At 65.8% G+C, this 55597-nt stretch carries 56 protein-coding genes (1 of these 56 running past the window's edge); 11 read left to right on the top strand and 45 right to left on the bottom strand.

Translation table 11 applies throughout. The features are described from left to right. The 3 genes from ACXYMR_RS05680 to ACXYMR_RS05670 form a co-directional block, all read left to right on the top strand. Window positions 1–153: the 3' portion of a S41 family peptidase gene (locus ACXYMR_RS05680; protein WP_458941792.1), read on the top strand. Its footprint begins 1161 nt before the window's first position; only the last 153 of its 1314 coding nucleotides appear in the window; the start codon falls outside the window, past its left edge; its stop codon occupies window positions 151–153. A 123-nt stretch (window positions 154–276) separates the two neighbouring features. Next, entirely contained in the window at window positions 277–1608 is a 1332-nt protein-coding gene (locus tag ACXYMR_RS05675) for a divergent polysaccharide deacetylase family protein (RefSeq protein ID WP_458941791.1), read from the top strand. Continuing rightward, a complete protein-coding gene (locus ACXYMR_RS05670; RefSeq protein ID WP_458941790.1) occupies window positions 1608–2111 on the top strand; it encodes an RNA pyrophosphohydrolase in 504 nt (167 codons plus the stop codon). The genes ACXYMR_RS05675 and ACXYMR_RS05670 overlap by 1 nt, the downstream gene beginning before the upstream one ends. Window positions 2112–2171: 60 nt before the next feature. On the opposite strand, the gene ACXYMR_RS05665 is transcribed toward ACXYMR_RS05670, so the two are convergent. The 9 genes from ACXYMR_RS05665 to ACXYMR_RS05625 form a co-directional block, all read right to left on the bottom strand. Further along, the gene (locus ACXYMR_RS05665; RefSeq protein ID WP_458941789.1) at window positions 2172–2573 is read right to left on the bottom strand and encodes a F0F1 ATP synthase subunit epsilon; all 402 of its coding nucleotides are present in this window, start codon (window positions 2571–2573) and stop codon (window positions 2172–2174) included. A 30-nt stretch (window positions 2574–2603) separates the two neighbouring features. After that, a complete protein-coding gene (gene atpD / locus ACXYMR_RS05660) occupies window positions 2604–4037 on the bottom strand; it encodes a F0F1 ATP synthase subunit beta (protein ID WP_458941788.1) in 1434 nt (477 codons plus the stop codon). Between the two features lie 18 nt (window positions 4038–4055). Next, window positions 4056–4943, bottom strand: a complete 888-nt coding sequence (locus tag ACXYMR_RS05655; RefSeq protein ID WP_458941787.1) for a F0F1 ATP synthase subunit gamma — start codon at window positions 4941–4943, stop codon at window positions 4056–4058. Window positions 4944–4976: 33 nt separating this feature from the next. Continuing rightward, entirely contained in the window at window positions 4977–6509 is a 1533-nt protein-coding gene (gene atpA / locus ACXYMR_RS05650) for a F0F1 ATP synthase subunit alpha (RefSeq protein WP_458941786.1), read from the bottom strand. A 4-nt stretch (window positions 6510–6513) separates the two neighbouring features. Next, window positions 6514–7074: a F0F1 ATP synthase subunit delta gene (locus tag ACXYMR_RS05645; protein WP_458941785.1), complete on the bottom strand. Its 561-nt coding sequence runs from the start codon at window positions 7072–7074 to the stop codon at window positions 6514–6516. Window positions 7075–7286: 212 nt separating this feature from the next. Continuing rightward, a complete protein-coding gene (locus ACXYMR_RS05640; protein WP_458941784.1) occupies window positions 7287–8030 on the bottom strand; it encodes a TerC family protein in 744 nt (247 codons plus the stop codon). A 141-nt stretch (window positions 8031–8171) separates the two neighbouring features. Then, window positions 8172–8747: a hypothetical protein gene (locus ACXYMR_RS05635; RefSeq protein ID WP_458941783.1), complete on the bottom strand. Its 576-nt coding sequence runs from the start codon at window positions 8745–8747 to the stop codon at window positions 8172–8174. Between the two features lie 994 nt (window positions 8748–9741). Further along, complete coding sequence (locus ACXYMR_RS05630) at window positions 9742–11922, bottom strand: primosomal protein N' (RefSeq protein WP_458941782.1); 2181 nt, start codon at window positions 11920–11922, stop codon at window positions 9742–9744. Window positions 11923–11971: 49 nt separating this feature from the next. Next, window positions 11972–12559 (bottom strand): hypothetical protein, encoded by a 588-nt coding sequence (locus ACXYMR_RS05625; protein ID WP_458941781.1) that lies wholly within the window; start codon window positions 12557–12559, stop codon window positions 11972–11974. 97 nt (window positions 12560–12656) lie between these two features. Between ACXYMR_RS05625 and ACXYMR_RS05620 the strand changes: the two genes are divergently transcribed. The 4 genes from ACXYMR_RS05620 (at window position 12657) to ACXYMR_RS05605 (ending at window position 15263) form a co-directional block, all read left to right on the top strand. Beyond that, window positions 12657–13343 (top strand): DUF484 family protein, encoded by a 687-nt coding sequence (locus ACXYMR_RS05620; RefSeq protein ID WP_458941780.1) that lies wholly within the window; start codon window positions 12657–12659, stop codon window positions 13341–13343. Beyond that, complete coding sequence (locus ACXYMR_RS05615) at window positions 13325–14257, top strand: tyrosine recombinase XerC (protein ID WP_458941779.1); 933 nt, start codon at window positions 13325–13327, stop codon at window positions 14255–14257. The genes ACXYMR_RS05620 and ACXYMR_RS05615 overlap by 19 nt, the downstream gene beginning before the upstream one ends. Window positions 14258–14327: 70 nt before the next feature. After that, complete coding sequence (locus tag ACXYMR_RS05610; RefSeq protein ID WP_458941777.1) at window positions 14328–14945, top strand: hypothetical protein; 618 nt, start codon at window positions 14328–14330, stop codon at window positions 14943–14945. After that, window positions 14946–15263 carry a winged helix-turn-helix domain-containing protein gene (locus ACXYMR_RS05605; protein WP_458941776.1) on the top strand — a complete coding sequence of 106 codons (318 nt, stop codon included), beginning with the start codon at window positions 14946–14948 and terminating at the stop codon, window positions 15261–15263. Between the two features lie 6 nt (window positions 15264–15269). On the opposite strand, the gene ACXYMR_RS05600 is transcribed toward ACXYMR_RS05605, so the two are convergent. The 17 genes from ACXYMR_RS05600 to ACXYMR_RS05520 all read right to left on the bottom strand — a co-directional run bounded on the left by ACXYMR_RS05600 (window position 15270) and on the right by ACXYMR_RS05520 (window position 33624). Beyond that, entirely contained in the window at window positions 15270–15818 is a 549-nt protein-coding gene (locus ACXYMR_RS05600; protein ID WP_458941774.1) for a GNAT family N-acetyltransferase, read from the bottom strand. 175 nt (window positions 15819–15993) lie between these two features. Beyond that, a complete protein-coding gene (lpdA, locus tag ACXYMR_RS05595) occupies window positions 15994–17394 on the bottom strand; it encodes a dihydrolipoyl dehydrogenase (protein ID WP_458941773.1) in 1401 nt (466 codons plus the stop codon). A gap of 88 nt (window positions 17395–17482) precedes the next feature. Beyond that, window positions 17483–17938, bottom strand: a complete 456-nt coding sequence (locus ACXYMR_RS05590; RefSeq protein ID WP_458941771.1) for a hypothetical protein — start codon at window positions 17936–17938, stop codon at window positions 17483–17485. 41 nt (window positions 17939–17979) lie between these two features. Further along, complete coding sequence (gene odhB, locus ACXYMR_RS05585; protein WP_458941770.1) at window positions 17980–19551, bottom strand: 2-oxoglutarate dehydrogenase complex dihydrolipoyllysine-residue succinyltransferase; 1572 nt, start codon at window positions 19549–19551, stop codon at window positions 17980–17982. A 33-nt stretch (window positions 19552–19584) separates the two neighbouring features. Continuing rightward, window positions 19585–22584 (bottom strand): 2-oxoglutarate dehydrogenase E1 component, encoded by a 3000-nt coding sequence (locus ACXYMR_RS05580; RefSeq protein ID WP_458941769.1) that lies wholly within the window; start codon window positions 22582–22584, stop codon window positions 19585–19587. A 140-nt stretch (window positions 22585–22724) separates the two neighbouring features. Beyond that, window positions 22725–23165 carry a hypothetical protein gene (locus ACXYMR_RS05575; RefSeq protein ID WP_458941768.1) on the bottom strand — a complete coding sequence of 147 codons (441 nt, stop codon included), beginning with the start codon at window positions 23163–23165 and terminating at the stop codon, window positions 22725–22727. A 154-nt stretch (window positions 23166–23319) separates the two neighbouring features. Next, entirely contained in the window at window positions 23320–24228 is a 909-nt protein-coding gene (gene sucD / locus ACXYMR_RS05570) for a succinate--CoA ligase subunit alpha (protein ID WP_458941767.1), read from the bottom strand. Then, window positions 24228–25427 (bottom strand): ADP-forming succinate--CoA ligase subunit beta, encoded by a 1200-nt coding sequence (sucC, locus tag ACXYMR_RS05565; protein ID WP_458941766.1) that lies wholly within the window; start codon window positions 25425–25427, stop codon window positions 24228–24230. The genes sucD and sucC overlap by 1 nt, the downstream gene beginning before the upstream one ends. A gap of 105 nt (window positions 25428–25532) precedes the next feature. Further along, window positions 25533–26912, bottom strand: coding sequence for a hypothetical protein (locus ACXYMR_RS05560; RefSeq protein WP_458941765.1), 1380 nt, complete (start codon window positions 26910–26912; stop codon window positions 25533–25535). Between the two features lie 68 nt (window positions 26913–26980). Continuing rightward, a complete protein-coding gene (locus tag ACXYMR_RS05555; protein ID WP_458941764.1) occupies window positions 26981–28687 on the bottom strand; it encodes a hypothetical protein in 1707 nt (568 codons plus the stop codon). 164 nt (window positions 28688–28851) lie between these two features. After that, entirely contained in the window at window positions 28852–29274 is a 423-nt protein-coding gene (locus ACXYMR_RS05550; protein ID WP_458941763.1) for a DoxX family protein, read from the bottom strand. An 84-nt stretch (window positions 29275–29358) separates the two neighbouring features. Continuing rightward, window positions 29359–29889 (bottom strand): DoxX family protein, encoded by a 531-nt coding sequence (locus tag ACXYMR_RS05545; RefSeq protein ID WP_458941762.1) that lies wholly within the window; start codon window positions 29887–29889, stop codon window positions 29359–29361. After that, window positions 29883–30656: an HvfC/BufC family peptide modification chaperone gene (locus ACXYMR_RS05540; protein WP_458941761.1), complete on the bottom strand. Its 774-nt coding sequence runs from the start codon at window positions 30654–30656 to the stop codon at window positions 29883–29885. Before ACXYMR_RS05540 ends, ACXYMR_RS05545 begins: the two co-directional genes overlap by 7 nt. Beyond that, a complete protein-coding gene (bufB, locus tag ACXYMR_RS05535; protein WP_458941928.1) occupies window positions 30649–31485 on the bottom strand; it encodes an MNIO family bufferin maturase in 837 nt (278 codons plus the stop codon). Before bufB ends, ACXYMR_RS05540 begins: the two co-directional genes overlap by 8 nt. Window positions 31486–31564: 79 nt before the next feature. Then, window positions 31565–31867 carry a BufA1 family periplasmic bufferin-type metallophore gene (locus tag ACXYMR_RS05530; protein ID WP_458941760.1) on the bottom strand — a complete coding sequence of 101 codons (303 nt, stop codon included), beginning with the start codon at window positions 31865–31867 and terminating at the stop codon, window positions 31565–31567. Window positions 31868–32123: 256 nt separating this feature from the next. Further along, entirely contained in the window at window positions 32124–32963 is an 840-nt protein-coding gene (locus ACXYMR_RS05525; protein ID WP_458941759.1) for a universal stress protein, read from the bottom strand. 121 nt (window positions 32964–33084) lie between these two features. Next, a complete protein-coding gene (locus ACXYMR_RS05520) occupies window positions 33085–33624 on the bottom strand; it encodes a GNAT family N-acetyltransferase (RefSeq protein WP_458941758.1) in 540 nt (179 codons plus the stop codon). Between the two features lie 210 nt (window positions 33625–33834). On the opposite strand from ACXYMR_RS05520, the gene ACXYMR_RS05515 reads away from it, so the two are divergent. After that, window positions 33835–34341: a hypothetical protein gene (locus ACXYMR_RS05515; protein WP_458941757.1), complete on the top strand. Its 507-nt coding sequence runs from the start codon at window positions 33835–33837 to the stop codon at window positions 34339–34341. 71 nt (window positions 34342–34412) lie between these two features. Here ACXYMR_RS05515 and mdh read toward each other — a convergent pair whose 3' ends face one another. From mdh to ACXYMR_RS05460, 11 genes are all read right to left on the bottom strand, one after another. Next, window positions 34413–35375, bottom strand: a complete 963-nt coding sequence (gene mdh, locus ACXYMR_RS05510) for a malate dehydrogenase (RefSeq protein WP_458941756.1) — start codon at window positions 35373–35375, stop codon at window positions 34413–34415. 100 nt (window positions 35376–35475) lie between these two features. After that, a complete protein-coding gene (locus ACXYMR_RS05505) occupies window positions 35476–35697 on the bottom strand; it encodes a helix-turn-helix transcriptional regulator (protein WP_458941755.1) in 222 nt (73 codons plus the stop codon). After that, window positions 35694–36167, bottom strand: coding sequence for a hypothetical protein (locus ACXYMR_RS05500; RefSeq protein WP_458941754.1), 474 nt, complete (start codon window positions 36165–36167; stop codon window positions 35694–35696). Before ACXYMR_RS05500 ends, ACXYMR_RS05505 begins: the two co-directional genes overlap by 4 nt. A 93-nt stretch (window positions 36168–36260) precedes the next feature. Continuing rightward, window positions 36261–36656: an MAPEG family protein gene (locus tag ACXYMR_RS05495; RefSeq protein WP_458941753.1), complete on the bottom strand. Its 396-nt coding sequence runs from the start codon at window positions 36654–36656 to the stop codon at window positions 36261–36263. Between the two features lie 806 nt (window positions 36657–37462). Next, entirely contained in the window at window positions 37463–38800 is a 1338-nt protein-coding gene (locus ACXYMR_RS05490; RefSeq protein ID WP_458941752.1) for an alpha/beta hydrolase, read from the bottom strand. A gap of 82 nt (window positions 38801–38882) precedes the next feature. Beyond that, a complete protein-coding gene (locus ACXYMR_RS05485) occupies window positions 38883–39560 on the bottom strand; it encodes an O-methyltransferase (RefSeq protein WP_458941751.1) in 678 nt (225 codons plus the stop codon). A gap of 141 nt (window positions 39561–39701) precedes the next feature. Next, window positions 39702–40274: a hypothetical protein gene (locus ACXYMR_RS05480; RefSeq protein ID WP_458941750.1), complete on the bottom strand. Its 573-nt coding sequence runs from the start codon at window positions 40272–40274 to the stop codon at window positions 39702–39704. 165 nt (window positions 40275–40439) lie between these two features. Continuing rightward, window positions 40440–40757 (bottom strand): hypothetical protein, encoded by a 318-nt coding sequence (locus ACXYMR_RS05475; RefSeq protein WP_458941749.1) that lies wholly within the window; start codon window positions 40755–40757, stop codon window positions 40440–40442. A gap of 71 nt (window positions 40758–40828) precedes the next feature. Beyond that, complete coding sequence (gene zapE / locus ACXYMR_RS05470) at window positions 40829–41959, bottom strand: cell division protein ZapE (RefSeq protein ID WP_458941748.1); 1131 nt, start codon at window positions 41957–41959, stop codon at window positions 40829–40831. Between the two features lie 131 nt (window positions 41960–42090). After that, on the bottom strand, window positions 42091–42525 hold the full coding sequence (locus ACXYMR_RS05465) for an acyl-CoA thioesterase (protein WP_458941747.1): 435 nt from the start codon (window positions 42523–42525) through the stop codon (window positions 42091–42093). Then, window positions 42522–43664, bottom strand: coding sequence for an iron-containing alcohol dehydrogenase (locus ACXYMR_RS05460; protein WP_458941746.1), 1143 nt, complete (start codon window positions 43662–43664; stop codon window positions 42522–42524). Before ACXYMR_RS05460 ends, ACXYMR_RS05465 begins: the two co-directional genes overlap by 4 nt. Window positions 43665–43917: 253 nt before the next feature. On the opposite strand from ACXYMR_RS05460, the gene ACXYMR_RS05455 reads away from it, so the two are divergent. Further along, window positions 43918–44301, top strand: a complete 384-nt coding sequence (locus ACXYMR_RS05455; protein WP_458941745.1) for a hypothetical protein — start codon at window positions 43918–43920, stop codon at window positions 44299–44301. A 76-nt stretch (window positions 44302–44377) separates the two neighbouring features. On the opposite strand, the gene ACXYMR_RS05450 is transcribed toward ACXYMR_RS05455, so the two are convergent. Next, a complete protein-coding gene (locus tag ACXYMR_RS05450) occupies window positions 44378–45877 on the bottom strand; it encodes a CoA-acylating methylmalonate-semialdehyde dehydrogenase (RefSeq protein ID WP_458941744.1) in 1500 nt (499 codons plus the stop codon). Window positions 45878–45989: 112 nt separating this feature from the next. Continuing rightward, a complete protein-coding gene (locus ACXYMR_RS05445; RefSeq protein ID WP_458941743.1) occupies window positions 45990–46655 on the bottom strand; it encodes a hypothetical protein in 666 nt (221 codons plus the stop codon). Window positions 46656–46801: 146 nt separating this feature from the next. Here ACXYMR_RS05445 and ACXYMR_RS05440 point away from each other — a divergent pair, with 146 nt between their 5' ends. Beyond that, window positions 46802–47650, top strand: coding sequence for a 1-acyl-sn-glycerol-3-phosphate acyltransferase (locus ACXYMR_RS05440; protein ID WP_458941742.1), 849 nt, complete (start codon window positions 46802–46804; stop codon window positions 47648–47650). Window positions 47651–47655: 5 nt separating this feature from the next. Here ACXYMR_RS05440 and ACXYMR_RS05435 read toward each other — a convergent pair whose 3' ends face one another. The 6 genes from ACXYMR_RS05435 to sdhC all read right to left on the bottom strand — a co-directional run bounded on the left by ACXYMR_RS05435 (window position 47656) and on the right by sdhC (window position 54226). Continuing rightward, window positions 47656–48963: an amidohydrolase family protein gene (locus tag ACXYMR_RS05435; protein WP_458941741.1), complete on the bottom strand. Its 1308-nt coding sequence runs from the start codon at window positions 48961–48963 to the stop codon at window positions 47656–47658. A gap of 59 nt (window positions 48964–49022) precedes the next feature. Beyond that, window positions 49023–50384: a cell envelope integrity protein CreD gene (creD, locus tag ACXYMR_RS05430; RefSeq protein WP_458941740.1), complete on the bottom strand. Its 1362-nt coding sequence runs from the start codon at window positions 50382–50384 to the stop codon at window positions 49023–49025. A 476-nt stretch (window positions 50385–50860) separates the two neighbouring features. Next, the gene (locus ACXYMR_RS05425) at window positions 50861–51640 is read right to left on the bottom strand and encodes a succinate dehydrogenase iron-sulfur subunit (protein WP_458941739.1); all 780 of its coding nucleotides are present in this window, start codon (window positions 51638–51640) and stop codon (window positions 50861–50863) included. Between the two features lie 12 nt (window positions 51641–51652). After that, window positions 51653–53440: a succinate dehydrogenase flavoprotein subunit gene (sdhA, locus tag ACXYMR_RS05420; RefSeq protein ID WP_458941738.1), complete on the bottom strand. Its 1788-nt coding sequence runs from the start codon at window positions 53438–53440 to the stop codon at window positions 51653–51655. A gap of 13 nt (window positions 53441–53453) precedes the next feature. Beyond that, a complete protein-coding gene (sdhD, locus tag ACXYMR_RS05415; RefSeq protein WP_458941737.1) occupies window positions 53454–53831 on the bottom strand; it encodes a succinate dehydrogenase, hydrophobic membrane anchor protein in 378 nt (125 codons plus the stop codon). A gap of 2 nt (window positions 53832–53833) precedes the next feature. Further along, complete coding sequence (sdhC, locus tag ACXYMR_RS05410) at window positions 53834–54226, bottom strand: succinate dehydrogenase, cytochrome b556 subunit (RefSeq protein WP_458941736.1); 393 nt, start codon at window positions 54224–54226, stop codon at window positions 53834–53836. A 226-nt stretch (window positions 54227–54452) separates the two neighbouring features. Here sdhC and ACXYMR_RS05405 point away from each other — a divergent pair, with 226 nt between their 5' ends. After that, window positions 54453–55322, top strand: a complete 870-nt coding sequence (locus tag ACXYMR_RS05405; protein ID WP_458941735.1) for an SDR family oxidoreductase — start codon at window positions 54453–54455, stop codon at window positions 55320–55322. Window positions 55323–55597 lie beyond the last annotated feature (275 nt).

The raw sequence follows: 55597 nt of genomic DNA, 5'->3' as shown, positions 1-55597 counted from the left end.
GTCAACGAGAATGGCGAGGAACGCCATGAAACCGAGATCGCGGCCATCGAGCAACCGCCGGCCGACTGGGCGGAAGACGAGGACTACCAGCTGCACCGCGGCCTGCAGATCCTGCGTGAGGTCATGGAACGCCAGCAGGCTTCCCTGCAATAGGCCGCCTGTCCTTGCAGGCGGGGCCTGCAAGGCCGTAGCGTTAACCGTTTCTTTCTTCCCGGCAAGGCAGATTGGCGGCGAGTGACGGGCCCGTGCCGGGCCTGCCCTAGCTGACCTGTAGCCATGCTCGCGACCATGCAGACCACCGCTCTTCGCCACGCCAAGCGCCATGCCCAGCCCCTGATCGGGCACGCCCAGCGCCACGCCCGGCCCTTGCTGTCGGTGCGCGCGCCCCTGCTCGCCGGACTCGGCACCGCGATCGCCATTTCCCTCGCCCTCGGGGCGATTGCCCTGTTCGGGGAGGCCGACCTCACACCGCCGCACGCCCGCGGCGCCTTCGACCCGGCGCCGGTTCTCGTTGCCGAGAGCGTACACGATGCGGCAGCCGCAGCGCACGACATCGAGTTCGTTCAACCCGGTGACGACGCCGAAGTCACCCTCGCCGGCGTGAATGACGGCTTCAGCGCCCCGGCTCCGGCGGAGGGGTCCGACCCGGCCGATGCCGAACATCGCGTCGCCGCCAGCCCTCACGCCCTGCCCCGCGCCCCGCTGGCCGGGCTCACGGAACCCGGACCGGGCGGCCTGCTACCGGTGATCGGCCCCAATGGCGAGCGTGCCTCGCGCGCCTATGCCCGACCCTTCCACGGTGACCCGAGCGCACCCACAGTGGCGGTCGTGGTCGGCGGCATGGGGCTCAACCCGGCCGTGACCCAGCGCGCCATTGACGAACTGCCGCCGGAAGTGGCGCTGTCCTTCGCACCCTATGCCGACAATCTGCAGGACTGGATCAACCGGGCCCGCGCGGCCGGCCACGAAGTGCTGATCGAAGCGCCCATGGAGCCGTTCGACTACCCCAACAACGACCCGGGCCCCCACACATTGTTGGCCGACGGCTCTTCGGCAGAGAATGGCCGCCGCCTGGCCTGGGTGCTGAGCCGGACGACAGGGTATTTCGGGGTGACCAACTATCTCGGTGCCCGCTTCTCTGCGTCCAGCGACGCCCTGCGCGACACCTTCGCGACGCTCGAAAGCCGCGGTCTCGCCTTCCTGCATGACGGGGCCGGCCGCCGCTCGACCATTGAGGCCGCCGCAGACGCCACAGACATCGAGTTCGCCATTGCGGACCGCATCCTCGACGAGGACCTGAGCCCGGAAGCCATCGATGAGCGCCTGCTCGCGCTGGAGGCCCTGGCCATCCAGAACGGAGCTGCCCTGGGCACCGGCTTTGCCTATCCAACAACGGTGCAACAGATCGGCGCCTGGGCGGAGGGTCTGGACCTGCGCGGCTACCAGCTGGCGCCGCCATCGGCTGTCATGGCGCGGCGCCGGCTTGAAGCCCGCCTCGCCGCCGAGTCCGGCGATCACGGCAGCCACCAGGAAGCCAGTCTCGACCATCGCTGGGCGGACAATGCCGGCGACGCCAATGCCGCCGCAGCGGCCGGTGCCGGACACTGATGAGCGCCGATCCCTATCCGCATCACCGCGCCAATGTCGGCATCGCCCTGTTCAATTCCCGGGGCCAGGTCTGGCTCGGACGGCGGAATGAGACGCCGGAGCCCTGGAACTGGCAATTGCCACAGGGCGGCATTGATGCGGGCGAAGAGGCCGAACTGGCCGCCCTGCGCGAGCTGGAGGAGGAAACCGGGATCGCCGCAGACAAGGTGCGTCTGCTCGGCTCGATCCCGGACTGGATCGCCTACGATTATCCCCCGGACGTGCGCGAGGACCCGCGCTTCCACAAGAAGCGTCATCTCGGCCAGAAACAGCGCTGGTTCGCCTTGCGCTATACCGGCGATGACAGCGATATCGACCTGGAACGCCACGGCGAGGTCGAGTTCGACGCCTGGCGCTGGGCCGAACTGGACGAGATCTGCGAGCTGATCATCCCGTGGAAGCGCGGCGTCTACCAGCAGGTTGTCGCGGCATTTGCGCGCTTTGCCGTGCCCCGAACGGAATAGCCCAAGAAAAAGGGCCGCCCCGAAGGACGGCCCTGATCTCATACAGCCAAAGCCGCTGTGCTAGTGGCGCACCGTGGCCAGCATGGCTTCGTACTTGGTGATACGAGCTTCCGCCTGTTCACGCTCGACCTCGTCCTTGGCGACCGAAAGGTCGTCGCGGGCCTCGGAGAGCGACTGGGCCGCTGCTTCGGCGTCGATCTCCGCCACCGGGATGGCTTCCTCGGCCAGGATGGTCAGGCCTTCCGGCGTCACCTCGGCAAAACCGCCATGGATGAAGGTGCGCTCTTCCGTGCCGTCATTGATCACCGTGATGGCGCCGGGACGGATCACCGACATGAAGGCGGCGTGTTGCGGCAGGACGCCGAAATCACCCTCTTCACCGGGAACCACGACCTGGTCGACATCACCGGCAAAGACGCGCTTCTCCGGCGAGACGAGATCGAAATGGAGTTTGTCAGCCATCAGGCTCTCCTCGGGCTAGACCCAGACCGCTTACGCAGCGTCCGCAGCCAGCTTCTCGGCTTTCTTCACGGCGTCTTCGATGGTGCCGACCATGTAGAAGGCGGCTTCCGGAAGGTGATCGTACTCACCGTCACAGATGGCCTTGAAGCCTTTCACGGTATCGGCGACCGGCACCTGGATGCCCGGGAAGCCGGTGAAGATCTCGGCCACGTCGAAGGGCTGCGACAGGAAGCGCTCGACCTTACGGGCGCGGGCCACGGTCAGCTTGTCCTCTTCCGACAGCTCGTCCATGCCCAGGATCGCGATGATGTCCTGCAGGGCCTTGTAGCGCTGGAGGATTTCCTGGACGCGGCGGGCCGTCTCGTAGTGCTCGTCGCCGACGATGCGCGGCTCGAGGATGCGCGAGGTGGAGTCGAGCGGGTCAACGGCCGGGTAGATGCCCTTTTCCGAGATCGCACGGTTGAGAACCGTGGTCGCGTCGAGGTGGGCGAAGGTGGTGGCCGGGGCCGGGTCGGTCAGGTCATCGGCCGGCACGTAAACGGCCTGCACCGAGGTGATCGAACCCTTGTTGGTCGAGGTGATGCGCTCCTGCAGGGCACCCATGTCGGTGGCCAGCGTCGGCTGGTAACCCACGGCGGACGGGATGCGGCCCAGCAGGGCGGACACTTCGGCACCGGCCTGGGTGAAGCGGAAGATGTTGTCGACGAAGAACAGGACGTCCTTGCCCTCTTCGTCGCGGAAGTATTCCGCCTGGGCGAGACCAGACAGGGCGACGCGGGCACGGGCGCCCGGCGGCTCGTTCATCTGGCCGAAGACGAGGGCGCAGCGCGAGCCCTCGGTGGAGCCTTCCTGCGGGTTCTTGTTCACGCCGGACTCGATCATTTCCCAGTACAGGTCGTTACCTTCACGGGTCCGCTCACCCACACCGGCGAAAACCGAGTAGCCGCCGAACAGCTTGGCGATGTTGTTGATCAGTTCCTGGATCAGAACCGTCTTGCCGACGCCGGCGCCGCCGAACAGGCCGATCTTGCCGCCCTTGGCGTAGGGGCAGAGCAGGTCGACGACCTTGATGCCGGTCGGCAGCATTTCCGCTTCCGTGGCCTGCTCGTCGAAGGACGGGGCCGGACGGTGGATCGGGGCCGTCGTCTTGTGGTCGATGGCGCCCGCCTCGTCGATCGGCTGACCGGTGACGTTCATGATGCGGCCGAGCGTACCCGGGCCAACCGGAACCATGATCGGAGCGCCGGTATCGGTCACTTCGGTGCCGCGCTGCAGGCCCTCGGTGGCATCCATGGCGATGGTGCGGACGGTGTTCTCGCCGAGGTGCTGGGAGACCTCAAGCGTCAGCGTCTTGCCATCATTGGTGGTTTCCAGGGCGTTGAGAATGTCCGGCAGACCGCCTTCGAATTCAACGTCCACGACAGCGCCCGTGATCTGGGCAATGCGGCCTTTAAGAGTGCTCATAACGGGTCTTCCTCTCGCCTAGAGAGCCTCGGCGCCGGAGATGATTTCGGTCAACTCCGTGGTGATCTGCGCCTGACGGGTGCGGTTGTAAATAAGGTTCAGTTTGTCGATCAGCTCGCCGGCATTGCGCGTGGCATTGTCCATCGCGGCCATTTTCGAGCCCATCTCGCCGGCCACGTTTTCCAGCAGCGCAGAGAGGATGACGGTATCGACATAACGCGGCAGCAGCGCTTCGAGGACGGATTCCTCATCGGGCTCGACCTCGTAGATGGCGCCCCCGAGATCGGGACGCTCGACACTGTCATCGATGGCGTTGACGGCCGGGATCAGCGTCTGGGCGCGCGGCAGCTGGGAGATCACCGACACGAACTTGGACGAAATGATCTCGCAGACATCGAACTCGCCGGCCTCGAAGCGGACGCGGATGATGTCGCCGATATTGCCGGCCGTGGCACCGGAAATGGTCTTCTCACCGGACAGGTCGAGACGGTCAACGATCAGGCTGGCGAACTGGCGCTTGAGCTGGTCATAGCCCTTCTTGCCGACGGTGATCAGCTTGACGTTCTTGCCGGCCGCCTGGAGCTCGGTGATGCGCTCGCGGGCCTTCTTCACGATATTCGTGTTGAAGCCGCCGCACAGGCCGCGGTCCGCCGTCATCACGACCAGCAGGTAAGTCTCGTCCTGGCCGGTGCCGACCAGCAGCGGAGACGCGCCCGGCGTGCCCGACATGGCGGTCGACAGATTGGCCATGACGGCCGCCATGCGCTCGGCATAGGGGCGCGCTGCTTGAGCGGCCTCCTGTGCCCGGCGCAGTTTCGCGGCGGCCACCATTTGCATCGCCTTCGTGATCTTCTGCGTTGAACGCACAGAAGTGATGCGATTTTTCAGGTCCTTAAGGCTCGCCATTCGGCTCTCCTCAGCGCTCGGCTACGATCAGGCTCACGCGAAATGTTCGGTGAACTTGTCGAGCGCCGTTTTCAGCTTGCCTTCGCTGTCGTCGGACAGCTTCTTCTCGGTGCGGATGCTGGCGAGAAGCTCGGCGTGGTCATTGTGCAGGTGACGCAGCAGCTCGTCTTCATAGCGACGGATGTCGGCCACCGGCAGCTTGTCGAGATAGCCACGCGTACCGGCGTAGATCACGGCGACCTGCTCTTCCATGGCCAGCGGCGAGAATTGCGGCTGCTTGAGGAGCTCGGTCAGGCGCTGGCCGCGGTTCAGCAGCTTCTGCGTGGCAGCGTCGAGGTCGGAGCCGAACTGGGCAAAGGCCGCCATTTCGCGGTACTGGGCCAGTTCGCCCTTCATCTTGCCGGCCACCTGCTTCATTGCCTTGGTCTGGGCGGCGGAGCCGACGCGAGACACCGACAGGCCGACGTTCACGGCCGGGCGGATGCCCTGGTAGAACAGGTCGGTCTCGAGGAAGATCTGGCCGTCGGTGATCGAGATCACATTGGTCGGGATGTAGGCCGACACGTCATTGGCCTGGGTCTCGATGAGCGGCAGGGCGGTCAGCGAACCGGAACCATTGTCCTCGTTCAGCTTGGCCGCACGCTCGAGCAGGCGGGAGTGCAGGTAGAAGACGTCGCCCGGATAGGCTTCGCGGCCCGGCGGGCGGCGCAGCAGCAGGGACATCTGGCGATAGGCGACGGCCTGCTTGGACAGATCATCATAGACGATCAGCGCGTGCATGCCGTTGTCGCGGAAATACTCGCCCATGGCGCAGGCGGTGAACGGCGCCAGGAACTGCATCGGAGCCGGGTCGGAGGCGGTCGCGGCGACGACGATGGTGTATTCCATCGCGCCGTTTTCCTCGAGCGTCTTCACGATCTGGGCGACGGTGGAGCGCTTCTGGCCGACGGCAACGTAGATGCAGTAGAGCTTGGCGCCCTCGTCGTCGCTCTCATTGACCGACTTCTGGTTCAGGATGGTGTCGATGGCGATCGCCGTCTTGCCGGTCTGGCGGTCGCCGATGATCAGCTCGCGCTGGCCACGGCCGACCGGGATCATGGCGTCGATGGCCTTGATGCCCGTAGCCATCGGCTCGTGCACGGATTTACGCGGGATGATGCCCGGCGCCTTGACGTCGACGCGGCGACGCTCGGCCACGTCCTTCAGGGGACCCTTGCCGTCGATCGGCTCGCCGAGACCGTCGACGACGCGGCCGAGAAGGCCCTTGCCGACCGAGGTATCGACGATCGAGCCGAGACGCTTGACGGTGTCGCCTTCCTTGATGCCCCGGTCATCGCCGAAGATCACGCAGCCGACATTGTCGCGCTCGAGGTTCAGGGCCATGCCCTTGATGCCGCCCGGGAACTCGACGAGCTCACCGGCCTTGACCTCATCGAGGCCATACACGCGGGCAATACCGTCACCGACGGACAGCACGCTACCGACGTCCGAAACTTGCGCTTCGGTACCGTAATTCTTGATCTGATCCTTGAGGATCGCAGAAATCTCTGCGGCACGGATGTCCATGGACCTAGGCCTCTTTCATCGCATTCTTCATCCCGTCCAGCTTTGTGCGGAGGGAGGAGTCGAACATGCGGGAGCCGACCTTCACGATCAGCCCGCCCATCAATTCAGGCCGCACATCCGTGCGGACCTCGATTTCGCGCCCGAAGGCACTTTTCAGCGAAGCCGCGAGGGCCTCGGTCTGTTTCTTGGTCAGCGCCGCGGCGGTAGCCACGTCTGCTGTCACCACACCCCGGTCGGCGGCGGCCAGCGCGGCAAACACGTGCGCCATCGCGCCCAGCTCGCCGGCGCGGCCATTGCGCGCCGCGACACCGAAGGCATTGCGGGTCAGCTCGTTGAAGCCCGCCTTGTCGGCCAGCGCCGTCAACACGCCGAGCTTGTCCTCGGCAGAGTGCAGCGGCGAGGCCAGGGCCTCGGCGAGCTCGGGGGACTCATCAAGGGCTGCGCCGAAAGCCGACAGGTCGGCTTCCACGGCGCTGGCAGCACCCGTGCTTTTCGCCAGCTCGAACAGGGCGGTCGCATAGCGGCCTGCCGCTGTGGCTGTGTTGGCGTCTTGGCCGGTCTTCACCGTGACGTCGCTCTCTAGCTGGATAAGCGCCGGTAGTCTCACCGTTGCCGGTGCAAGCGCTTGTGATTCAACGATTTATGAAACCGGGCATGCGGTTTGAGGCCACACGCCCGTGAGGTTCGGCGCTGCGATAGCACAGGGGGGCGGGTGCAGCAAGCCGCTCGCGCCCGCCGATTCAGCGACGCGCGCAGTGACGCGGCCCCGCCGCCTGCCTAGGGCTGCAGCTTTCGCGCCTTCGCCGCCTGCCGCCGCGCCTTGCCGGCGATGATGTTCATCGTCTCGACGAACAGCGAGAAGGCGATGGCGAAGTAGAGATAGCCACGCGGTATGTGGAAGCCGAGACCGTCGGCCACCAGGGCGATGCCGATCAGCAGCAGGAAGGACAGGGCCAGCATCTTGGTGGTCGGGTGACGCTCGATGAAGGCGGCGACCGGGCCGGACGACCAGATCATGATGCCCATGGCAATGACCACGGCGGTGACCATGACCGGCAGCAGGTCGGTCATGCCGACGGCGGTGATCACGCTGTCGAGCGAGAACACGATGTCGATCATCACGATCTGCAGCACGATCGAGGAAAAGGCGGCGGCCGCTCGCGACACGGACGGATCGTGGTCCTCCGGCTCGACCGTGTGGTGGATCTCCAGCGTTGCCTTGCCGAGCAGGAACAGACCTCCGGCGATGAGGATGATGTCGCGCCAGGAGAAATCGCGTTCGAACAGCGTGAACAGGGCGGTTTCCAGATGCGCCAGCCAGACCAGCGAGAACAGCATCACGACCCGGAACAGGAGCGCCAGGCCCAACCCCAGGGCGCGCGCCCGGGCGCGCTGGTGCTCCGGCAACCGACCAGCCATCAGGGCCACGAAGATGATGTTGTCGATGCCGAGGACGATTTCCAGGAAGGTCAGCGTGGCCAGCGACAGCAGGACTTCGGGCGTCATCAGGGCTTCGAGCATGGCAGGCGGCTCCGGGCTTGAGGCCGCGGGGCGGCCGATAGGGCAGGTCAGCGCCTTTTTTCAGGCGCTTTGCGGGCCCGCGCAAGGCGGGGCGACTGGCACACTAACGCGCCGCCGCCCCGCCCGGTTTCACGCCTGTCTCTAGTCGGCGCGTTCGAGGCGCATGCCGAACACCTCCATGCAGGCGCCCTCGGGCGGACAATAGGCACCGCTCTCCTGCCACACCCCGTCGCCGATGCGGGCCGTATAGTCGCGTCGCCCGGCCGGCCCCATCTCGATCGACCACGCAAAACCGTCCCCGGTGATCCGCATCGGCATGTCCTGGCGATAGCCTTCGGCCGTCACCGCGCGCATCTCATAGCCCCCCGCGGCACGCGTGATCAGGCCGGTTGCATCGTGCCGCTTGTCACCGGAGCGTCCGGCCCCGCGCGGCCCGAAGCCTTCCCCGATGAACACCACCGCCTCGCCGCCGGCGGCCACCAGAACTGTCTCGAAGACGTCGAACTCCATCCGCGTGCCGTCCGGCAGGAGGGCCCAGCCGACGCCCTGCCATTCACCTTCCAACATTGCCAGTGCCTCGCCCGGTGACGCCTGGACACTGCCCGCCGGCGCCGCCTGCGCTCCCACCGGTCCGCCCAGCGCCCCGGCCAGCAATACCGCGGCCACCAGGCCCGCACCCCGACCGGTCCGCTCCATCGAGCTCGTATGATCCGCCATGTCTCACTCTCCCGTTCAAATCACGGCCATTCGCCGCTTCTACACTTTACTTTATAAAGCAAAGTATGAAAGCGGGACCCCACCCGACCCTGTCCCTCCCCTGCGCAAGCGGGGGAGGTGCCGACCTCGGCCTTGCGCCGGGGGATGGCGGAGGGGGTGAGTCAGCGCCGCACCTCCCCCTCAGGCGGGCTGGCGCCGCCAGCTCCCCCGCGCGCGGGAGCGTACGCACCGTGGTCCTTCCCCTTGATGGGGAAGGTGGGCCGCGCATGCGGCTCGGAAGGGGTGAATCCCGGTGCTGGACCTGTCGAATACCCGGCTCCCACCCCCTCCGTCTCGCCGCTGACGCGGCGATCCACCTCCCCCATCAAGGGGGAGGACCTGCGTGCGGCAGGTTCACCCCCCCCCTTCTCCCCGGGGAGAAGGTGCCCCGAAGGGGCGGATGAGGGGGATTCCGTGGCCCTCTCCGGAAAGTCCACGCCACAAGAAAAACCTCTCCGGACAGGCCCCGCCATTCCCCCTCTCCCTCGATCCCTCTCCCCAGGGAGAGGGAGGCTCACGCGGTCATAGAATTTTTTCTCCGCACTCTCAGCGACCGTCCGTGGCGGTTTTCTCAATGAAATCAGCGGGCGTCCCTTTTTTCGCCCCGTTTCATCCCCACCCCCTCTCAGCCGTGAAACCCTTCCCGGGTCCTCGCACCAGCTCGAGGCCCGGCCTAGACAACCGGGGGGCGGGGAGAGCGGAGCTTGTCCGGGTCGGTCGGTCCTGTCGGCCGGCGACCCCGGCGGGGCTGCGGGCGGCGAGGAGCGGCACTATTGGAGGACCGTTCCAGACCAGCCCGCCTTGCCAACTCGGGTCCTTAGAGGCTCGGTCAAATCTCCGCATGCGGGACGGTGTCGACGTCCAGTTCTTAATTCGCAGGACGCCTGCACCGTCCCGCATCCTCATCCCGCCAGGCGGCAGCGCCGTGGCGCTGTTCGGCGTGGTCGGGAGCACCTCAAATGAAGCTGTACGGCTCGACGTCGATCGACACCCTTACCGAGGGCGGCGTCTTCACCCGGGCCTTCCAGGCGCGAAGGTAGGCGGAGATGTCGATCGACTTGTCGGCGCGAACGAGGATGCGACGGCGGTGCCAGCCGCGCACGATGGCCCGCGGCGGTTCGGCCGGCCCCCAGATGTCGACGCCGTCTGTGGCTGGCGCGGCGGCCGCGAAATCCTCGGAAACCTGGAGCACGGCATCGGGGTTCTGCGACATGAAACCGATGGCGGCGAGCCGGCCGAAGGGCGGCAGGCCGAGCATTTCGCGGGCCATGAACTCGGTTTCCAGGAAGGCGTCGCGGTCTCCGGCCATCAGCGCCTGGATGGCGTCGTGGTCGGGCTGGTGGGTCTGAAGCAGGGCACGTCCGGGGCGGTCGGCGCGCCCGGCCCGCCCGGCGACCTGGACCAGGGTCTGGAATGTGCGTTCGCCGGCCCGAGGATCGCCTCCGGCCAACCCCAGGTCGGCATCAATGACACCGACCAGGGTCAGACCGGGGAAATTGTGGCCCTTGGCCGCGATCTGGGTGCCGACAAGGATGTCGATCTCGCCGCGCTCCATGGCGGCCACGATCTCGGCGCCCGAAGCGGTGTCGGACGAATAGATCTCGACCCTTGCATCAGGAAAGCGGTGCCGGGCCTCCTCGGCGACGCGTTCGACGCCGGGCCCGATACTGGTCAGGCTGTCCTCGGCCTGGCAGGCCGGACAGCGCTTCGGCTTGGGCATGGAAAAGCCGGTGACGTGGCAGACCAGGCGGCCGGTATAGCGGTGCTCGACGAGATAGGACTGGGTGTCCGGCGACACCATGCGATGACCGCAGGCGCGGCACAGCACCAGCGGCGCATAGCCACGGCGATTGAGATAGAGCAGGCACTGCTCGCCACGCTCCAGCGTGTCGGCCATCGCCTCGACCAGCGGCGGGGAGATCCAGAACCCCTTGTCCGGCGGCGCCTCGCGCAGGTCGATGGTGTCGATCTCGGGCAGGATGGCGGTGCCGGGGCGGGCGTCGAGGCGGACATGCTCATAGCGCCCGGCCTGGGCATTGAGGAGGCTTTCCATAGACGGTGTGGCCGAGGCCAGAATGGCCATGGCGCCCTCCAGCTTGGCCCGCACCACGGCCAGGTCGCGGGCCTGGTAGGCCAGCCCTTCGCCCTGCTTGTAGGTCGGGTCATGCTCCTCGTCGACGATGATCAAGCGCAGGTGCGGATAGGGCAGAAAGAGCGCCGACCGGGCGCCGACGACGATGCGGGCGCGGCCCTCGGCCACTTCGCGCCAGGCCCGGCGGCGCGCCTTGGGCCCGGCCGCGGAATGCCACAGTGCCGGCTCGGCCCCGAAACGGGTACGAAAGCGCGACAGCACGGCTTCGGTGAGGGCGATCTCGGGCAACAGGATGACGATCTGGGCCCTGGGGTCCTGACGCAAGACCTCCGCAATGGCCTCGAAATAGACCTCCGTCTTGCCCGAGCCGGTGACCCCGTCGAGCAGGGCGGCCTGGAACCCGCCGGCGCGCACCAGGCGGCGAAGCACGCCGGCGGCCTCGACCTGCTGCAGCGTCAGATCCAGACCCTCGCGCTCCGGGTCAGGCTCGGCATAGGGCGGATCGACCGGGCGGCGGATCTCCTGCAGCGCTCCGAGCTTGGCCAGGCCCTTGACCACCGAGGCGGTGACCCCGGCCTCGCGAGCCAGCTCTGCAGCGCCGGCTTCGCCCAGCGCCTGCATGGCATCAAGCACGCGCTGGCGCGCCTCGGTCAGGCGGTCCGGAAGCACCGGGCCGCGCCGGTAGACAGTCTCCATCGGCGAGGGCTTGAGCGCATCACGGGCGCGCAGCACCGAGCGCAGGACGATGCCCGGTGGCTGGACGTGGTAATTGGCGATCCAGTCGACGAAACGCCGCGTGCCGGCCGGGATCGGCGCCCCCTCGGCGCGGCCGTCAATGGCCTTGAGCTTGCGCTCCGGATCGGTGCGCTTGAGCCCCCAGACGATGCCGCGCACCGTGCGCTTGCCCAGCGGGGCGTAGACGTGATCACCCTCGGCCAGCTCCACGCCGTCGGGAATGAAATAGTCGAAGGCTTCCGGCAAGGGCAGCGGAAACAGGATGGCGGCGCAATTGGGCGCGGGACTGTCGGGAGCGGCGTCGGTCACGCCCCAGCTTTGCCCCAGCGCGCCCTGGTGGTCCAGTGTGCGATGCCGGTCAGTCGGTGACGCGGCGCCAGGTATAGGTGCGATTGGGAGCGCGGCGGCCGTCTGCGGACACGGTGTAGCTGCGCGTCTCGTGCGTGTCGGCGCCGAGGATGAGGAAATCGTGGGCTTCCGTGCGCACCGGCAGTCCGGGCGCGGCGAAGCGCTGGCTGGCCCGCATCGAGCCCGCAGGCGCGTCGTCCGCGATCGGCACCAGAACACCCTCGCCCATGGCCCCGCCCCAGCCCCACTGGTCGAGCACCGCAGCATTCGCCGCGGCATCCCAGTAGGCGCGGAAATGCCAGAAATCCGGGCTCGACCCGCTCGTCTCCACGCCGTACAGCCGGCCGGCGAAGCTCCAGCCGTCAAAAGCCGGTTCGAACTCGACGCGATAGGCGTGGAAGGGCTCGGCCGCGGACCGGTAAGACGAATTGTCGGCCTCCCAGACGCCGCCCTGGCGGGTCATGTATTCGACATGAGCCGGGAACCAGTCCGGCATGGGGGCACCGACGTTCTGCCGCAGGCCAGCGACGTCCCGCGGCTTGTCAGGCTGGGCCACCACCAACGCGGCCAGCAAGGCGGCACAAACAATGGTATTCATGACCCACATCTCCCGAACGACACGCTGCCGCCGCGGATTGCCTCTGGCAGCCGGATCAAGGGAAGATTGACGGATTTTGAAGCGGGAGACAATTGGCATGGCGGATCGCGAGACCCCGGCGACGGGAGCGGAGATGGACCTCGAGGACGTGCGCGAATTCCTGGTCGACAATCCGGATTTCGTGCGCGAGGACGCCGAACTGTTTGCCCTGATGTCGCGGCCCGACGATACGGGTGAGGTGATCGATCTGGGCGGCCGGGCCCGCGACAAGCTGCTGGGCGAGCTGCGCCAGCTCAAGGCGCTCAATGCATCGATCATCGAGACCGCCCGGGCCAATCTGGCGACGCAGTCGCAAATCCACATGGCGGTGCTCGGCCTGCTCGAGGCCGACAGCCTGGAAGCGCTCGACAGCAAGATGGCGTCGCGCCTGACAGGCGCGCTCGGAGTTGATGTGTGCCGGGTGCTGATCGAAGGACATGCGCCGCTTGAGAACGGCGAGTCGATTCTGGGAGCCGCCGAGGGGTTCGTCGCGGACGTGCTGGGTGAGAAGGTCGAAAAGCTTGGCCCGGTCGACCCTCAGACCGCCCTTGCCCTGTATGGTCAGGCCGGCGCCCGGGTCAGTTCGCAGGCCCTGGTACGGCTCGATTTCCAGGGCCATGACGGGCTGATGGCGCTGGCCGCCCGCGACGCCCACCTGTTCGAGGCCGGACAGGGGACCGAACTGCTCAACTTCCTGGCCCGCGCCCTGGAGCGCATGATCGTGCAATGGATGCATCACCGCTGAGCAACAGCCTCGATACCGCCCGCGCGGCCTTTCTCGATCACCTGGCCGGGGAGAGACGGCTGAGCCCCCGTACGGTCTCGGCCTATGAGCGCGACCTTGACGGATTTTCCGAATTCCTGACCGATCACCTCGGCGGACCGGTCAGCCTGGCCCGGCTGGGCGGGCTCACCGTGCGCGATTTTCGCGCCTGGATGGCATCGCGCCGGCGGGCCGGGCTGGCGCCGCGCTCGCTGGCCCGCGAGCTGTCCGCCCTGCGCAGCTTCTTCGCCTATGCCCGTCGCCGCTGGGGCGTCGAGAACGCCGCGCTTGGCCTGGTGGAAAGCCCCAAGCTCGGCCGCGCACAGCCCAAGCCGGTCAGCGAGGAGGCGGCGGCAAACCTGATCGAGGAAGCCGGCCGTCGCGGCCGCACCGACTGGGTCGAGGCGCGTGACGCGGCGGTGCTGCTCCTGCTGTATGGTTGCGGCCTGCGGATTTCCGAGGCGCTGGGCCTGACCGGACGCGACCGGGCGCCCGGCGACACCCTGCGCATTCGCGGCAAGGGCGACAAGACGCGCATCGTGCCGGTCCTGCCTGCAGTGCGAGACGCCGTGATCCGCTATTCCGAGCTGTGCCCGTTCGACATCGAACCGGACGCCGCCCTGTTCCGGGGCGTTCGCGGCGGCGCACTGGGGGCACGGGCGGTCCAGGCCATGATGGAAGACCTGCGCCTGCGGCTGGGACTGCCGCCGACCGCGACACCGCACAGCCTGCGCCACGCCTTCGCCACCCACCTGCTCGCGCATGGCGGCGACCTCCGGGCAATTCAGGAACTGCTCGGCCATGCCAGCCTGTCGACAACCCAGATCTACGCCGACGTGGAATCCAGTCGCCTGCTGTCATTGTACGACGCCGTGCATCCACGCGCCCGCAGTTGAGACATTCCGACACCGCTTGCCAGCCGACCGCCCAGCATTTACTTTGAAATTCAAAGCATGGGAGGCGAGTATGAGCGAACAGTCTGATCTGGCCTATCTGAAACGCGTCGCCGAGGCCGGCTCCACGGCCCCGCTCCTGGGCGGCCGCTTCTTCATCTGGTGGGGCGGACTGGCCTCGCTGGCGCTGCTGGCGCACTGGGCCGTGCTGGTCGGAGCCGTGCCGCTCGCCAGACCCCAGATCGGCTTCATCTGGCTGGCCTACGGCCTGGTGGGCTCCGCCGGCATGCTGGTCCTGGCGCGCAGCCTCGCCGGCAAGCCGGGCTCGGGATCGGCGGCAAATCGCGGCGAAAGCGCGGTCTGGCAGGCCGTGACCATAACCATCTTCGCCTACGCGATCGGCCTGGTCATCGCGTTCCTGACTGAACGCATCAGCGATCCGGTCCTGTTCGACACCATCCCCCTGATCGCGTTCGGCCTCTACGGCGTTGCCTTCAAGGTGGTGACACGGCTGGGTGGGCCGGCCTGGCTGGGTCGCCTGGGCTGGCTTGCCTGGGTCGGCATGGCGCTGGGCCTCAGCCTGCTGGGAACGTCCTGGCTCTACCTGTACAGCGCTGCGCTGGTCGGCACCCTGGCCATCATTCCGGGCCTCGCCCTGCTGCGGTCGGAACCGGCGGCGGAGCCGGTCTGAATGACAACCGATTTCGACGCCAGCACCCTGGATGATGCCATCCACGGTCGCTTGAGGCTGGCCATCATGGCTTACCTGTCGGCCGTGTCGGAAGCCAGCTTCGCCGAGATCAAGGCACAGACAGGTGCCACGGACGGCAATCTGTCGGTGCACCTGCGCAAGCTGGCCGAGGCCGGCCATGTCGATATCAACAAGCGCAAGGTTGGGCGCAAGACGCTCACCAGTGCCGGCCTGACCGAGAGCGGACGGGCCGCATGGAGCGCCTATCTCGAGCAGCTGCAACGCCTGATCGACAGCCAGAAACCGAAGACCGACTGAACCGGCTCAGGCGGCCTTTTGCGAGCGCTGGTGTGACCAGGCGATCACATCGAAGCCTTCGTCGGTGTCGGTGAAACGCCGCGTCTGTCGAAAACCCGCCTTTTCCAGCACGCGGTGCGAGGCATCGCGATCGTCCCGGGTATGCGCAATCACCCGGCGTACCCGCCCGTCGCCATAGGCCCAGTCAAGCAGCGCATTAACGCCTTCCGTCGCCAGGCCCTGTTCGCGGTAGGAGGTGAGCATGGAATAGCCGATCTCGACCTCGCCATCGGCATTCGGTGCGCCTTTGAATCCGCCGGAACCCAGCAAGCGGTTCATCACCGTCGATATGTAGACCCAGCCATACCAGCCAGCATCCTCCGGGTGCTTGTGGAGCTGGTCGTGTGTCCACCTCATCTCAGGTTCGGAAATCAGGTCAGGTGGCCAGGCCGGTTCCGGCTCGACCCCAAGGGCGGCGAAAAAGCCGGCCCGGTCCTGCAGCTGGAGGCGTGCGGTTTCCTCCGTCAGGGCGACCAGTCGCAAACGCGACGAAATGATTTCGATCGGCTTCGACATGCCGCTCAACGCTTTCTGTCCTATCCCCCGCCACCCCCGTCCGGGAGAGACGCCCATTTATGACAGAGCAAATCTGTCCTGTCCGATGAAATAATTGCGAGCGAGCCCGGTGGCCAGCACCGAAGCGATGCTAGCCGACTGATGTTCACGGAGCCGAATCAGACCCTTCGCTGGATCACGCTTGCATCGTCCATCCTTCAACGCCCATGGCAGCCTGGCGGATCGCCTCGGTCATGGTCGGGTGCGGATGGCTGGTTCGGGCCACATCTTCCGAGGCAGCGCGGAACTCCATCGCCAGGCAAAGCTCGCTGATCATTTCGCCGACATTGGCGCCGATCATGTGAGCCCCGAGGATTTCATCGGTTTCGGCATCGGCCAGAATCTTCACGAAGCCGTCCGGGGTGTGGTTGGTGCGAGCGCGCGAATTGGCCTGGAAGGGGAACTTGCCCTTCTTGTACTTGCGGCCTTCCGCCTTGAGCTCGTCCTCGGTCTTGCCGACGCTGGCAATTTCCGGGCTCGTGTAAACGACCCCCGGAATGGCGTCGTAATTGACGTGGCCGGGCTGGCCGGCGATCAGCTCGGCGCAGGCCGTGCCTTCGTCTTCCGCCTTGTGCGCCAGCATCGGGCCCGAGGTGCAGTCCCCGATTACCCAGACATTCTCGGCACTGGTGCGGAAGCGGTCATTGGTGATGACACCGCGCTGATCGGGTTCGATCCCGACATTCTCCAGGCCGAGCCCTTCGGTGTAGGGGCGGCGACCGATGCAGACGAGGACCGTGTCAGCATCAAGCGTTTCGCCCTCGCCGCCGCCAGACGGCTCGATCGAGACCTTCAGCGTATCACCCGAAGCGTCGACACCTGTGACCTTGGTCGACAGGCGGAACTCCATGCCCTGCTTGGCGAAGATGCGCTGAGCGGTGCGTGCCAGCTCGCTGTCCATCCCGGGCAGGATGCGGTCAAGATACTCGACAACGGTGACCTGGGCGCCAAGACGGCGCCAGACCGAGCCGAGTTCCAGGCCGATAACGCCAGCGCCGATGAGTACCAGATGGCCCGGCACCTTCTCGAGACTGAGCGCGCCCGTCGAGGACACAACGCGTTTCTCGTCAATCGTCACATTCGGCAGCGGTGTGACCTCCGACCCGGTGGCGATCACGATGTGCTTGGTCTTGAGCACGCTCTGACCGTCTTCGCCATCGACCTCGACCTCACCCTTGGCCCGGATTCTCCCCTTGCCGCGGACGTAATCGACACCGTTCTTCTTGAACAGGAACTCGATGCCCTTGGTGAGACCGTCAACGGCCTCGTCCTTCTGCTTCAGCATCTGCGGCAGGTCGAGCGTGACACCGCCGGTCTTGATGCCCAGGGCCCCGAACTCGGTGCTCGCGGCCTCGTAGAGCTCGGATGCATGCAACAGGGCCTTGGAGGGGATGCAGCCGACATTGAGGCAGGTACCGCCGAGCGTGCCGCGCATTTCGACACACGCCACTTTGAGCCCAAGCTGACCCGCCCGGATGGCGCAGTTATAGCCGCCGGGGCCGCCGCCAATGATCACGACATCGTAGGTATCCGACATATTGTCCTCGTTTGAGCGCCTGGATGTTGGTCGAGAGCCTTACAGGCTCGGGAGCTTTGGGAAAAGCACCGCAGTGAAGTTGCCGGCCCTAGCGAGCCGGCCGCGAAGGATTGAACATGACGCTCAGGGTCAGGCCCAGGAGCACGACCAGCATGACCCAGCGCGCCACGGTAATGATCAAGGTGACCGGAACCCCGCCGGCGTCGATATGGGCGTGCGCCGCATTTCCCGCTGCATCTGTGGCCGACATGACCCAGCTTGCGGCGTGGTTCAGGATCAGCAGCACCACGAGCCCGAATGACACGGACGGTCGGACCCAGACCGAGACCGCGACCGCGCAAAAGCCGGCGATGACCAGGACACGCCGCACCAGGTATGGCCATTCGCGGGCCGCTATGTCGGCCGAAACAGCCGGATTGGTCCACAGCGCGCCCTCAATGCCCGCCTGGCTCAACAGACCGGCCAGGAGATAGCGCAAGGAATACAGGGCCAGTGCGGCTGCGAGGCCGGTCACGGTCAGGCGGATGACAGTATTTTGCGACATCGACGCCCTCCCTGACCGGACCCGGCTATTCGCTTGAGCGCCTAGAGATCAAACAGCAGACGCTGCGGGTCTTCCAGCGCATCCTTGACCCGGACCAGGAAGGTCACCGCTTCCTTGCCGTCCACGATGCGGTGATCGTAGGACAGCGCCAGATACATCATCGGTGCGACCTTGACCTCGCCATTCACGGCGACCGGCCGCTCCTGGATCTTGTGCATGCCCAGAATACCCGATTGCGGTGCATTGAGGATCGGCATCGACATCAGTGAGCCGTACACACCGCCATTGGACAGTGTGAAGGTGGCGCCCTGCATCTCGTCAATCGTCAGTTTGCCGTCGCGGGCGCGCTTTCCGAGACGGATGATTTCCTTCTCGATCTCGGCCAGGGACATCTGGTCGGCATCGCGCACCACCGGGACAACAAGTCCGCGCTCGGTGCCGACGGCGACGCCCATGTCGTAATAGTTCTTGTAGATGATGTCGGTGCCGTCGATCTCGGCATTGACCGCCGGGATCTCCTTGAGGGCATGGACACAGGCCTTGATGAAGAAGCTCATGAAGCCGAGCTTGACGCCATGCTTGGCGACAAAGGCTTCCTGGTGGGTCTTGCGTGCCGCCATGATGGCCGACATGTCGGCCTCGTTGAAGGTGGTCAGAATGGCCGCCGTGTCCTGGGCCTCCTTCAGACGCTTGGCGATGGTCTGGCGCAGGCGGGTCATGCGGACGCGCTCCTCGCGCGGACCGGTATCGCGCTTGGCGGCTGGGGGCTCCGGCGCCTTGGAGGCAGCCGGCTTGTCGCGTTCCGGCGCCATGTGAGCGTGCTCGTCGAGCTTCTTGCTCTCGGCGGCCTGACGGGCATCGGCCTTGGTCACACGACCATCCTTGCCGCTGCCCTCGATGGCGCCGGCATCGAGATTATGCTCTTCGACGATGCGCGCCGCCGATGGCATCACCTTGGCGTCGCCGGCCTTGGAGCTGGCGGCACCGGACGGCTTGGCCGGGGCAACAGCTGCGCCTTTGGAAATGCGGGCCACGGCATCGCCGGGAGCCACAGCATCGCCTTCTTCAACCAGCAACTCGGCCACCGTCCCGGCGCTTGGCGACGGGACTTCCACCGCCACCTTGTCGGTTTCGATCTCGACCAGGGCCTGGTCGACCTCGACCGTGTCGCCAACCTTGACCAGCCACGACCCGATCGTGCCTTCGGTCACGGACTCACCCATCTGTGGCACGGTCGCGTCGACGGCCTCACCGGGCTCGGCGTCGGATGCGCTGTCGGGTGTTTCACTGCCCGCTTCCGTCGCGTCGCCTTCATCGGCGGCTTGCGCCGGGGCCGCTTCGGCAGTGGCCTCAGCGGCAGCCGGGGCTTCCCCGCCCGAGCCGGCTGAGATCTCGCCGAGCTTGGCACCGATCTCCACGGTGTCGCCTTCCTGAGCGACAATCTCGCCCATCACACCGTCGGCTTCGGCGCGCACTTCGACGGCCACCTTGTCGGTTTCCAGTTCAACCAGCACGTCATCGCGGGACACCGCGTCGCCGGTCTTGACCTGCCAGCTGCCCACGGTCGCCTCGGTCACGGATTCGCCGAGCTGGGGGACGGTAATGTCGGTCATGGCTCTGTCTTTCCTTGCAGAGGTGAGTGCGCCCTAGGACAGCGCTTCGTTCACCAGGGCTTCCTGTTGTTGCTTGTGCTTGGAGGCGATGCCGGTGGCGGTCGACGCCGTCGGCGGGCGACCGACATAGGCCGGGCGCTGGGCCTTGCCTTCGATCTTGCCCAGCACGTACTCGATATTGGGCTCTACAAAAGTCCAGTAGCCCATATTGCGCGGCTCTTCCTGGCACCAGACGATGTCGGCATTGGGGAAGCGCGCGAGTTCGGAGAGCAACGCCTTGTAGGGGAAGGGATAGAGCTGCTCGACACGCATCAGGTAGACGTCGTCGGTACCGCGGCTCTCGCGCTCTTCCAGCAGATCGTAATAGACCTTGCCCGTACACATCACGACCTTGCGAATCTTGTCGTCCGGCTGCAGGTCGAGGCTGGTCTGGCGGATCTCGCCCTCGGCCCGCTGGGTGGTGTCAGCATCATCCCACAGCACACGGTGGAAGGAAGAGCCCGGCCCCATGGCCGCGAGGGTGGACACACAGCGCTTGTGGCGCAGCAGGCTCTTCGGCGTCAGCACGATGAGGGGCTTGCGGAAACCGCGGTGGATCTGGCGGCGCAGGACGTGGAAGTAGTTGGCCGGGGTCGAGCAATTGACAACCTGCATGTTGTCTTCGGCGCACAGCTGCAGGAAGCGCTCCGGGCGCGCCGAAGAATGCTCGGGACCCTGGCCCTCATAGCCGTGCGGCAGCAGCATGACGAGACCGGACATGCGCAGCCACTTGCGTTCGCCGGAGGAGATGAACTGGTCGATGATCACCTGGGCGCCGTTGACGAAATCGCCGAACTGAGCCTCCCACATGACCAGCGTGTTCGGGGCGGACAGTGAATAGCCATATTCGAAGCCGAGCACGGCTTCTTCCGACAGCATGGAGTCGATGACTTCATACTTCATCTGCTCGCCGCCGAGATTATTGAGCGGCGTGTAGCGCTCCCCGGTTTCCTGGTCGATCATGTGGGAGTGACGCTGGGAGAAGGTGCCGCGTCCGGAATCCTGGCCCGACAGGCGCACCGGGAAACCCTCGGTCAACAAGGTACCGAAAGCCAGGTGCTCGGCCGTGGCCCAGTCGATATTCTCGCCGCTCTCGATGACCTTGCGGCGCCCGCCTATGACACGCTTGAGGGTGCGGTGGATATTGAGGTCCTTCGGAATGCGGGTCATCGCCTTGCCGACGGATTCCAGGCATTCCATGGTCGCCGAGGTTTCGCCGCGACGGTCATCACCTTCCGGCAGGCCAAGGCCGGACCAGCGACCGTCGAGCCAGTCGGCGCTTTTGGGCTTGAAGTCCTTGCCGGCCTCGAACTCGCTTTCCATGAAGGCGTCGAATTCGTTCTCCATCGCCTCGGCCTCGGCCGAGGACAGCACGCCTTCGGCGATCAGGCGGTCCTGGTATTTCTTGCGCACCGGCGGCATGTCCTTGATGACGCGGTACATGATCGGCTGGGTGAAGGTCGGATCGTCGCCTTCATTGTGGCCGTAGCGCCGGTAGCAGAACATGTCGATGACCACGTCCTTGCCGAAAATCTGGCGGTACTCGGTGGCGATGCGGGTCGCGTGCACGACGGCTTCCGGATCGTCGCCATTGACGTGGAAGATCGGCGCCTGGACCATCAGCGCCACATCCGACGGATAAGGGCTCGACCGGCTGTCCTTGGGGTCCGTGGTGAAGCCGATCTGATTGTTGACGATGAAGTGGACGGCACCGCCGGTGCGGTGACCGCGCAGGCCTGAAAGGCCGAGACATTCGGTAACGATACCCTGGCCGGCGAAAGCCGCATCGCCGTGCAGCAGCAGTGGCAGGACCTTCGAGCGCGAGGTGCCGGCTTCCTTGCGGCAATTCACTTCCTGCTTGGCGCGCGCCTTGCCCAGCACCACCGGATCAACCGCTTCCAGGTGGGACGGGTTGGCGGTCAGAGAGAGATGGACGGTATTGCCGTCGAACTCGCGGTCGGAGGAAGCACCGAGATGGTATTTGACGTCCCCGGACCCGAACTCTTCCTCGCCCTGGGTCGAGCCGCCCTGGAACTCGTGGAAAATCTGCTGATAGGGCTTGCCCATGACGGCAGCGAGCACGTTGAGGCGGCCACGGTGCGGCATGCCGAGGATGATATCCTCGACGCCCATGGCGCCACCGCGCTTGATCACCTGCTCGAGCGCCGGGACCATGGCCTCGGCCCCGTCAGCCCCGAAGCGCTTGGTGCCCGGATAGCGCTTGTGCAGGAATTGCTCGAAGCGCTCGGTCTCGATCAACTTTGCAAGGATTGCCTTGCGACCCTCCGGCGTGAAGGAAATGTCCTTGTCCGGACCTTCGAAGCGTGATTGCAGCCAGGCCTTCTCCTCTGGATTGGAGATGTGCATGAACTCGACGCCGATCGGGCCGCAATACGTGCGCTTCAGGATATCGAGCATCTGACGCGGGGTCGCCGTGTCGAGGCCGAGATAGCCGTCGATGAAGACTTCCTCGTCCATGGCCGCGCCGGTAAAGCCGTAGCTCGCCGGGTCGAGCTCGGCCTGGTAACCGAACTCGGTCAGGCCCAGCGGATCGAGGTCCGCGGCAAGGTGACCGCGCATGCGGTAGGCGCGGATCATCATGATGGCGCGGATCGAAGCCTGGTTGGCCCGGCGCTGCGCCGCGATGTCGACCTTGCCCGTCGGCGCAGTGTCCGCCTTCGGCGCCAGCGGCGTCGTCGGCAGGTCGTCCGCGTCGACACCGAGGCTGGCCATGTCGCCAAGCGCGCCAATAAGGTCGCCATCAGCGGCCGGCGGCCAGTCACTGCGCTTCCAGCTCGGCCCGCGCGCGGCGAAGCCGACCGGGCCCGCCTCGTCGCCCATCGCGTCGAAGAAGCGGCGCCAGCCCTCGGGCAGCGAGCCCGGGTTCTCGGCGTACTGCGCGGCCATCTGCTCGAGATAGACGGCATTGGCACCTTGCAGGAAAGAGGTTTCCAGGAAGGTCTGGTTCTGGTCGGAGCGTTTGGTGTCAGACATGGGGGGAGACGGCCTGAGTCAGGAGTGTGTCCGGATGCTCTTAATCCGGGACGGTTAAGCAAACATCTAGGCCGAAAAGGGGAATAACAGAAGGGAGGCGCGCCGGTCTGTTGCCAACATGGTGACAGAATGCCGCGCCCTCAGCGCAGTTTCCCGGTCATCACGAGGGTCAGCAGCGCATACAGACCGAGGCCCTGCGAGATGAACATGAGATAGGTCAGCACGGAGCCGAAAAACTCGTCCCAAGCGTCGCTGTTGAGATAATAGATCCAGTCCGACTTATCGACGATAACCGACGCGATGTAGAGCCAGAGGGCCGCCCGGCGCTGCCACACCAGCAAGGCGAGCGAGCCAAAGAACATCAGGTTGTTGGCGTAGAACAGCGTTTCCGACGTCCAGGTGAGGTCAGGCAGCAGGGAGTAGACGTCGGCGTCGGCGGGCAACATCTGCAGCTGGGCCATGCCGAAATAGACGCCCCAGAACGCGCCCAGCACGCATTCATAGGCAATGGCAATGGCGGCCAGCCAGAAGAAGACATTGTTGAAGAGATCGGACCGAGACGGTCCGTGCTTGACCGCCATGAAGGCCCCCGTGCAGGAGCGCCATTGGACTCCAACCACAGGTGGAGGTCAAATGAAACCGCACGATTGCGCTCCGAACTGGGCTCCACAAACGAACAAGCCGCGCTCCGGGATGCGGAACGCGGCTTCTCCTTGTCTTTAACCTGGCCGGGATTCAGCCCTTGAGCAGCTCGGCGAGCGTTGTGCCCAGGCGGGCCGGAGACGGCGACACCTTGATGCCGGCTGCTTCCATGGCCGCGATCTTGTCCTCGGCGCCGCCTTTGCCGCCGGACACGATGGCGCCGGCATGGCCCATGGTGCGACCGGGAGGTGCGGTGCGACCGGCGATGAAGCCGACGGTCGGCTTCTTGCGGCCCTTCTTGGCCTCGTCGGCCAGAAATTGCGCTGCATCTTCCTCGGCCGAACCACCGATCTCGCCGATCATGATGATCGACTGGGTCTCGTCGTCCGCCAGGAAACGCTCGAGCACGTCAATGAACTCGGTGCCCTTGACCGGGTCACCGCCGATGCCGACCGCCGTGGTCTGGCCGAGGCCGACCTGCGAGGTCTGGAACACGGCTTCATAGGTCAGCGTGCCGGAGCGTGAAACCACGCCAACCGAGCCCTTCTTGAAGATCGAGCCCGGCATGATGCCGATCTTGCACTCTTCCGGCGTCAGGATGCCCGGGCAGTTCGGCCCGAGAAGCATGGAGTTGGACTTGTCCAGCTTGGCCTTGACCTTGACCATGTCCATCACCGGAATGCCTTCGGTGATGCAGACGATAAAGGGAATCTCGGCATCGATGGCTTCGATGATGGCGGCACCGGCACCGGCCGGTGGCACGTAGATCACAGAGGCATCGGCACCGGTGGCTTCCTTCGCCTCGCCGACCGAGGCGTAGATCGGCAATTCAGCCGCACTGTCGAGGCCGGACGACCAGGTCGTGCCACCCTTTTTGGGGTGAACACCGGCGACCATGCGGGTGCCGTAATACTCGAGCGCCTGCTCGGTGTGGAAAGTACCGGTCTTGCCAGTCAGGCCCTGGACGAGGACCTTGGTGTTCTTATCGACGAGGATCGACATTATTCGGCCTCCTTCACGGCGGCGACAATTTTCTGGGCAGCGTCGTCGAGGTCATCAGCGGCGATGACATTGAGACCGCTTTCATTGATGATGCGCTTGCCACGCTCGACATTGGTCCCTTCCAGGCGAACCACGAGCGGCACCTTCAGGCCGACATCCTTGACCGCGGTGACAACGCCCTCGGCAATGATGTCGCAGCGCATGATGCCGCCGAAGATATTCACCAGAATGCCTTTGACGTTGTCGTCGGCGGTGATGATCTTGAAGGCTGCGGTGACCTTTTCCGTGGTCGCGCCGCCGCCCACATCGAGGAAGTTGGCCGGCTCGGCACCGTACAGCTTGATGATGTCCATGGTCGCCATGGCCAGGCCTGCGCCATTGACCATGCAGCCGATATTGCCGTCGAGGGCGACATAGGCGAGGTCGTACTTGGAGGCCTCGATTTCCTTCTCGTCCTCTTCCGTCTCGTCACGCAGCGCCATGATGTCGTCATGACGGAACAGGGCATTGCCGTCGAACGAGACCTTGGCGTCGAGGACGCGCAAGTGGCCGTTTTCCATCACGATGAGCGGGTTCACCTCGAGCATCGACATGTCCTTCTCGGTGAAGGCCTTGTAGAGGGTCGGAGCGAGCGACATCATGTCCTGGCGCGCCTGCCCCTCGAGCTTGAGGGCATCGGCAACGCGGCCCGCGTCGGCATCGGTTACGCCGGTTTCCGGGTCGATGTTCAGCGTCTGGATCTTCTCCGGCGTCTCATGGGCGACATCCTCGATATCCATGCCGCCTTCGGTCGAGACGACAAAGGCCACGCGGCCGGTCTCGCGATTGACCAGGAGCGACAGGTAGAGCTCGCTCGCGATGTCGGCACCGTCCTCTATGTATAGACGGTTGACCTGCTTGCCGGCCGGGCCGGTCTGGTGAGTAACCAGGGTGTTGCCGAGCATCTCCTTGGCGTGGGCAACGACTTCGTCCTTGGAGAAGGCGAGGCGGACACCGCCCTTGGCGTCGTCGGGCAGCTCCTTGAACTTGCCCTTGCCGCGGCCGCCGGCGTGGATCTGTGACTTCACCACCCAGAGCGGTCCGGGCAGCTGGTCGGCGGCCTTGGCGGCCTCGTCGACAGAATAGATGGCGACGCCTTCGGCAACCGGCGCGCCAAAGGACTTCAGGACGGCTTTCGCCTGGTGTTCATGGATATTCATATGAGGGGCCTCGCGGGAGGAGAGGAGCGAAATCATGGCCAGATTGGTCCCGCCTTATAGCATCGGGCCAAGAGATCGCAACGCGGTGTCGGTTCAGGATTTCAGTTAAACGTGAAAGGTATCCGCCTCGTCCGCTGCGTCGCCGTGATCGTCGACGGGCGGACGCAGGATATCGTCGAGGCTGAGCGCGCGTGCCGGCGCCGGCAGGGCCGCTTCCGGAGCGATCCGGTCGCCGGAGAAATAGCGAACGCCGGCGCTCATGGCAGCGGACAGGATCTCGGTGTCGGTGATCGAGGTCAGGTAGGTCTCCGCCTTCAGCAGCCGGGCCGAGGCCTGCCAGTCCATCAGCGTCTGCAGGTCCTTGTCGTTGGGTGGACGATCATTGAGGCGTTCCGGCAGGTCGGCACCAAAAATGCCAACCCCACAACTCTCGAAGCATTGCAGGTCGGTCTGGCCATAATCGAGGTGAGCCAGGATATAGGCGCCAAAATGCTTCATCGAGCGGAAGATCTCCTGCATCTGCCCGATCGGGGCTCCGCGCGGCACGCTGTCCACGCGCAGGAAGAAATATTTGCGCATTGGCTCGGGCACCGATTGGAGCACCGCAAAATAGCTCATCCGCTGGGATACGGTCGCAATCGTGTCGTAGTGAACCGGAACGACAATCACGCTCTTGCCGCCGGCCCTACGCACTTTCTGGAAGCCACGCTGGGCGGCCAGTGCGACAGCCTTGTCGAGAGCGCGATGTTCGTCCCTGTAGTCGGATCCCATCAGCGTGTCGCGCCCATAATAGGCAACGCCCTGGACGACGCGGCGGGCAAGACAGAAATTGTGGATCAGGGCGCGCTTCCGGCTGTCCCAGACAGGCCGGAAAACGATATCGTCCCAGACCCCGTCCTTTTCCTTGTACTCCGCCTCCGGCAAGGCCACCGCGACTTTCCCGCCGCGCTTCTCGTTGGCCGGCACCGCGACCCATCGCGTGCGGTCGGAATCGTCGACGACGCGTGTGGGTGTCGACTTCCACACCGGCATGTCGCGATCTGAAGCACCGGATTTTGCGCCCTTGCGCTCGGCCGGCGGCGGCGTCACTTCGGGCTGTGATTGAGCAACGATCTCAAGCAGTTCAGCCGTACTTACCCCGCGCGATTCGGTGGCCACTTTCACCTGTTTGAGCAGATCGTCACCGAGGAAGAACATTTCCAGTTCAACGGCAATATCGCGCACCACGGCCTCGGCTGCCTCGCCTTCAAGGGTCTTGAAGATGATCAGGAAGCCGCCATGGCACCGAATGACGGCATCGTCTTCGCCGAGCCGCTTCTCGATGAAGTGGTCGCCGACCTCGTAGACTTTTTCACGCAGCTGCGGCCAATCGGCACCCGCCTGGTCTCGCACCCGGTCCAGACCGACAAACTGAAACTGGCCCATGTCGACCCGCTCGCGCCCGGCGAGGGCTTTCTTCAGCTTGTTTTTGAGCTCAGGAGGCATCGCTGGACAATCACATCACACGGGATGCGGCAGCCTAACGGTCAAGCGGTTGAGGAAAGGTAAGCCTGTCAGGCCGCGCGCTTCATGATCGCCGCCAGTCCAAGGGACTGCAGCGGCTGAGGTCGCGCCGTGTCCCGCCCGATCAGGTTGCCAGCGAAAAAGCGGAAGCCAATGCCGATGGCGGTTTCGAGCATCCTCGGCGAGTCCATCATGGTCAGGTAGGACTCGGCCTTGAGCTGCTTTGTCGCCTCGACCTGCTTGGTCATGTCCTCGAGCAGCTGCGGCGTCGGACCCGACTTGCGACACGAGAATTCCGATCCGATCAGGGCGACACCGCAATTGGCGAAATGGCTGAGGCGGGACGTTCCGACCGGGACATGGGCCAGGATGTTGGAGCCGAAACACTTCATCGAGCGGAACAATTCCTCCATCTGCCAGATCGGGGCACCGGGCGGTGTATTGTCGACCCGCAGGTAGAAATACTTGCGCAAGTGCTGGGGCACACCCTGCAGGATGGAGAAGTAACGCACCCGGTCATTGACCCCGACAATGGTCGCGTAATCGACCGGGATGGCGATGGCGCACTTGGCGCCTGCCGAGTAGGATTCAAGGAATCCGCGCTGGGCTGCGACTACGACTTCATAGTCGAGCTGACGGCGCAGGTCCGGCGTGCCCATGCCAAGCAGCGTATCGGCGCCAAACAGCTCCTGGCCCTGGTAATGGCGCCGGGCGAGCACGAAATTTGTCGTCACCAGCTGGTTGCGGGCATCCCAGACCGGCTTGAACACGACATCTTCCCACATCGCCTCAGGGTTTTCGTAATGAGCCCCGTCCGGGGTTGCGGCCTGAGGAGCGGCCTGGCCGTGGCGAGCGGCTGTGCCGCCCTCGGCGGACACCCCCCGCCGGGCATCGGCCCGGTCGAAGGCAGGAGGGCTCGGCGCGGCGGCCTTTTTCTCGGAAAGGTGGTCGAAGGATGGCGGCTGCACACTGCTGGACGGGTTCGACGCATTCTGCCCCGCACCGGGGGCTATCGGCTTGGCCTGCTGCGCCTTCTGTTCAAACTCGGGGGGCTGGACTGCACGGCTCGCGGCAGGCTTGGCTTGATGGTCGTCCGGGAAGGCCGGTGGCGACGGGGCGGTGCCCGACCGCGCGCGCTCGGCCGCGGTGCGGAAGCCTGCCGGCGGCGCAGACCGCGTCTGGGCGCTTGCGAAGGGAATAGCCGTTTCTGCCCTGGCTTGTTGCGTCTCATGATAGACTGGGGCTTGGCCACTGCCTGAACCGCCCTCTTCCATTGGGCGCCAGCGCACGGCGGCCATGAGAGCGTCATTGGCCAGGTCGCCGCCCTCGGCCTTTTCATCCACCTGGCCCATCCGGTCACTGGCGCCGGTTGTCCCGGCGACGAAACCAGCCAGGTCCTTCGCCGCAACCGTCTTGACCTCGGCGCGCATTTTCAGCCGCTCGAGAATCTGGTCCCCGAGGAAGAACAGGTTCAGTTCCTGCGAGATCAGCTCGACTTGCTCCGCCGCCTCGCTGCCCTGCAGGTTGGCAAGAATAACAATGAAACCACCGCGGCAGGGAAAAATGACGTCCTCGGGACCGAGCCGTTTCTCGATGAAGTTCTGCGCGGCTTGATAGATCTTCTTGCGGACAGCGATCCATTGATCGCCCATTTCCGCCTTGACCATGTCAAGCTTGATCCATTGCAGTTGCGCGATATCGACGGCGGCCTTGCCGGCCAGGGCTTTCTTCAGCCGCTCAATCAACTCCGCATTCATGCGTCTCGCCTCAACTTATAATCGCCTTACATCAGTGGCGCGCGGGGTTTACAAAAAGTGTATCAAAAACGAACCAAACTCCTGATCCCAACTTAATGGCGTTGTTTTTCTTATGCTTTTCACTGCAGCCTTGGCGACAGTGGCATAATTTATGAACAGCCCTGTCAGCGGGTTGTCGCGACCAGGGCGCCGTCGACCGAGATCGCGCCGCCACCGCGGACCGCAAGGTAACCGGCGATCCCCCCGAACATCAGGGCGCTGGTCCAGGCATGCGGGGCAATCCAGATCATGTAGACCAGGGTGGCAGCGAGCAGAGCCAGGCCGACCAGCCGGGTGAGCAGGCCGACAACCAGCATTGCCGCGATGATCTGGCTGCCCCACACCACGATGCGGGCCAGCCATTCCGGTTGAATGAAGGGCACGTCCCAGACCGCGGCTACGCCATTCATCTCTGGAATGGCATCCGGCCAGTCCGTCGCGTGGGCGCGGCCCCACAGCCACAGACCGGGCGCCAAGGCAAGCCTCATCGCGGCGCCGAGCAGCCAGTCGGGCACCCAATGACGACGGTCCGGAAGGTGTGTTCGCATGTCGAGCCCCCGCTGCAGGGCCGACTGACGCGCCCCGCCCGGACAACTGTGCCGCAGCCGCGCCAGCCAAACAACGACGCGCAACTAGCGCGCGAAAAGGCGGCCCGCCAGGCGGTCGAGGGACAGCCAACCCGGGCCCTGGACGATCAGGTAGAGAGCGATCACTGCCCACAGGGCGTGCGTTGCCCACCAGGCTTCCGGATAGACAAAGAGCTGGATCACCAGGGTCATTGCGAGCAGGGCAAGAGCTGACAGGCGGGTGAACAATCCCAGCAGGAGCAGCACCGGAAAGGCGAACTCGGCGAGAACCGCCATCCACGCCGCCACCTCCGGGGCCAGGAGCGGGAGGGCAAAATCCCCGGCAAACTGCTGATACACTGAGGGCTTCACGTCCAGCGGCAGTTCCGGGAGGCGGATACGGGCGCGTTCCACCGGGAAATCGTTGATATACTCGACATAGGTCAGGTGCTTGCTGACCTCGACCTTGGTCAGGAGCGAGCGCCAGAACACACCGGCGAGCGTCAGACGGGCCAGCAGTGGCAGGACCAGCGGATTCAGCCAGGCTGCTGCCAGGGTAGAACCGTCTGCGTGGAGGGAACGAGCGCGGATCAGCATTGTCGTTTCTCTCCATTGAGCCAGGCTTCGCCCAGCGCACGACCAAAGATGGCAGCCGTGTCCGGTGAATCCGGTTGTCCCGTTGCGCGCCCGGTTGCCTGGCTCAGGCTGAGACCCTCTGACAGGGCAAGCAGGAACACATGATCGCGATGGTTCAGGCCAGCGTGGCGGACAACGCCGTCGCGGCGCCAGATGACGCAGGCGGGTGCGGCCTCCGGCAGCGGACCATCCGGTTCACGCAGGACGACCCAGTCCGCATAAATCGGAGCGTCGGGCGCCAGCAGGCGAACACTCGGGTGCAGGCCGGGGGCCAGACCCGGCAGCTCTGACGGGTCGAGCTGCGCCACCTCGGCCGGTCGGAGCGATGAAGCATCGGCCGCGTGATGGGCCTCGAGCCAGGCCCGGTCATGGCGGGCCAGATCGGCCGTACGGGGCGGCATCGCGTCGGCCGCCGCGGCGGCCCGGGCATCAATGAAATCGGCCATCGCCTCGCCATAGAGGGTCATGGTCCGGCGCTGCGGAGGTCGGGCGCGCCAATAGGCATGCGCCAGCCGGCCGAAGACGTCCGGGCCGAGATGGCGGTCAAGAGCCGGATAGGCGGCGCGCAGGGCCTCGATGGCGCTGCGGACCACCGTATTGCGATACACCATGGCCTGGGACAGGGCGCCCTGGTCCGCAATATGTGGGGCTATGCGGGCCAGCTCACCGGTTTCCAGGAAGTGTGCGAAATCGCGATAGAAGCGGGTATCGTCCAGGACCTCAGGCATCGGCGCGCTCCCGTGACACAAGGCTGAGGGCCGCCTGGGCCTGATCGCGTTCGGCCAGCAAAGTGGCGAAGCCCGGCACCGCGGTATCCCGCTCGACCAGGACCGGGCAAGGGCCTGTTCGTTGCAGCACACTGTCGAGCAGGGCCCAGACGCCGGTGCTGACCGGTGCACCATGCGTGTCGATCAGCAGCGCTCCGCCCAGCGCCGCGTCCGCCTCATGGCCCGCGACATGGATCTCACCGACGGCAGACAGCGGCACACGGTCGAGCCAGGCCTTGATGTCCTGCCCGAGATTATTGCCCGTGATGTAGAGGTTATTGACGTCCAGGAGCAGGCCGCAACCGGTGCGCCGCACGGCCTCGGCGAGGAAGTCGGCCTCGTCCATTTCACCCTTGAGCGGCAAGTAGCGCGAAGGGTTCTCAACCAGAATGCTGCGGCCGAGGGCTGTCTGCAGAGTGTCGACATGCTCGCAGAACCGGTCGAGCGCGGCCTGCGTCATCGGCGTCGGCAGCAGGTCGTTGAACCAGGCGCCGTCCAGCGCCGACCAGGCCAGGTGCTCAGACACGAGGGCAGGCTCGTAACGATCGACCAATTCACGCCAACGCCGCAGATGGTCGGTGTCGAGGGGGCCGGGCCCGCCCAGAGACAGTCCGACGCCATGGAAGGTGAGCGGCCGCTCGGCGCGGATGGCCTCGAGCCAGGCCAGCCGCGGACCGCCGGCTTCCATGTAGTTCTCGGGATGGACCTCGAACCAGAGGCCGTCCGCAGTGCTCTCAAGCGCCGGCCGGAAATGCTCCGGCTTGAGGCTCAGGCCAGCATTGGGGGGCAGGGCTGACTGCGGCATGCGGACGGCCTCTCGGGGTGGGATCTGGGCGTCACACCCCGGTTCGGGTTCGGCAGGCAAAGGTTTACGGGCGCTCGATCGGCTCCAGCGAACCATTGCCGTACGGGGTCTCGATTTCCTCGCAGGTGCCCTCCGGCACATAGCTCCAGGCATTGCCCTGGTAGTCCACGGTCGAGGTCCCCGCGCAGGACGTGCCCGGCCCGGCCGCACAATCATTCTCGCCGGCGAGGGCAACGCCATAGCACTGCTCGGTTGCTCCGTCGGCATGCTCCATGCCTTCGCTTTCCTGCGCATTGGCCGCAGCTGCCGCCAGCGAGAGGGCGAATGCGGAGGCAGCCAGTGTGGTGGCGTGTTTTTGCGCTTTCATTAGAACAAGTCTCCATGATCCGGTTGTCCTGGGCGGCTTGATGCTCCCCAGTCACCCGCATGATCCCCGTCCTGCACCGCAATGGCCAATCACGAGGCTTGGCGCGGCGTCACCTTCCCGTGATGCAGTGTCATCCCGGCGTCATCGCGCATATTCTGGTGTAATGCACTGGTCGGCCGGTACTGGTCCGGTGCAACATGCGGGGCGTCCCGGCAAGCCGGCTACAGGCGCCACGGCTCAGGCAGCACGGCTGGCCCTAGTGGGCCAGAAGCACGGCACAGGGCGCCTCGCGCAGAAGCAATGACGTGTCATCGCGCTCCACGGCCTGCTGCCAGAGCGGCGCCCCATACCCCCCCATGACCAGCAGGTCGGCAGCGACCTCTCGGGCGTAGCCGAGTACGGCACGCCCGTCACTCAGCGGACCGGCATCGGGATTCCGCACTTCGACCTGGATGTCATGGTCACGCAGGTAACGCATGGCTCCATCGAGCAGGCCTGCGGCGCGCCGGTCATGGCCGGCGCAGACAAGGTGGACCCGGTTCGCGGAAGCGAGCAGTTCCAATCCCCCGCTCACGGCGCGGCTGGCCTCCAGAGACCCGTCCCAGGCAATGCAGGCACAGTCGAATACCGCTTTGGGCGCGCCATTCTCACGCACGGCCAGGACCGGCTTGCCGCTGGTGCGGGCGGCGCATTCAAGGGCGGCGGCCGGTTCGCGCCACTGGTCACCGGACGGTGCTCGCATGACTATGAGATCACAAAGCCGGGCCTCATCGCCGAAGGCCTCTGCGGGCAGACCCACAAACGACATCAGGCGCCCGACCTGGCCGTTATCACCGGTTTCACGCATGGCGGAAAAGGCCGCGTGCGCGCGCTCCGATGCCGCCGAGGCTGCCGCGTCGAGCGCCGCCAGGACCGCTTCCATTCCATAAGTGGAGAAGGCTTCGCCGAGGAAGTCCGGTACGCTGGTCGAGTTGCGGCGGATGAACAGACCGTCGAGACGCGCGCCCTGCCCGCGACAGATGGACTGCCCATGCTCCAGCAACAGAGCATCTGTGTCATTGCCCTCCAAGATGGCGAGAACCCGTCGAATACCCATCCCACTCCCCTTTTCGGCCTGCAGTCCAATACCGGAGGGATCATCGGCGTTCCGGGCGGACAAATCCACCTCAATGGCCGATTGGCGGCGTGTGACGCGACGGACCGGACGGGCGTCCGTCTCAGAGACTGGCTCGGGCAACTCGCCAGTCGTCAGCGCTCTGGCCCCACAAATCGACCGTAATGGCAAATCCGGGCACCTCGACCTGGCGCCCGAGATCGCGCGAACCGAGCTTGCGGGCTACACCTTGGCTGGCGGCGTTGTCAGCGTGGATCAGGTGCACCACATCGGGCCATCCCAGCGTGTCGAAAGCATAATCGAGGGTCGCTGCGGCAGCTTCGGTGGCGTAGCCCCTGCCCCAGGTCGAGCGGTTCAGGGACCAGCCCACTTCCGGCTGCGGCCAGCCGTGCGGGAACCACGGCCCGACGCGGCCGATCCAGTTATTGCTGGACTTCTCGAAGACCGAGAAGAAGCCATAGCCGCGCAGCGCCCAGTGCCCGACGATGCCGCACAGGGAGCGCCAGACCAGCGCCGGCTCCTGCTGGCCGCCGATGAAGCGGGTGGTTTCCTCGTCCGCCATCAACGCACAAAGCGGCTCGAAATCATCGAGCGATGGAGGGCGAAGGATGAGCCGCTCTGTTTCGAGAACGATATCAGTCATGTCGACATCATGAGCGGCGACGGCCACAGCCGCAAGCCGGCCCACGATGGGGTTGGTGTAGAATGTGTTACAACTAACGATGGGTGGCAGCGCATCCGGGATGTCGCTAACCTTCCGCCCTTGGGGAGTAGGGGCCGTGTTGTGGTCCCGCCCGTGGTCCGGCAATTGCATGTTGAGCCACGGGTCAGTGCGTGGGGTGAGTCAACAAGGATGGCGATCCAGGACCGTCCGGGAGCCTTGCGGCTTCTTGTATACGTGATTGCAGCGGCCTGCCTGTCAGGCGGCATTGCCGGATGGGTGAGCGCTAGCGGCGCCCGCGAGGCCGTCGAGGCGATGGCCGCGGCCAGCTGGCTGCACACCTACCGCCTGATCTGCATGGCTACCCTGGTCATGCCGCAATTCCTCGTCATCAGCCTGTGGATCAACCAGCGAAGCGGCCGTGACGGCTGGCGCCTTGTGTCCAGCCTGCTGATCCTGCTCTTACTGGCCGGGCTGATCTCGCGGGTGCTCATCCTGTTCGGCAGCCAGGATGCCAGCCTTGCCTTCCTCGCCAGCCTCGGCCTGTGGGTGTTCGCGCTGTTTGCCATTGCCGTGGTCCAGCATGCCTGTCGCCCGGCCGGCTTCCTGTTGTGGATCCCCTTCGCCGTGCTCACCGCCGACACCATCATCAACTTCGAGATGATGCGTCTCCACACGGCCGTCATCGGCGCGCTCTGAGCGCAAGCCCGACATGAAAAAGCCGCCGGCCCGGTCGGGCGGCGGCTTGATCACGGCGCTCAGCTACCGGCTCAGGCCAGCTTCGGCTCGAGGCCCTTGCAGGCTTCGACAAGACCCTTCACGGCATCGACCGAATTGTCGAACATCTTCTGTTCGTCGTCATTGAGCTTGATCTCGACGACTTTCTCGACCCCGCCGGCACCGATCACCACCGGTACACCGACATAGAGATCGTCCTGGCCGAACTGGCCGGTCAGGTGAGCGGCACAGGGCAGGATACGCTTCTTGTCGCGCAGGTAGGCGACGGCCATCTCGATGGCGCTCTCGGCCGGCGCGTAATAGGCCGAACCGGTCCCCAGCAGGGCGACGATCTCGCCGCCGCCCTTGCGCGTGCGGTCGACGATGGCGTCCATCTTGTCCTGCGACGACCAGCCCATCTCGACCAGGTCGGGCACGGGGATGCCGGCCACGGTGGAGTAGCGCAGCAGCGGCACCATGGTGTCGCCGTGGCCGCCCATGACGAAGGCATTGACGTCCTCGACGGAAACCTCGAACTCGTCAGCCAGGAAATGGCGGAAGCGGGCGCTGTCGAGCACGCCGGCCATGCCGACGACCTTGTTGTGCGGCAGGCCGGAGAATTCGCGCAGGGCCCACACCATGGCGTCGAGCGGGTTGGTGATGCAGATCACGAAAGCGTCTGGCGCGTGCTTGGCAATGCCTTCGCCGACGGCCTTCATGACTTTCAGATTTATGCCCAGCAAATCGTCGCGGCTCATGCCCGGCTTGCGTGGCACGCCGGCGGTGACGATGCACACGTCGGCACCGGCAATAGCTTCGTAATCGTCCGAGCCGGCCAGCTTGCTGTCCTTGCCGAAAACCGGGCTGGCCTCGGCGATGTCCAGTGCCTTGCCCTTGGCCACGCCTTCGGCAATGTCGAACAGGACGACGTCGCCGAGCTCTTCGCGGGCGGCGATGTGGGCCAGAGTTCCGCCGATCATGCCGGAACCGATGAGGGCAATCTTGTTACGAGCCATGGATGGCGCTCCTTGGAAGTGGGACGAAGTTCGCCCGGGGTCTAGCGCTGCTGGCTGCGGACCGCAAGCCGGAGGGCGCGGCGAGCCGGATTTCAGCCTGCTAGGGCTCCGATGCGGGCGCGAGGTAGAAGGCCTCCTCGACCGCCACGCCGAGCTCGGCGGCGATCTTCAGGGCCAGCACGGTGGACGGGATGAAGACCCGGTTCTCCACCGTGTTGATGGTCTTGCGGGTGACCCCGACCGCCTCGGCCAGCTGGCCCTGGGTCAGACCCGCGCGGGCCCGCAGCTCCCGCAGATTATTGCCCAGCGGCGACGCGCTCATGCTTCGCCCTCTGCACCGTCCCGGGCGTGGAGCAGGAAGACGATGAGCGGCGTCAACACGCCGACGATCAACAAGCTGCGCAGCACGAGACCGGCCGACACTTGCGGTATTGCGGCAAAACCCACAGCGAGCGAGTCGAGGGCCTGGAACAGAGACACCACGGCGATCATGGCCGCCCATCCCCAGATCATCGCCAGCCGCTTGTGGTGATGGAACAGCTCGTCCTCGACAATGGCCTGGGCCCCGGCCTGCCCCAGCTTGCCGGCATAGACCAGGAACAGCGCCATCGAGATCGCCCAGCCCAGCGCACCGATCGCCATGATGACCGAGATCACCCCGGCCGCTGCGTCGCCAGCCGCGACACCCGGAAAATCCTGCACCAGCCAGGCGCCCTGCCAGACCAGGAAGGTTACGGCCGCAAGTGCCAGGGTCCGATTGCGGCGCTTGATGAGATTGCTGATATCGGCCATGGGGCCCTCCCGGTGTAACGCTTAGGTGATAGACACCTATGCGTTACACTTTGGGAAGTCAAGGTTACAGCACTCCAAGCCCGCTTGCCGGCCTCAGAGCAGGCCGATGAGCGGCCAGGCGACCATCACGGTACCGACCAGCCCGCCTGCAAACAGCAAGGTGCGCACCCAGGGCAGGCCGAGCCAGTAGGCCGGCAGGTACAGAACCCGGCAGACGCCGTAGAGCTGCGCCCCGACCATGGTCATCTCGGTCTGGCCGCCGACCAGGTGCACGATCAGCACCACCGGCGCGAACATGGCCAGGCTCTCGACCTGGTTGATGACGGCACGATTGGTGCGCCCGTGCAGGATGTCGGGAGTGTAGGGATCATCACGCGGCCCTGCCTGGCGGACCAGGCCGTACTTGAACACCCCGATCGTAGCCTGGACCACGATGGCCACGAACAGCACCACCACGCCCAGAAACAGCATCCAAAGTTCAACGGTCATGAGAGCCTCCCCGCTCTGCCTGAGTGAAACGTCAGGTTATATCGCGCCGCGGCAAACGCCAAAATCCGCCACGCCGAACATCGCCACGGCGCTGCCGCCTGGCGGTATGAGGATGCGACCGAGCCTCCAAGGACCCAAGTTGGCAAGGCGGGCTGGCTCGGAACGGTCCTCCAATAGTGCCGCTCCTCGCCGCCCGCAGCCCCGCCGGGGTCGCCGGCCGACATGACCGGCCGACCCGGACGAGCTCCGCTCTCCCCGCCCCCCCGGTTGTCTAGGCCGGGCCTCGAGCTGGTGCGAGGACGGGGCAAGTGTCTCACGGCTGAGAGGGGGTGGGGATAAAACGGGGCGAAAAAAAAGGGCGGCCCGCTGATTTCATTGAGAAAACCGCCACGGACGGTCGCTGAGAGTGCGGAGAAGAAAATTCTATGACCGCGTGAGCCTCCCTCTCCCTGGGGAGAGGGATCGAGGGAGAGGGGGGAAGCAAGGTCTGTCCGGAGAGGTTTTTCTTGTGGCGGGGACTCTCCGGGAGGGGCGGTGTCTCCCCCCTCATCCGCCCCTTCGGGGCACCTTCTCCCCGGGGAGAAGGGGGGTGTTGAGCCCGCCTCACGCAGGTCCTCCCCCTTGATGGGGGAGGTGGATCGCCGAGTCAGCGGCGAGACGGAGGGGGTGAATCCCGGTGCCTGACAGGTCTGCCACCGGGATTCACCCCTTCCGAGCCGAGGCTCGGCCTCGGCCCACCTTCCCCATCAAGGGGAAGGACCTCGTCCGGTGCGGCACCTCTCCCGCTTGGCAGGAGCGGGATGGCGCTAGTCGCGGGCGACCAGGGTTGCAGCGGCCTGGCCAATGGCCTCGTAGGCGACGGGGGCGATGACGTGGGGGGCGCTGGCATACTCGTTGGGCAGGCCGGTCTCGCTGGCCTGGAAGAGGTGATTGACGCCCGGGACGATAGAGATCGCGGCGTCCGGCCGCGCCGACCGGGCCACCTCGGCCTGCGGGCCGGGCAGGACCTGCAGGTCGCGCTCGGCATAGACGAAGGCGGCCGGGCCGTCATAGGCGGCGATCAGGGCCGGCATGTCGAGCGCCAGCAAGGCGGTAAACCAGGGACGACCGAACAGCTGGATATTCGGGGCCGCCTGTTCGGGCGACATGTTGAGTTCGGCAGTGGCGGCACGCACCGCGGCCTCGGTGTCCTCGGCGTCGCGGGCGGCTTCGATGAGCACGTCCTGGACCTGGCGGTTGGCAATGACGGCAAGTTCGCCGCCGCCGCTGGCGCGGATCAACGCGGCAGCCTGCTCATACAGCACCTGGTCGGCATTCGAGGTCATGCCGGCGAGGGACAGGATGAAATCCGGATCACTGTCTCTGGCGGCCAGGAAGGCGGTCACCGCGCCCTCGGAATGGCCAAGATAACCGGCGGAGGAAATCGCCTCGTGCGCCTTCAGCCAGTCGAGCGCCGCCACGGCATCGGCGGCGAAGTCATGCGAGGTGGCGGACATGTAGTCCCCGGTGCTGTCGCCGACGCCGCGATCATCGAGGCGCAGGGTCGCGATGCCGTGCTCGGCCAGCGCGCTGGCCATGGCCGCGAAGACCGGCCGGCCGAACATGGTCTCGTCGCGGTCCTGGGCCCCGGTGCCGGTCAGCATGACAAAGGCCGGAAACGGCCCGTCGCCTTCGGGCAGGCGCAACCAGCCGACCTGGGTGATGCCGCTGCCGGTGACGACGGCCTCGATGTCCCGACCCACCATGGGCGCAGGTTCGAACCTGGCTGCCTCGAACGCGTCGCCGCCCCGCACCAGGACCAGACCCATGGCCCGGCCCTGGGTGAAAGTGCCGTCCAACCGGTCGGGCGCCCCCAGGCGGGCCTCGTAGCGCGCATTGATGGACGGGAATTCGGCGACCAGCCTGTCGGCATCGGCGCTCATGCTGGCGGCCGGAATCTCGGCATTGCCCTGGTCGACACTGACCAGATGCCCGCTCAGCCCGTCCCCGGTTTCGCTGACATGCAGCTCGAGGCGAAGCTCCCCCATGCCGGTGTCCAGGGCGCCGCGCCAGACGCCCGCGAAATCCGGCGCCCCGGCCATAGCCGGCCCGGCCAGCGCCAGTCCGGCGAGGGCCGCAAGTGTCCATGACTTGATGATCTGCATGTTTATCCCCCTTGGGTCTGCCTGATCCGAAGCCTAGGCAGGAGTGCAGCGATCCGCGAGGGGGATTGGGCGCCCCCCAGTCCTATCGCTTGAGCGCCATCAGGACGCCATCGCCGATGGCCGTGAAGGCGGAATGGACGCGCTCGTCCTGGCGCACCTTGTCGGCGAGCGCCTTGAGCGCGGCGGTGTCCGCGTCCTCGGCCACCTTGGAAGGGTCGGCGACGCTGCCGCCCCACAGCACATTGTCGAACAGGATGAGCCCACCGGGCCGCAACAGGCCGAGCCCAGCTTCGTAATAGGCGTCATAGCCGGTCTTGTCGGCGTCGATGAACATCAGGTCGACCATGCCGCCAACTTCCGACTTGAGGTGCAGAAGGGTGTCCCGGGCATCACCGATGCGCAAGCCGATCTGCGGTGCCACGCCGGCATCAATGAAGTATTGCCGTGCCTTCGACGTGTACTCGTCGGACACGTCGCAGCCGTACAGCCGGGCCTGGTCACCGTGCATGTCCTTCATGGCCAGGATGGTTGCCAGGGCCGAATAGCCGGTGAACACACCGACCTCGACGGCCGTGCGGGCGTTCACCAGGCGCGCGCACATCTGCAGGAAGGCGCCCTGCTCGGGGCTGATCTGCATGCGCGAGATGTCGCCCATGGCGTCGGTCTCGCGTCGGCAGCGGGCCAGCACCTCGTGCTCGGGCGGATTGGCATCGCGGACGTATTCGGTGAGCGTCTCGTCGAGACCGATGGATCGTGACATGGCGGCACCCTCGCTGTTCCTGGACAGGCTAGCGGTCCCGGCCGGACGCGCCAACCGGGATGCGATGCGACAGCGATGACTTGCGCGGCGCGGCCGTCACGCCGCCTGGATGCGACGTCACAATGGCTGTTGCGATGCGGGTCAGTCCCCGTGCCAGTGGCGCATCGACAGATTGCGAATGCGCTCTCCGTCGACTTCCATGCCGCCGCGAAAAGCGATGCCCTCCCTGGTACCAATGGCGTCCGGTTCGATCTGCCCAGAGACCAGGACATCTCCCACCTCGTCGCTGCGCCCTTCGAAGGTGAACTCGCCCTCGGTCAGAACGAGGCGGGTCGCCCGGACCCTCTCGACAACGGCCGGGCTCTCGCCCAGCTCCGTCATGATGGTTCCGCCAGACGGGTCCGCGAACTCGACCCAGACCGGCGCCTCGGCGGCCAGCCGACCGCCGTCGGTGGGCGCGGGCCAGTCCATGTCCCGGCCAATATAGACATGGAGCAAAGTCCAGTCGCCGAATACCAGCTCGGAATGCGGCACGTAGTATCCGTCGAAGCCCAAACCGGCTTGGAACTCCACGCTGTTGCCGGGCGGTGGCGATGCAGTCCCGGCAACCGCCTCAGCGGAGGCGACGGCCTCGGATGGACCAGCGGTGCTGTCCACAGGCGGTGAGCAGGCCACGGCCAGTCCTGCCAGCGATATCAATACCAGATTCTGCATGTACTCCCCCTCACAAGTACCGGCCGGGGTCCGGGTCTCTCGCTCACCGGCCCTTGCCGGCAGTGCGAAACATTGAAACGGAACGTCCGGGCCATGCCCCAAAACAAGGAGATCGCCGACCCGCCGGGTCGGCGATCTGTTTCTCTGTCCGGAAACCCGTTCAGACTAGCGCTGCGGCTCGCCTTCGGCTTCCTCTTCCATCTCTTCAGCAGCCTCTTCCATGTCCTGGGCCATTTCCTCGGCCTCGTCCTGCATGGTCTCGCCTGCTTCTTCCATCATTTCGCCAGCATCATGGGCCGCTTCTTCCATGGCTTCACCGGCGTCGTGCGCGGCTTCTTCCATGGCATTGCCGGCATCATGTGCGGCGTCCTCGGTTTCCTGGACGGCCTCGTCCATGTCGGCTTCGGTTTCGTCAGCCGGCTGGCAGGCGGCAGCAAAAAGAGCAGCCGCGAGGCTGGCACCGAGAACGAATTGTTGACGCATGGTTTCCCCCTGAATATTGCGCAGCCGTAATATCTCACGTCTTGCCTTGCCTGCAAAGTGAAAACAGCGAGTTATCCCGCCTCGAAATGTTGTGCCGCCAAATATTCGTGAGTTCGCATCTCCATCAGGCGCGAAGCTGTCCTTTCAAACTCGAAAGATCCGTCGCCGGATGGGTACAAATCGTCGGGCTCACCGGCCGCGCTCATGACCAGCTTCGTCCTGGCCTCGTACAGGGCATCGATCAGCGTCACGAAGCGTTTGGCTTCATTGCGCTTTTCCGGTGACATGAGAGGCACGTTCTCGAGCAGCACGGTGTGGAAGCGGTCGGCCAGGGCGAGGTAGTCGGCGGCACCCAGCGGGCGGGCGCACATCTCGGCAAAGCTGACCCGGGCCACGCCGGCGGCTTCGCAATTGACCACCAGCTGGCGCCCCTTCACGTCAAGGCTGCAATGCTGGGGCGTGGCGCCCTGGGTCAGCCGCTCCCAGGCATCGTCCATGGCCAAGTCGGCTTCCGCGCCGAGCGGGCAGTAATAGATCGGCGCCGCCTCGAGCTGGCGCAGCCGGTGATCGGTGCCGCCATCGAGCTCGAACACGTCGACGCGGGCTTTCAGCAACTCGATAAAGGGCGTGAAGAGCTGACGGTTGATGCCGTCGCGATAAAGGTCATCGGGGTGCCGGTTTGAGGTGGCGACAACGACAATACCGGCCTCGAACATGGCTTCGAACAGCCGACCGAGGATCATCGCGTCGGCGATGTCGGTAACCTGGAATTCGTCGAAGGCGAGCAGGCGGGCCTCGCTGGCCAGGGCCTGGGCAACCGGCGGGATCGGATCGTCCGCGGCCCCCCTGACATATTCAGGCCGGCGCTTGCGCTCGGACCGGTCGAGCGTGCGCCAGGCAGCGATGCGGGCGTGCACGTCCTGCATGAATTCGTGAAAATGGACGCGCCGCCGCGGAGTGATGCGGGCGCAATCCATGAACAGGTCCATGAGCATGGACTTGCCGCGCCCGACGCCACCCCACAGGTAGAGCCCCTTCGGCGGCGGCTTGGGACGCCCGAACCAGGGCTTGTGGCCCGGCTTCCAGTGCCGCAGCCGGCCGGCCAGTTCGGTCAGGGCGGACGCGGCCCGCTCTTGGTCGGTGTCGGCAATGAGCCGGCCCTCTGCCACGCGACTTCGCCAGATCGAAAGCGGTGTCTTCATGCTGTCAGGCTTGGGGTGCGCCGCCCGCGAGGTCAACCGGCTAGCCGACCGGCCACAGGCGCCAGATGGCGAGCCCTGCGAGAGCGATGGTCAGCCCGCCTGCGACAAGCAGCCAGACGGGGCGCCGGATTTCACGCATGCAGGGCCTCCAGGGCGGTGCGGAACGCGGCCGGAAGCTCGACCGGCCGGCGCGTTTCGCGGTCGACATAAACATGCACGAAATGACCCTCGGCGGCAGCGGCGGTTTCACCTTCCGCGAACAGGCCGATCTGGTAGCTGACCGAGGACCTCCCGAGGCGCGAGACGGCCAGTCCGGCTTCGAGCGTCTGGGGATAGGCCAGCGGCGCAAAATACCGGCACCCGGTCTCGACCACCAGACCGATCACCGCGCCGGCGTGGATGTCGAGGCCGGCCCGGTCGATCAGGACGCTGTTCACGGCCGTGTCGAAGAAGCCGTAATAGGCGGCATTGTTGACGTGGCCATAGACATCATTGTCGGCCCAGCGGGTCGGCAGGCGGGTCCAGTGCCGATAGGCAGAGCGGGGTCGCGGCTCGGGGCGGCTCACAACACGGCCTCATAGCAGTCGCGGGCCGCCTCCAGCGTCATGGCGCGCGGATTGTTGACCAGCAGGCGCTCGACCTTCATGGCCGCCTCGGCCAGCCGGGGCAGGTCATTGTGACTGATCCCGCACTGCGACAGGCGCCGCTCGATGCCCACCGCCTCGGCGATGCGCTCCATCTCGGTGATCAGGGCCGCCGATCCGGGGTTGGCGAGACCGATATGGGCGGCCAGCTCGCTATACAGCGGCTCGGCGCTGGGCGCATTGAAGCGCAGGACCGGCGGCAGCATCAGCGAGTTCGACAGCCCGTGCGGGATGTGGAACAGGCCGCCGAGCGGATAGGCGAGCGCGTGCACGGCGCCGACCGGGGCATTGGCGAAGGCCTGGCCGGCCAGCAGGGCGCCGGTCAGCATGTCGGCCCGGGCGGCGCGATCGGAACCGTCCGAACAGGCGCGCTCTATGGCCCCGTGCAGCTTTGCCAGCCCGGCCAGGGCGAGGGCGTCGGACACCGGGTTCTTGGCGATTTTCGACGTGTAGGCCTCGATGGCGTGGACCATGGCATCGATGCCGGTAGCGGCGGTGACGGCGCGCGGCAGGCCGAGGGTGAGGTCGGCGTCGAGCACGGCGAGATCGGCATAGAGGGCCGGGTCATTGACCCCCATCTTGGCACCGTCGGCCAGCGTGATGACGCTGATCGGGGTGACTTCCGACCCGGTGCCGGCGGTGGTCGGCAGGAGGATGAGCGGCAGGCGTTCGGCGCGCACCCGGTTGACACCGTACATGGCTTCGAGCGGCTGGTCGGTGCCGAGCAACACGGCCACCAGCTTGGCCGCGTCCATGGACGAGCCGCCGCCGAAACCGATCACCACACCGGCACCGAACTCACGGGCCTGCTGCGCCGCCGCCAGCACCACGCGGTCTGGCGGGTCGGCCTCGACGGCATCGAACACCTCGACCGGGAGGCCCGCCGCCCGCAGGCTGGCGATCGCCGGGTCGAGCAGGCCGAGGCCGCGCACCTGGGCGTCGGTAACCAGGAAGACCGGGCGGGAACCGGACGTCCAGAGCTCCGCCAGAGACGCCAGGCTGGCGCTCGAACCGGGTTCGACATGGATGTGGGGAACCGTGCGGAACTCGAAACGGCTCATTGCCAACCCCCTGTTACAGTTAACTTCCGGACACCAGTTCGAAGCGTGGGCCGACTGCGATCCGTGATCAAGCGCCATGCCCGACAATAATTGTCTAGGCAATTGATTTTGCCCGCATCGTTGCTAACGTCCAGGCTGTATCCAGGTTTTCTCCTCCTCAAACGGGCGAGTCGTCATTTTGAAATACTGGCCCGACCGGCTTCGGCGCGCCTAGATTCAACCGAACAAGACAAGAAAATAAGCGTGGCGTGGCATGACGGTTCGAGTTGAACTGATTGAAAATGATCGATTTATCGAGGTGATCGCGACGGGTCAGGTGACCCGCCGTGAAGCCGGTTGGGCGACCGAGCGGACGCGCGAGCTGAGCGAGGCGCACGACATCCTCGGCGTGCTGGCCGACTGCTCGCAGAGCGACGGCGCGGGGTCCGCAGCCCTGACCCACGAATATATCGAGAACTTCCTGCTCGCCTTCGACCGTCGCAAGGTGGTGGCCTATGTGCGCTCGCCGGTCGCGCGCCCGCATGAAGACCGGCGCCTGCTGGCCGCGCTCGCGGACAGCCGGGTCGAGGCTCGCACCTTCGGGCAGCGCCAGTCGGCACTGGTCTGGTTGTCGGAAACGGTCGCCGCCCGCAGCTGATATCAACCCACCCAACTGAAAAGCCCCCGGCACCGGCGTGCCAGGGGCTCTCTTTTGCGTCCGTTCCGGAGCCCGGTCAGCCCATGGTCGGGATGACGAAGGCCTGGTCGCCGATATCGCCGGTCGGCCAGCGCTGGGTCACCGTCTTGATCTTGGTGAAGAAGCGGATGCCGTCCGTGCCGTACTGGTTGGTGTCGGTAAAGGCCGAGCGCTTCCAGCCGCCAAACGAGTGGTAGGCCACCGGCACCGGGATCGGCACATTGATGCCGACCATGCCGACCTGCACCTTGGCGGCGAATTCGCGCGCTGCCAGGCCGTTGCGGGTGAAGATGGCGACGCCGTTGCCGTACTGGTGGGCGCTCGGCAGATGGGCTGCCTCCTCGAGGTCCTTGGCTCGCACGACCTGCAACACCGGGCCGAAGATCTCTTCCTGGTAGGACGACATGTCGGTGGTCACATTGTCGAACAGGGTCGGGCCGATGAAGAAGCCGTTCTCGTGGCCCTGCAGCTTGAAGCCGCGACCGTCGAGCAGCAGGTCGGCGCCCTCGTCGACACCCTTCTGGATCCAGTTCTCGACGCTCTGCTTGTGAGCGGCGGAGACGACCGGGCCGTAATGCGCCTTGTCGTCGGTGGACACGCCGACGCGCAGGCTGGCCGCCTTGTCCTTGATCCGGGCGACGAACTCGTCGGCGGTCTTCTGGCCGACCGGGACCGCGACGGGCAGCGCCATGCAGCGTTCGCCAGCGGAGCCGAAAGCGGCGCCGAGGAAGTCGTTGACGACCTGGTCCATGTCGGCGTCGGGCATGATGATGCCGTGGTTCTTGGCCCCGCCCATCGCCTGGAAGCGCTTGCCGTTGGCGGCGCAGGTCTGGGCGATGTACTGGGCGATATTGGACGAGCCGACGAAGCTGACGGCCTTGATGTCGTCATGGTGCAGCAGCGCATCGACGGCGGTCTTGTCGCCGTGCACGACCTGCAGGATGCCTTCCGGCAGGCCGGCCTCGATCATCAGCTCGGCGAGGCGGACCGGCACTGACGGGTCCTTTTCCGACGGCTTCAGGATCATCGCATTGCCGGTGGCCAGGGCCATGCCCATGAACCACATCGGGATCATGGCCGGGAAGTTGAACGGCGAGATGCCGGCGACCACGCCGAGCGGCTGGCGCATGGAGTAGACGTCGATGCCCGGACCGGCGCTCTCGGTGTACTCGCCCTTCATCAGGTGCGGCACGCCCATGGCGAACTCGATCACTTCCAGGCCGCGGATCAGGTCGCCCTTGGCATCGTCGATGACCTTGCCGTGTTCAGACGACAGCAGCCGGGCCAGATCGTCCATCTCCGCCTCGACCAGCGCCTTGTACTTCATCAGCACGCGGGCGCGGCGCTGCGGATTGGTGGCCGCCCAGGCCGGCTGGGCCGCCTTGGCCTTGGCCACGGCGTCCGCAACCTCGTCCGGGGTGGCGAACTGGACCCGGGCCTGCACGTCGCCGCTGTTCGGATCGAACACGTCGCCGAACTGACCGGAGTTACCGGTGACGGACTGGCCATTGATGAAATGATGAATCTCGCGCGTCATGGACGGGGCTCCCGATGGCTCGTGAAGGGCGACCGAGACGGCCGCATCTGGCGGCTGACTTAGTATGCGCGAGGGCAGCTGTCGAGGGAGGGACGCGGCGCGTCCCGCCGGTTCAGGACAGAGAGGATTTGGCCGGGCCCCGGCCCGCAGTCAAAAAGGCTCGGACCCGGGTCATCATGTCGGCCCGGCCGACGCCACGCGACTTGTGGGTCGGGCTCGACACGCTTTCGAGGCTGGCGCGGGCCTGCGTCGCCGTGACCGCCTTGCGCTTGCGGAACACGGCCGTGTCACCGCCGATGCGATCCTGCAGGGCCCAGGCCTCGTCCGACATCAGGGCATCGGCCAGGCGCGCGGAGGCGCCCGTGTCGGCACCGAGCAGGACGAGCACGCCGCCCTCGGCCAGGTGGGACGCCACATGGCGCCAATGGCCGGCCAGTGCCGGGAAACCGCTGCGGGCGCTGATGATGGCGAGCGCCAGCGGGCCCTCGTCATTGGCCTTGTTGGGCGTGGGACCGCCACGCAGCGCGTCGGTTGGGATGGAGCGCCGGTCACAAACGGCCTGGAAACCGTCAATCTCGGAGAGCGGTGCGATGACGTCATGACGGGCGCCGCGGCGCAGGCATTCGGCGCCGATCTCGTCGGCCCCGATCTGCAGGGTGCGGTCACCGGGCTTGACCACCATGGCGATGAAGTCGGCCACCAAGTCGTCCTCGATACGGGCGCGGCGAACCGGCAGTTTGCGGACTTTACCGGCCGAATTGAGGGTCTGGAGTGTCATGGCGCGTCCCGTTCGTGAACAGTTCGTTAATTTACCCCTCGGCCGACGCAAGCGGCGGGCCACCCCGTAAAGGTTTCGCTAACCCTTGCAGCAGCACGCCGCGCAAGGTCATTGTGTAATGGCTCAGCAAGAGGTTCTGTTCCGGCATGACCGATCATTCGTCACACGAAGAGACAGCCCGGGCACGCCATATCGTGGACGAGCTCATCGAGGACCGTGCGCCTCACCTCATCGATACGCCGTTCTGGCCGCTGATCCGCGTGCTGGGCTATCCGCTGCTGGGTTATCGCAAGGCGGTCGAGATGGCCGACGCCCTGCGCCCCCTGAGCGGTACGGAATGCCTCGACTGGGCATCCGACTATCTCGACCTGGATGTGAACACGCACGGGCTCGACTACCTGCCGGCGTCCGGAGCCTGTGTCATCGTGGCCAATCACCCCGGCGGCATTGCCGACGGGATCGCGGTTTGGGATGCCATCCGCGAGAAGCGCCCCGACGCCATCTATTTCGCCAATCGCGATGCGCTGAAAGTGTGCGCAGGCCTGGAGGAGCGCGTCATACCGGTCGAGTGGCGCGAGACCAGCCGGTCGCGCGGACAGAGCCGCGACGTGCTCAAGCGAGCCTTCACCGCCTTCAAGGACGAGCGCTGCATCGTGCTCTTCCCGTCCGGGCGGATGTCGGAGTGGAGCTGGTCGCGCTTCAAGCTGCGCGAGAAACCGTGGCAGCCGACGGCGATCTCGCTGGCCCGCAAGTTCGACGCCCCGGTCATTCCGCTCGCCGTGCGCCAGCGCATGCCGCTGCTCTACTACATCCTCGCCCAGGTCAACGAGGAGCTGAAGGACATGACCATATTCCACGGCCTGATGGGCAAGAAGGACGCGCGCTACAAGCTGGCCTTCGGCCGCCCCTACCATGTCGGGCCTCAGGACGGGTCGGATGCCCAGGTCACCGAGATGATGCGCGAAATCTGCGAGCGCAGTGCCTGGGGGCACTGAACCGGTTATGGGCGCGCCTGTATCGCACCCCGCTTGATCACGGTTTCGACCTGGCGCAGGGCTGCGATATTCGCGAGCGGATCAGCCGTGAGAATGATCAGATTGGCCCGCAGCCCTGGGGCGATCGTCCCGAACTCGTCTTCGAGGCCCACACTTCGCGCGCCATTGCGGGTTGCCGCCACGAGCGCCTCGGCAGGGGACAGTATATCTGCCTCGACCAATAGCTCGATCTCGCGGACCACGCTGGGCACAGTCTCGTCCGGCGGCAGAAAGAAGTCGGTTCCCGTGCTGAAAGCGATTCCGGCAGCGCTGGCTTCGCGCGCGATCTCGGTCATCAGCTCGGCCGTGCAGCCCCCGCCCCCGCCCGTGATCACATAGGGCAAATAGGTGGCATCGAGGAGGATGTCGGCCTCCGCCATCGCGGCGTAGAGCTGCCTCATTTCCGGACTGTCCGCGGCGACCAGGCCCGCTTCGAACCGCGGTCGCGGATCGGCCGGCGGGCGCTGATGCGTGTAGGGAACATTGCTGGCGGGATCGAGATCGGCATCCTGCCAGGCCAGCCAGCACAGATGGGACATGCTGTCGACACCCGAGCGGGCGATGGCAAGCGGGCGGTCAGGGAAGACCGCGCTGTGAGCCCAGGCCTGGAGACCTTGACCATGCACCGCCTCGGTCACCGCCGAGATCACCGGCGCGTCGACGCCGACATAAAATTTGACGCCGCTGGCGCCGCTCGCGGCAGCCCGTGCAGCGACCTCCTCAGGCGCGTTGTCGGCCGTGACCAGCTGCATGTAGTCGGCGGTACCGCGCTCCATCGGTGCCGACGCCCGGCCGACCCGCGGGTCGAGAGCGATGAAGTCGGGGCCGGCGAGGATCGCAGAGTAGTAAACATCGGGACCAAACCGATCGCCCCGCGCCAGCTGGGCCTGCAATGGCTGCAGGAGGCGAGCATCGCCTGCCATGTCGCGCACCGTGGTAACGCCGCCGGCGAGCATGCGGTCCAGCTCGGCCTGGAGGGCCGCTTCGTTTGACCCAAGTCCGCGCATCATCAGGTGAACGTGGGAATTGACCAGGCCGGGCATAACGTGGCGGCCGGGCCGGTCGAGTATCTGCTCGGCTTGATAGGGCGCCATGCCAGTCGCCGGTCCAACCGCGACAATCGTCTCACCACGGATCAGGATGACGGCGTCGGGGATCGGCTCGGCACCGGTGCCGTCGATCACCGTGACCCCCGTGATGGCGAGGGAATATGGATCCGGCGCGGTTGTACAACCGGCCAGCGAGACCAAGCAGGCCAAAACGAGCAGTCGCATGACAGGTTTCCCGGTTGCGCCGGACAACCTTAGCGAGCCCGGGCCCGGGCGTCGAGGCGCTAGGGGTTGGCGACCGCCCCCTCCTTCTGCCCGCTGGTGTCATACCAGTCGATCCGCCGGGTCAGGGCCATGGCGGCGCCGAGGCCGGCGAAGGCGAGCAGCGAGCCGATCAGCAGGGCGTAGTCCTCGATCAGGATCAGCGTGTACTGCATGGCATAGACCACGGTCATGGCCGCGAACACGGCCAGGCCGAGGCGGCGATTGTCAAACACGCTCATGGCGTACAGCCCGCTCAGACTGACCGTGGCGACCGCCGAGGCCGAATAGGCCAGGAGATTGGACGTGTGCTCGGTCAGCGCCAGCAGGAGCAGGTAGAACAGCACCTGGGCGAGACCGATCAGGAGGTATTGCGCCGGGTGGATGCGCTGCGCCGCGCGGGCCTCGATGAGGAACAGCATCAGCATCACGAAGCCGATAAAGAAGAGCGCGTATTTCAGCGAGCGCCCGACCTGCTGGTAGTCATTGGCCGGGGTCACCAGGCGCGTCCCGAAAGCCTGGCTGTCGAGGGTGAAACGTTCGCCGCCCTGGGCCGTGAACACGGTCGGCACGCCGCGGGCCAGGTAGGGGATCTGCCAGTGCGCCGAATGGCCGTCGGCGGTGATGTCGCGGCTGACCGGCAGGAAACCGCCGAAAAAGCCCGGATGCGGCCAGTCTGAGGCCAGGGTGACCTGCGTCTCCTTGCCGGACGCAGCGAGGCGCAGGCTGGTTGCGCCATTGATGGCCAGCGTCATGTCGAAGGCGATGGCCTGGCCCGGCGCCAGGCCGGACAGCGGCGCCCGCACGCCGCGCCAGTCCTCGCGATCAAAGGCGGTGCCAGGCTCGAAGTCGAGCGGGACACCACGACCGGAAATGGCGACATCGAGCGGGCGTGCCACGCCGCGCAGATCGCTCAGGGCGACGACGAAGGCCGCGCCGGACCAGTCGACCTCACTGCCCTCGGGCAAATGCGCGGCGAGGTCGGGCATGTCGAAGCGGCCGGTGGCGCGGATTTCGGCGCCATAGACGGGAACTTCGTAAATCCCGCGACGGCGCAGCGATACGCTCTGGTCGACGGCGGTCTCGATGCTGGCGGCGGAAACCAGAACGTGGTCCTGCCGGTATTCCACGGTGCGGGTCTCGGGCCGGGCCCGGTCCGCGGTCTGGGTCACGGGCAGGCGGTAGGGCAGGGCGATGAAGGGGCCGCGCACGATCTGCTCGCCGCCGGTCAGGGCCCCGACCTCGCGACTGACCGTGTCGGCGCGCTCCGAGCGCTCCCAGGACAACAGGCTGACAAAGCCCAGCGGCACGCCGAGCAGCAGCACGATGGCCCCGACCAGAAGAAGTTTCAGCCCCAGCGCGCGGCTCGTCCTGTGACCCAGCATGATGTCCTCTCCCGGTTATCCCGGTGGCACGCTGGAACGGGATGAGGGAGGTGGCAAGGCGGAAAAGGGGCGATTTCGGACATCGCCACCCCCTGCGGGGGAAAGCCCCGCTTGGCGGACCATGGATCGGCCCAGTCCCCCGCGGGCAGATGCCCGCGACCGCTTCGCCTTTCGCCGGCCCGACCAAGGCGGCCCGAATGCCCAGTTTACCGTGTTGATGCGCGAGATCTGCGAGGACAGCGCCACGGGGCGCACGATCAAGCCGATGAAGGTATGAGAAAGGCAGAGTTTTTCCGTTTTCCCCGGCGCAGGCCGGGGCCTCGAATCCGCTCCGCGCCCGCAATGGGAGACACCGGGAACTCGACCCCCGTTTCGAGGCCCCGCCATGAAGGCGGGGAAAACACTCGTGCGGGGTTAAAAGGAAGAAGCCCCGGCCTGCATGACCGGGGCTTCTGTTCCTGCAAACTGGCGCGGCCTCAGCCCTCGCGTTCCGCCAGCTTCTTCTTGATATTGCCGATCGCCTCGGCCGGGTTGAGACCCTTGGGGCAGACCTGGGCACAGTTCATGATGGTGTGGCAGCGATACAGCTTGAAAGTGTCGTCGAGGGCGTCGAGGCGTTCGCCGGTGGCTTCGTCGCGGCTGTCCTCGATCCAGCGATTGGCCTGCAGCAGGGCGGCCGGACCGTAATACTTGTCGCCATTCCACCAGTAGGACGGACAGGCCGTGGAGCACGAGGCGCACATGATGCACTCGTACAGGCCGTCGAGCTTCTCGCGCTGCTCCGGGGACTGTTTCCATTCCTTTTCCGGGGCCGGCGTGTCGGTCTTGAGATACGGTTCGATCTCGCGGTGCTGGGCGTAGAAATTCGTCAGGTCCGGGATCAGGTCCTTGACCACCGGCTGGTGCGGCAGCGGCGAGATGGTGATGGTGCCCTTGTACTCGTCGATGCCCGAGGTGCAGGCGATGGTGTTGCGGCCGCCGATATTCATCGAGCAGGAGCCGCACACGCCCTCGCGGCAGGAGCGCCGGAAGGCGAGCGAGGAATCGATGTTGGACTTGATCCAGATCAGGGCGTCCAGGACCATCGGCCCGCAATCGTCCATGTCGACCTTGTAGGTGTCCCAGGTCGGGCCGCCCTCGCTCTCCGGGTCATAGCGGTAGACCCGGAAGGTGCGCAGATTCCTGGCGCCCTCCGGCTTCGGATGGGTCTGGCCCTTGCGCGGCTGCGAGCCCTTGGGAAGTGTCAGCTGTACCATGGCATATTCCCCTTAATAGACCCGCGCCTTGGGCTCGATGTAATCGATCTCGTTGGACATGGTGTAGGTGTGCACCGGGCGGTAGTCGATCTTGATGTTGCCGGCCTCGTCGCACCAGGTCAGCGTGTGCTTCATCCAGGTCTCGTCATCGCGCTCGGAGAAGTCCTCGCGGGCGTGGGCGCCGCGACTTTCCTTCCGGTTGGCGGCGCTGTTGACGGTGACCGCGGCCTGGGCCAGCAGATTGTCCAGCTCGAGGGTTTCCATCAGGTCGGTATTCCACACCATGGTGCGGTCGGTGACACCGATATCGGCCATCCCGGCATAGACCTTCTTGATCTTCTCGACGCCTTCCTCGAGCACGTCGCCGGTGCGGAAGACGGCGCAGTTTTCCTGCATCGACTTCTGCATTTCCAGACGCAGCTTGGCGGTCGGCGTGCCGCCCTTGGCCTTGCGGTACTTGTCGAGACGGGCCAGCGAATTCTCGCCATCGCGCGCCGTCAGGGTCGGCTGAGAGGCACCCGGCTTGACGGTCTCACCGAGGCGCAGACCGGCGGCGCGTCCGAACACGACCAGGTCAATCAGCGAGTTGGAGCCGAGACGGTTGGCCCCGTGCACCGACACGCAGGCGGCCTCGCCGACGGCCATCAGGCCCGGCACCACGGTGTCGGCATCATCACCGACCTTGGTCAGGACCTCGCCGTGATAATTGGTCGGGATGCCGCCCATATTGTAGTGCACTGTCGGCAGGACCGGGATCGGTTCCTTGGTCACGTCGACGCCGGCAAACACCCGGGCGCTTTCCGAAATGCCCGGCAGGCGTTCGGCCAGGACTTCCGGGTCGAGGTGGTCGAGGTGTAGGTGGATGTGGTCCTTGTTGGGACCGACGCCGCGACCTTCGCGGATCTCGATGGTCATCGAGCGCGACACCACATCGCGCGAGGCCAGGTCCTTGGCCGACGGCGCATAGCGCTCCATGAAACGCTCGCCTTCCGAATTGGTCAGATAGCCGCCCTCGCCGCGCGCGCCCTCGGTGATCAGGCAGCCGGCGCCGTAGATGCCGGTCGGGTGGAATTGCACGAATTCCATGTCCTGCAGCGGCAGGCCGGCGCGCAGCACCATGGCATTGCCGTCACCGGTACAGGTGTGGGCCGAGGTGGCGGAGAAGTAGGCGCGGCCATAGCCGCCGGTGGCCAGCACCACGGTCTGGGCGCGGAACCGGTGCAGCGTCCCGTCATCGAGCTTCCAGGCGGTGACACCCCGGCACCGGCCCTCATCATCCATGATCAGGTCCATGACGAAGTATTCGATGAAGAACTCGGTCTCGTTGCGGACCGACTGGCCGTACAGGGTGTGCAGCATGGCGTGGCCGGTGCGGTCGGCGGCGGCACAGGTGCGCTGCACGGGGCCCTCGCCGTAATTGCGCGTCATGCCGCCGAAGGCACGCTGGTAGATCTTGCCGTCCTCGGTGCGCGAGAAGGGCACGCCCCAGTGCTCCAGCTCGTACACCGCGTCCGGCGCGTTGCGGCACAGGTATTCGATGGCGTCCTGGTCACCGAGCCAGTCGGACCCCTTGACGGTGTCGTACATGTGCCAGCGCCAGTCGTCCTCGCCCATGTTTCCGAGCGAGGCGGAGATGCCGCCCTGCGCCGCCACGGTGTGCGAGCGGGTCGGGAAGACCTTGGAGATGCAGGCGGTCTTGAGACCGGCCTGGGAGGCGCCAAGGGCAGCGCGGAGGCCGGAGCCGCCGGCGCCGACGACCACGACGTCGTAGGTATGATCGTTCCAGGTGTATTCGGCCATCGTGTTGGGTCCGTTACAGAGCGAGTTTGACAAGGGCGAAGACGGTGATCAGCCACAGACCGGCCACCAGCAGGGTATTGCCGATCAGCAGGGCCGCCTTGGTACCCGTCTTGGAGATGTAGTCCTCGATGACTTCCTGGATACCCATGCGCATGTGAAAGAATGCCGCAGTCAGGGTGAGCAGGGTCACGATGGCGCCCCAGGGCGAGGCGAGGAAGGCGCGCGTGGCGGCCGGGTCCGGGGCCCCGGAGGTCGCCAGCATCCACACGAAGACCGGCATCAGCACAAACAGCGCGATGGCCGAGACCCGGTGGGCGATCCAGTGGGCCGCGGCGTGGCCGGACGTGCCCATGCCGCGAACCTGCGACGTCGGAGTGCGATAATCGGGCATGGTCAGATCCCCACGAAAAGCCAGATGGCGGCGGTCGGGACGACCGAGCCGATCATGATCAGGATAGAGCGCAGATTGGAGCCTTGAGGGTCGTAGCCCTTGCCGGCATCCCAGACCAGGTGGCGCAGGCCGTTGAGCCAGTGATAGCTCACCGCCCAGGTCAGCACGATCAGGCCGAGCCGGGTCAGCCAGGCCATCCAGCCCTCGAACAGCCAGGCGATCGAGCCCTCGGCGTTGAAGGCCAGCAGGACGATCCAGACGGCTATGGCGACGGCGCCGATATAGTTGATGATGCCGGTGGCACGGTGGAGGATGGAGGACGCCATGGTGGCGTGCCAGCGCCACACCTGCAGGTGTGGCGAAAGCGGGCGCGGATCAGACCACTCGGAAGCCATGTGGGCAGCCTTTCGGTTTGGGAGGACGGAAGCCGCAGGCGCGGACTCCGGAACACGGTATAGCCTCGTTTGCACAGCACAATAGGCCGCAAAGTGTCAGGGTCAACGCGGGCATGAGCGCACCGCTGACACCCTGCCGACATTTCGGTGTCGGCCCGGCCCCACGATCCGGGATGACCCGGCAGGCGTAGACGTCTAGATTGAAATCCCAGCGAGGAGCCCGCCCATGTCCCAGTCCCGTCCCAGCGCCGTGATTACCGGTGCCTCCACAGGTATCGGTTACGCCTGCGCCAAGCGCCTGGCCGATGAAGGCTGGCAGGTCTTCGGCTCGGTACGCAAGCAGGCGGATGCCGACAAGCTGCGCGCAGAGCTCGGCGAGGCGGTGACGCCACTGCTGTTCGATGTCACCGACAGCGACGCCATCGCCAGGGCCGCCGAACAGGTGCGCCAGGCACTCGACGGCCACACCCTCAACGGTCTGGTCAACAATGCCGGCATCGCCGTGGCCGGTCCGCTCACCCTGCTGCCGATCGCCGAGTTTGAAAAGCAGATGGCGATCAATGTCACCGGCGTGGTGCGCGTCACCCAGGCCTTCGCGCCGCTGCTCGGCGTCGACGAGGCGCTCGAGGGCGAGCCGGGCCGGATCGTCATGATGTCCTCGATGGCGGGCAAGATGGGGGCGCCCTTCCTGGGCCCCTATTCCGCCTCCAAGCACGCTGTCGAGGGCCTGTCCAAATCACTGCGCCGCGAGCTCAATCCGTGGGGCATCCAGCTCGTCGTGCTCGGCCCCGGCGCGGTGGCGACACCGATCTGGGAGAAGGCCGAGGACATCGACCCGGAACCCTACAAGGACACGCGCTTTTACAAGCCGCTGACCAAGATCCGCGACTACATGACCCGGACGGGCCCGGAAGGCTTCCCGCCGTCGAGGATCGCCGACCGGGTGTTCAGGTCGCTGACCGATGACAAGCCCAACTTCCGCTACGCCATCGTGCCGGACCGGCTGACCAACTGGACCCTGCCGCGCCTGCTGCCGGAGCGTTTTGTCGACAATCTGGTGACCAAGCGGTTGGGGCTGAAGCGGCGGTATCGGTAGGACTATCGGAGCCTCCCCGGCGTTTTCCCCGCCTTCATGGCGGGGCCTCGGATCGGTTCTCTCGCCTGCAATGCGAGAGAATTGGAGCGCGCAAAGGATTGGAGGCCCCGGCATGCGCCGGGGAAAACCGGTGGTCGCTTGGAAGTCGCCAAGAATGCGCGCCCACGCGCGGAGAGAGCCATTGATCTCATGTCAGCCAGCGGGCCTCAGGGGCTTGTCGCTGTCAAGGTCGCCTTCGGCGCCGCGAAGCGGGCATGCACCTTGACAGCGACAAG

The sequence above is a fragment of the Maricaulis sp. CAU 1757 genome, from assembly GCF_054482675.1.
The sequence above is the reverse complement of the archived record's forward strand: the minus strand, read 5'-3'. Positions and strand labels throughout refer to the sequence as shown.

What these genes read in the sequence shown, in the direction of transcription:
- ACXYMR_RS05675 (WP_458941791.1), top strand. Translation starts at nt 277, where the DNA reads ATGCTCGCGACCATGCAGACCACCGCTCTTCGCCACGCCAAGCGCCAT.
- ACXYMR_RS05670 (WP_458941790.1), top strand. Translation starts at nt 1,608, where the DNA reads ATGAGCGCCGATCCCTATCCGCATCACCGCGCCAATGTCGGCATCGCC.
- ACXYMR_RS05665 (WP_458941789.1), bottom strand. Translation starts at nt 2,573, where the DNA reads ATGGCTGACAAACTCCATTTCGATCTCGTCTCGCCGGAGAAGCGCGTC.
- atpD (WP_458941788.1), bottom strand. Translation starts at nt 4,037, where the DNA reads ATGAGCACTCTTAAAGGCCGCATTGCCCAGATCACGGGCGCTGTCGTG.
- ACXYMR_RS05655 (WP_458941787.1), bottom strand. Translation starts at nt 4,943, where the DNA reads ATGGCGAGCCTTAAGGACCTGAAAAATCGCATCACTTCTGTGCGTTCA.
- atpA (WP_458941786.1), bottom strand. Translation starts at nt 6,509, where the DNA reads ATGGACATCCGTGCCGCAGAGATTTCTGCGATCCTCAAGGATCAGATC.
- ACXYMR_RS05640 (WP_458941784.1), bottom strand. Translation starts at nt 8,030, where the DNA reads ATGCTCGAAGCCCTGATGACGCCCGAAGTCCTGCTGTCGCTGGCCACG.
- ACXYMR_RS05635 (WP_458941783.1), bottom strand. Translation starts at nt 8,747, where the DNA reads ATGGCGGATCATACGAGCTCGATGGAGCGGACCGGTCGGGGTGCGGGC.
- ACXYMR_RS05625 (WP_458941781.1), bottom strand. Translation starts at nt 12,559, where the DNA reads ATGAATACCATTGTTTGTGCCGCCTTGCTGGCCGCGTTGGTGGTGGCC.
- ACXYMR_RS05620 (WP_458941780.1), top strand. Translation starts at nt 12,657, where the DNA reads ATGGCGGATCGCGAGACCCCGGCGACGGGAGCGGAGATGGACCTCGAG.
- ACXYMR_RS05615 (WP_458941779.1), top strand. Translation starts at nt 13,325, where the DNA reads ATGGATGCATCACCGCTGAGCAACAGCCTCGATACCGCCCGCGCGGCC.
- ACXYMR_RS05610 (WP_458941777.1), top strand. Translation starts at nt 14,328, where the DNA reads ATGAGCGAACAGTCTGATCTGGCCTATCTGAAACGCGTCGCCGAGGCC.
- ACXYMR_RS05605 (WP_458941776.1), top strand. Translation starts at nt 14,946, where the DNA reads ATGACAACCGATTTCGACGCCAGCACCCTGGATGATGCCATCCACGGT.
- ACXYMR_RS05600 (WP_458941774.1), bottom strand. Translation starts at nt 15,818, where the DNA reads ATGTCGAAGCCGATCGAAATCATTTCGTCGCGTTTGCGACTGGTCGCC.
- lpdA (WP_458941773.1), bottom strand. Translation starts at nt 17,394, where the DNA reads ATGTCGGATACCTACGATGTCGTGATCATTGGCGGCGGCCCCGGCGGC.
- ACXYMR_RS05590 (WP_458941771.1), bottom strand. Translation starts at nt 17,938, where the DNA reads ATGTCGCAAAATACTGTCATCCGCCTGACCGTGACCGGCCTCGCAGCC.
- odhB (WP_458941770.1), bottom strand. Translation starts at nt 19,551, where the DNA reads ATGACCGACATTACCGTCCCCCAGCTCGGCGAATCCGTGACCGAGGCG.
- ACXYMR_RS05580 (WP_458941769.1), bottom strand. Translation starts at nt 22,584, where the DNA reads ATGTCTGACACCAAACGCTCCGACCAGAACCAGACCTTCCTGGAAACC.
- ACXYMR_RS05575 (WP_458941768.1), bottom strand. Translation starts at nt 23,165, where the DNA reads ATGGCGGTCAAGCACGGACCGTCTCGGTCCGATCTCTTCAACAATGTC.
- sucD (WP_458941767.1), bottom strand. Translation starts at nt 24,228, where the DNA reads ATGTCGATCCTCGTCGATAAGAACACCAAGGTCCTCGTCCAGGGCCTG.
- sucC (WP_458941766.1), bottom strand. Translation starts at nt 25,427, where the DNA reads ATGAATATCCATGAACACCAGGCGAAAGCCGTCCTGAAGTCCTTTGGC.
- ACXYMR_RS05560 (WP_458941765.1), bottom strand. Translation starts at nt 26,912, where the DNA reads ATGCCTCCTGAGCTCAAAAACAAGCTGAAGAAAGCCCTCGCCGGGCGC.
- ACXYMR_RS05555 (WP_458941764.1), bottom strand. Translation starts at nt 28,687, where the DNA reads ATGAATGCGGAGTTGATTGAGCGGCTGAAGAAAGCCCTGGCCGGCAAG.
- ACXYMR_RS05550 (WP_458941763.1), bottom strand. Translation starts at nt 29,274, where the DNA reads ATGCGAACACACCTTCCGGACCGTCGTCATTGGGTGCCCGACTGGCTG.
- ACXYMR_RS05545 (WP_458941762.1), bottom strand. Translation starts at nt 29,889, where the DNA reads ATGCTGATCCGCGCTCGTTCCCTCCACGCAGACGGTTCTACCCTGGCA.
- ACXYMR_RS05540 (WP_458941761.1), bottom strand. Translation starts at nt 30,656, where the DNA reads ATGCCTGAGGTCCTGGACGATACCCGCTTCTATCGCGATTTCGCACAC.
- ACXYMR_RS05530 (WP_458941760.1), bottom strand. Translation starts at nt 31,867, where the DNA reads ATGAAAGCGCAAAAACACGCCACCACACTGGCTGCCTCCGCATTCGCC.
- ACXYMR_RS05525 (WP_458941759.1), bottom strand. Translation starts at nt 32,963, where the DNA reads ATGGGTATTCGACGGGTTCTCGCCATCTTGGAGGGCAATGACACAGAT.
- ACXYMR_RS05520 (WP_458941758.1), bottom strand. Translation starts at nt 33,624, where the DNA reads ATGACTGATATCGTTCTCGAAACAGAGCGGCTCATCCTTCGCCCTCCA.
- ACXYMR_RS05515 (WP_458941757.1), top strand. Translation starts at nt 33,835, where the DNA reads ATGGCGATCCAGGACCGTCCGGGAGCCTTGCGGCTTCTTGTATACGTG.
- mdh (WP_458941756.1), bottom strand. Translation starts at nt 35,375, where the DNA reads ATGGCTCGTAACAAGATTGCCCTCATCGGTTCCGGCATGATCGGCGGA.
- ACXYMR_RS05505 (WP_458941755.1), bottom strand. Translation starts at nt 35,697, where the DNA reads ATGAGCGCGTCGCCGCTGGGCAATAATCTGCGGGAGCTGCGGGCCCGC.
- ACXYMR_RS05500 (WP_458941754.1), bottom strand. Translation starts at nt 36,167, where the DNA reads ATGGCCGATATCAGCAATCTCATCAAGCGCCGCAATCGGACCCTGGCA.
- ACXYMR_RS05495 (WP_458941753.1), bottom strand. Translation starts at nt 36,656, where the DNA reads ATGACCGTTGAACTTTGGATGCTGTTTCTGGGCGTGGTGGTGCTGTTC.
- ACXYMR_RS05490 (WP_458941752.1), bottom strand. Translation starts at nt 38,800, where the DNA reads ATGCAGATCATCAAGTCATGGACACTTGCGGCCCTCGCCGGACTGGCG.
- ACXYMR_RS05485 (WP_458941751.1), bottom strand. Translation starts at nt 39,560, where the DNA reads ATGTCACGATCCATCGGTCTCGACGAGACGCTCACCGAATACGTCCGC.
- ACXYMR_RS05480 (WP_458941750.1), bottom strand. Translation starts at nt 40,274, where the DNA reads ATGCAGAATCTGGTATTGATATCGCTGGCAGGACTGGCCGTGGCCTGC.
- ACXYMR_RS05475 (WP_458941749.1), bottom strand. Translation starts at nt 40,757, where the DNA reads ATGCGTCAACAATTCGTTCTCGGTGCCAGCCTCGCGGCTGCTCTTTTT.
- zapE (WP_458941748.1), bottom strand. Translation starts at nt 41,959, where the DNA reads ATGAAGACACCGCTTTCGATCTGGCGAAGTCGCGTGGCAGAGGGCCGG.
- ACXYMR_RS05460 (WP_458941746.1), bottom strand. Translation starts at nt 43,664, where the DNA reads ATGAGCCGTTTCGAGTTCCGCACGGTTCCCCACATCCATGTCGAACCC.
- ACXYMR_RS05455 (WP_458941745.1), top strand. Translation starts at nt 43,918, where the DNA reads ATGACGGTTCGAGTTGAACTGATTGAAAATGATCGATTTATCGAGGTG.
- ACXYMR_RS05450 (WP_458941744.1), bottom strand. Translation starts at nt 45,877, where the DNA reads ATGACGCGCGAGATTCATCATTTCATCAATGGCCAGTCCGTCACCGGT.
- ACXYMR_RS05445 (WP_458941743.1), bottom strand. Translation starts at nt 46,655, where the DNA reads ATGACACTCCAGACCCTCAATTCGGCCGGTAAAGTCCGCAAACTGCCG.
- ACXYMR_RS05440 (WP_458941742.1), top strand. Translation starts at nt 46,802, where the DNA reads ATGACCGATCATTCGTCACACGAAGAGACAGCCCGGGCACGCCATATC.
- ACXYMR_RS05435 (WP_458941741.1), bottom strand. Translation starts at nt 48,963, where the DNA reads ATGCGACTGCTCGTTTTGGCCTGCTTGGTCTCGCTGGCCGGTTGTACA.
- creD (WP_458941740.1), bottom strand. Translation starts at nt 50,384, where the DNA reads ATGCTGGGTCACAGGACGAGCCGCGCGCTGGGGCTGAAACTTCTTCTG.
- ACXYMR_RS05425 (WP_458941739.1), bottom strand. Translation starts at nt 51,640, where the DNA reads ATGGTACAGCTGACACTTCCCAAGGGCTCGCAGCCGCGCAAGGGCCAG.
- sdhA (WP_458941738.1), bottom strand. Translation starts at nt 53,440, where the DNA reads ATGGCCGAATACACCTGGAACGATCATACCTACGACGTCGTGGTCGTC.
- sdhD (WP_458941737.1), bottom strand. Translation starts at nt 53,831, where the DNA reads ATGCCCGATTATCGCACTCCGACGTCGCAGGTTCGCGGCATGGGCACG.
- sdhC (WP_458941736.1), bottom strand. Translation starts at nt 54,226, where the DNA reads ATGGCTTCCGAGTGGTCTGATCCGCGCCCGCTTTCGCCACACCTGCAG.
- ACXYMR_RS05405 (WP_458941735.1), top strand. Translation starts at nt 54,453, where the DNA reads ATGTCCCAGTCCCGTCCCAGCGCCGTGATTACCGGTGCCTCCACAGGT.